Source organism: Bifidobacterium scaligerum (assembly GCF_002802865.1).
In the GTDB taxonomy this organism is placed as follows: domain Bacteria; phylum Actinomycetota; class Actinomycetes; order Actinomycetales; family Bifidobacteriaceae; genus Bifidobacterium; species Bifidobacterium scaligerum.
In genome coordinates, this window is record NZ_PGLQ01000004.1 from 57,672 (window position 1) to 114,736 (window position 57,065).

Consider the following 57,065-nt stretch of genomic DNA (forward strand, 5'->3'; position numbering starts at 1 on the left):
ATTCAGTCAGGCCGAACGAGCGGGCCGCCTCCACAGGACCGGGATCCACCGATTCGATGGCACCTCGAATGGTCTCACGCTGGTAGGCACCCTCGTTGAGACTGTACGCAATCAGCACGCTGAGCAAAGCGGGGATACCCTGTACCGAGAAATCAGTTCCGAAATTGGCGTTCCACAGACGGATGCCGATGGGAATGCCGAAGTAGATAAGATAGAGCTGCACCAGCAACGGCGTTCCGCGGATGAAAGACACATACAGATCACCCAGTTGGACCAGCACCGGTATGCGAGTCAGCTTGATCAACGCGCAGATGAAGCCCAGCAGCACGCCTCCCACGAATGCCACCACCACGATAAGCACGGTAATCGGGAAATACGGCATAACCTTGGGAAATACTCCAAGGAAGAAGTTGAAATCGAAAATGGTTGTACTCATGGCAATGCTCCTAGCGCGGTGAAATCTGGGATGTCCTATGGGAGTTTCAGCTCATCGAGTTTCGGCTCACCGGGGTTTTGTTGTCGCTCGATTGCGTCGAACGTTACACCAATGGCGCGAACTGGGTGGTATCGAGTCCGAGTCGCCTCATAATCTCATGGATCTCATCCTCAGTTTGCGGATATAGCGGAATACCATGTGCCGTTCTCTCTTCGCGGGCTATCGCTTCCTTATCTCCATGGACGTAGACTCGATGTCCCTCGACTGGCGGCAATGCCCGCACCTCATCGAGGAATTGGCTGAACCGTCGATAGATGGCTTCGCGATCGCCGAACAACGCCGGATCCACGGCTATGAAGTTATGGCACAACGCAGTATTGATATCCGACTCCTTGGACTCATGGGAGAGATGGCCTTGAGCCAGAATTCCAGTCAACAACTCGACCACCATCGAAAAACCATAGCCTTTATGTCCGCCGGTGTATTCGCTGACCCCTCCCAAAGGCACCAGTGCAAACTCTCCGGTTTTGGCGTCCAGCTTGGGAACGGCCGCTTCGGCGTCGGTGATCGTCCGGTACTGTCGGTCAACCACCCAGGTGGCCGGCAACGGCTCATGGCGCTTCGCGTACAGTTCCACTTTGCCCTGCGCCACGCAGCTGGTGGCCGCATCGAAGAAGAACGGATGCGGCTCGGCAGGCACGGCGAAGGCAATCGGATTGGTGCCCAGATACTCCTGCGTTGAGAACAGCGGCAGAACTCCAGGCGTGGTATTGGTGCTGGAGATGCCGATGAGACCTTGTTGGGCGGCGAGCTGAGCATAGTAGCCCGACGCGCCATAATGATTCGAATTACGCACGACCACAAAACCGATGCCGTGAGCCTGAGCCTTGGCGATGGCAAGTTTCATGGCCTTGGCACCGGCCACCTGTCCCATGGAGAAATGCGCGTCAATCGTTGCCGAGAGCGGCGTCTCATGAACGATTTCGCTGTCCGCATGCACACGTACCTTGCCTCGCCGGACTTTACGGTCATACATGCTCAATCGCTGCACTCCATGCGATTCGATACCGTTCACATCAGTGAACACCAACGAATCGGCCACGATCTCACTATCGTCCGCACTGAACCCGTAGGCAAGATAGATATCCCGAACCGTCTGCCGCAAAACAGGTACAGCATATCGGTTTCGATTGTCATGCGCTGCATGCACTGTCATATCACGCTCCATAGTTGACGACGAACAGGCGCCTCGATGCAAGGCGCCTGCCGAACTCATACCGAACTGTTCGACCTAATACCCGGCCTAATACCGCAATGGTCAGTTCCTATGATCAGTTCTTGGTGTAGTCTACGCCGAAATGTTCGATGGAGATCTTCGACAAAGTACCGTCGTCAATGATCTCCTTCAGCCCCTTGTCGAAGGCCTTCTTGGCTTCGGTGCTCTTCTCATCCTTGCCGAACAGGAAGTACGCCTTGTTGCCTTGACCGCCTTGTTCATCAGCCGGCAGATCCACCACCTTCAGATCCGTGCCATGCTCCTTGGCGTAGACCTGGGCGGTAGGACCGTTCACAACGGTGGCGTCCGCCTGCCCGTTCTCCACAGTCAGCAGCAGATCGCCGGCGCTGTAGTCGCCATGCACCAGGTTGCTGGCCTCATCAGGATTATCCTTATTGAAAGCCTCCAGCAGGTTCTGCACCGCGGATCCATCGGAGAACGTGCTGACGGTCTTACCGGCAAGATCCTTGAGGCTGCTCACCTTACCGTCAAAACGTTCCGGGTTGTAGGCGATCGCGTAAGTGACGTTGAGGTAGCTCTGGTCGCTGAACTGGTACTTCTGCTCACGTTCGGCATTCTTGAATACATCGTTGGCCACTACCTGATACTGGCCGGCGTCAACACCCAGGAACAAGGACTGGAAATCCGTGGAATTCCAGTGCAGCTTGATTTCCGGCAGCTTCTCATCGATGGCTTTGGCCACATCGATGTCATAGCCTTCGAGCTCTCCCTTGTCGTTCTTCCATGTGTACGGCTTGGAGGCCACACCGGAAGCGATCTCGATGGTGGTGACGCCCGAATCAGACTTCTCTGATGAGCTGGCGGAAGATGCGCCGCCATCCGTATTCGAGCATCCGGCCAGCAAACCAAGAGAGACCAGTACGGCAAGTCCCGCAGCAGCAATACGACGAGTGGCCATGAAGTTCCCTTTCCTTCTCATTATGACGAGCGCAAGCCTTCCATTCGCGTTACCCGAACATCGGTTTCCTGACGTCGCACGGCATGACCGACCAACCTGCTTGCGCAATGACATCTAACCTAACATCACAGCACAGGTCAAACGCGCTGTCGCTTATACGCTTTGCTTATACGACGCTCAATCCCGGCCTGAATACTATGTACGATGAATCGTTCAAACAAACATTTATAGATGTCTCAGCGTGGCCCGGCCACACTCTTTTTACACTGGAAGTCGCTTTACGATCGTCACCGCGATATGCGCGGGACACCTTTACACCATGCATCATTCATAGAGGGGGGAACAATCCATGACTCAATTGGAGCGCATCGTCATTGACGGCCATACCGATCTGGCCCAACGCGACGGCAATATCACATTTGATCTGAGCAAGGCAGCCGAGGGAGGCCTGAACGCCGCCGTCGTTCCCGCGCATGCCGGGCTCATTGCCAACACCGCCGCTGCCGGCACAGGCTCCGATGAACTGGAGGCAACCTATCAGGCCATCATTCGCACGGTTGCCGACTCAAACGGCAAGGCCGCCTTGGCGCGTTCGGCGGATGAGGTACGCAGCAACGCCGCCAATGGCGTGTTCTCCTTTATCCTCGGTTTCCAGAACGCACGTCCGCTCACCACGCTGGAGGATGTACGCCGTTGGATCGATCGTGGTGTAAGCGTGTTCGACTTCGGTTTCATCGGCAGCAACCAATGGGCTCAGTCAGCACGTCCCTATCCATATGCCAGCGTGCCTGGGGCCGAACAGGGCTTGAGCGAACTGGCGCTCGAAGCCATAGCATTGCTCAATGAGCATGGCGTGATCGTGGATACCGCACAGCTCTCTCCCGCTGCGCGCAAGCTGGCGCTTGAGCATTCGCAAGCTCCGATTATCGCTTCGCACAACGGACTCAAATCCATAGTGGGTCCAGTGGACCGTGCATTGTCCGATGATGAGATCCGTCAGATCGCCGACCAGGATGGACTGGTGCAAGTGGTGGCCTTTGACGGATACCTTACGTTCCGCGGATCCGATCCTGATATCGCCAAGGCGATCGGAGACCTGCGCGAACGGTTCGGCCTGCCGCGCTACGCCGGCCCTGCGGATTATTACGAGACGCTCGACAAGGAGACCGCCGATTGGGACGCACAAAAGTTCGGCGACTATCTGAAGGAATACCATACGGCCGTTCGCCATGGCTGGCCGCATAGCACGGTATCGACTTTGGCCGATGCCATCGATCATGTCATCGATGTCGCCGGCGCCGATCACGTGGGCTTCGCCTCGGACTTCAATCACGGCGGCGGCATTGCCGGCTGGCTCAATCACGCTGATACGGCGAATGTGGTGGATGAGATCGCACGCCGTCACGATGAGCAGACCACGGCGAAGATTGTCGGCGGCAACCTTCTTGCCGTCTGGCAGCATGTGCAGGAACTGGCCACGGCACGCTGATTCCGCGCGTATCCGTTGACTCGGTGATATGGGCCGGTGATATGGTTTGGTCTCCTCGGGATTGATGTTCCGAGGAGACCAAACCATATCACCGCGCCGAAGCCGTTCGGGAACAAATGCCGTTCCGAAACGGATCTGAAGGTCGTGGATCCGCCGAAGACCCCAACAGGCATTGTTCGGCTCTGACATAAGCCGTGGCTATGAACTTGTTCTCCATCGAAACCGTTCTATAGCCACGGCTTATAGGCGTATATCGGCAATCGCAATATCCTTCTGCCAGTGTCAACCGGCAAAACTTGCTAAGTTCGAATGCGGAACTGTTTTTCAACACATTGCACAGGCACGAGAAGAGGAACTGATGGGTACCGATTTCAGTACGCAAACCATTCATGCCGGGTATGACCCGATCGAACATGGACATGCCGCAGTACCTCCCATCTACGCCTCAGCGGCATTCGACCTCGAAAACGCATTACGAGGCGACGCACTCGCCTCCGGCCAAGCCGAAGGCTTCGAATACTCGCGTGTGGCCAATCCCACTGTGGACGCGCTGGAGCAGCGCCTTGCCGTCTTGGAGCACGGGATCGGCGCTGTTGCGGTGAGTTCCGGCATGGCAGCCGTAACCTACGCGCTGATGTGCGCCGCGGAAGGCGGCGGCCGTATCATCGCCCCTACGAATCTTTACGGTGCCAGCGTGGACGCGCTCGGCGACTTCTTGCCCCAGTTCGGCATTCACACCGATTTTGTAAGCAATATCAACGATCTGGACGAAGTGGCCTCCAAAATCGGACCGAACACGCGCGCAATCTTCGCAGAGACTGTAGCCAATCCCTCCACCACGATCCTGGATGTCGAGCCTTTGGCCGAGCTGGCCCATCGACATGGCATCGCCCTTATCGTGGACAACACCGTACCGACACCGTATCTGTTCAATCCGATTCTCTTCGGCGCGGATATCGTGGTCCATTCCACCACCAAGGGCATCACCGGTCATGGCAACGCCATCGGCGGAGCGGTTATCGATGGAGGTCATTTCGACTGGGCCAACGGCCGCTTCCCCCAATTCACCGCTCGCCAACAAGTCATCAGCGACGATCGCACCGATCAATGGCATAGTTTTGCCGAAAAGTTCGGCAAGGCCGCCTTCATCAAACGTATCCGCATCAAGTATCTGCGCACGTTCGGCGCAGTGGCAAGCCCGTTCAACGCCTATCTCTCCCTCATCGGATTGGAGACCCTGCCTCAGCGGGTCGCCCAGCAGGTGGCCTCCGCAAAGGCGATCGCCGAGCATCTGTCCCGTAGCCCACATGTCATCAAGGTCAACTATTCCGGTCTGGGCTATACGCCGCAATATGAGCTGATCGGCAAGTATTTCCCTCGCGGCGTAGGACAGATCCTTTCGTTCCTGGTGGACGGCGACGCTAACAACGTACGTCGAATCATCGACGGCACACGGCTGTTCTCCTATGTCCCGAACATCGGTGACGCCCGTTCATTGATTGTGGATCCGGCGCATATCACCCATCGAGAGGTGCCCGCCGAGGCGCGTATTGCCGCTGGAGTGAGCGATAATCTCATCCGACTGTCCATCGGGCTCGAATCCGTACACGATCTCATCGCGGACCTCGATCAGGCCATTGCCGCCGCATACTAGAACCGACAGCTTGATAAGCGGCCATCTGGTTGTGATGGCCGCTTTTTTGTTACCGGAACCGTGAAACAATACGAGCAACAACAAACGAAGGTCGGCGTCAACAACTGTTGGCACCGACCTTCGTTATTCAGACTCCGAATACTCCAGCTGCGATTCAGGCAAACACGCCTTCCGCGATCTTGCTGAATACATCCTCGTCCCCATGCCGTTGGAGGTAGCGCTCATAGGCGATGTCAAAGGCCTGTCCCAGATCTTCGATGAGATCGGCAGCGTCTTCGATGCCCACGGCAAGACGCACCAGCTCATCAGTGATACCCACCTTGAGCCTTTCTTCACGCGGCAGTTCGAAATGGGTCATGCGACAAGGCAGCTCGGCAAGTGATTCGACCGCGCCAAGCGAGACTGCCAAGTGGAAAATATGCAGATTGTTGAGCACGTCGGCAGGATCCACACCGGGTACGACTTCAAAGCTCAGTACACCTCCGGCGCCTCGCAATCCTTTGGCGGCCAGCTCACGCTCATGGCCTGGAAGACCCGGATAGTTGACGGTTTTGACCAGTGGATGAGCAAGCAAATATTGGGCGATGGACTTGGCATTGGCCTGCTGACGGTCCATGCGCAGGGCGAGCGTCTGAATGCCACGACGCACGGCGTCGCATTCAGACGGCGCCAGAACACCGCCAAAACGATTCTGCGCGAAGTAGATGGCGTTGCCGATTTCCTTGCTGAGGGTGACTACCAGCCCGGCGTTAACGTCGGAGTGTCCGGCAAGGTATTTGGTGGCGGAATGGATGACCACGTCCGCGCCGAGATCAAGAGGACGCTGCAGGTACGGGGTCACGAAGGTGTTGTCCACAACAGCGATGGCACCATGGCGATGAGCGATGTTGGCGATAAGCCGCACATCGTTGACATCGAGCAGAGGATTGGTAAGCACTTCAAAGTAGACGGCTTTGGCCGCGGGAATGTTCTGTTCCGGCTGCGCCGCGACGGCATCCTCCAACGCTTGCGCATCATGAGTGTCCACCGCAGTGAACACCAGACCGCGATCGGCGAAATATTCATGGAACAGCGAGTAGGTTCCACCATAGATGTTCTTGCCCACGACGATGCGATCGCCGGGCTTGAATATGCTCAGCACGGCATGGATGGCGGCCAGTCCGGAAGCGAAGGCGAAGCCACGATCGCCATGTTCAAGCTGCGCGATCTGACGTTCGAGGAAATCACGAGTAGGGTTGCCGCTGCGCGCATAATCGTAGCGAGGCATCGCATCGACCCTCTCGAAGGCATATGTCGTTGAATTGTAGATCGGCGGGTTCACAGCTCCGGTGTTGTTGTCATCAACCGGCAGTCCATGAACAAGCTGGGTATTGAATCTGGTCATTGCGCACCCCCTTTACGGTTATGAATTCATGTGGTGTTCGGTACGTTTTAGACGATAACGCAAAACGCCGGCCCGAAGGCCGGCGTTGCTATATGTGTTGGTTATGGGAGGTTATGTACCGATCGATCAGAGCTCGCCATTCTCCACCACGATGTCGTCAGGATTGACTTCATCGCCGTAGACCGGTTCCAAAGTCTGCTCATAGTCCTTGTGGAAGAAGTTCTCCTCGCCGAGCTTGGCGATCTCTTCGTTCACGAAGTCCAGCAGTTCCTTGTTGCCCTTCTGCACGGCCGGCGCGATGGTGTCTTCATCACCAAGCTTGGTGATGCCTACCTTGAAGCCCTTGTTGGCCTTGGCCCAAGCGAGCACCTCGGTGTTGTCGGTGGAGAAGGCGTCTCCACGGCCGTCGAGCAGCGCATTGTAGGCGTCGGCGTACTGGTCGTACTTCTGCAACGTAACGTTCGGGTAGTTCTCCTCGAAGTACGTTTCGGCGGTAGTGCCCTTGGCAATGATCAGAGTCTTGCCATCAAGCTGGCTGACATCGGTGATCTCAGCGCTCTCCGGGGATACGACGCCAAGTGCGACCTTCATGTACGGCTTGGCGAAGTCGACCTTCTCCTTACGTTCGTCGGTCACAGTGAAGTTGGCGAGCACCAGATCCACCTTGTTCGAGGTCAGCACATCCACACGAGCCGCCGGGTCCACGGACGTGTATTCGACCTTGACGCCGAGGTCCTTGGCCAGACGCTCTGCGAAGACCACATCATACCCTTGGTATTTGCCGTCCTGATCGACATAACCGAACGGTGCCTTGTCGGAGAAGACAGCGATCTTGATGGTGCCGCTCTTCTTGATCTCATCAAGGCTGCGAGCCTTGGCGTTCGCGCTGGAGGAGCTGCCGGAATTGCTCGAAGCAGTGTCGCTCGGCGTTGCGGCGGACGGACCGCAGGCCGCCACGGAGGCAGCCATGATCAACGCTGCGCCGGCGGCGATGATGGACTTGATGGTTGTTCCTACCTTGATAGTCATAGGTTCTTCCTCTCTGTGGTGACTATTGTGGTAACTCTTTGATGTATCGGTTTTCGTTATCGAGCCATCACTCGAATTCAAAAGTGTGTAGGAATTGACGCGCACGTTCAGTTTGCGGATGCGCGAAGAAGGCGTGTGCGTCGTGCGATTCCTCCACGATATGACCGCCGTCCAACAGAATCACATGATCGGCGATGGCTCGCGCGAACTGCATCTCATGAGTGACGATCAGCATGGTCTGACCGGCCTTGGCCAGTTCCAGCACCACATCCAGCACTTCACGCACCATTTCCGGGTCAAGCGCCGCAGTGATCTCATCCAGCAGCAATACTTCCGGATGAAGAATCAATGCACGGCAGATGGCCACGCGCTGACGCTGACCGCCGGAAAGCTCATGAGGCCATGCATCCTTACGGTCGGCAAGGCCAACACGGTCCAGAAGCTTCAATGCCTCAGCCTCCACTTGGGCCTTATCTCGTTTCTGCACCAGCAACGGAGCCATCGTGATGTTGCCGAGCACGGTTTTGTTCGGGAACAAGTCATAGCTTTGGAACACCATGCCGATTCGCGTACGCAAAGCGCTCGAACGATTGGACCGGCCTGCTTTTTCGGTGCCCGGACGGCCTTCGTCAATCACTTGATCATTGATGGAGATAGTGCCACCCTGAATCGGTTCAAGACCGGCGATGGTGCGAAGCAGCGTGGACTTGCCCGATCCGGACGGCCCCAATACCACAAGCACTGTGCCATGCTCCACTTTGAAGGAGATGTCGTTGAGCACCGGCTTGTCGGCATTGGCGTATTGCTTCACCAGATGCCTGACCTCGAATCCTTTGCAATCCGAGGTAGGCGACGGACCGGAGGTCTCGAAGGCGGTCACCGCCTCGTCGTTCACGGTATTGTCGGTATTGAGTTGGGCGGGTTCAGTCATGGGACCACCTCTTTTCCAGCTGGCGAGCCACGATGGACAACGGCCAGCACACGATGAAGTACATGAAGAAGATGACTCCGTAGATCCACAGCGTACCTGACGGATACTGGAATCGGTTCGCGTCGATGATCTGCTGGCCCACCTTGATGACCTCCACTACACCGAGCAGCACGGCCAATGACGTGGTTTTGACAATACGCGTGGCCAGATTCACGCTGGCCGGCAACAGTCGCCGGACAGCTTGCGGCAGAATCACACGGCTGAAGGTCTGCCACGGGCTCAACCCCAGTACATAACTTGACTCGTACTGCACTTTGGGAATGGATTGCAGCGCTCCGCGCACCAGATCACCGAGTTCCGCACCACCCCACAGGATGAACACCAACACACAGGCGCCGGTGGCGTCCAGATTCCAGTCGAACCATCGAGCGAAACCATAGTAGGCGAGGAACAACAATGCCAGTTGCGGCATGATACGGATGAAATCAAGGTAGATGCGCATCAGTGCACGCACCACCGGATTCTTGAGCGTCATCAGCCAGCCGACCACAAGACCGACCGGAATGGAGACGCCCACAGATACGCCGGCAATCCACACCGTGACCCACAGGCCTTGCAATAGGCGGGGAAATACGCCAGGCTGCAGGAGGATTTCAGCGCCTTGCATAGTCGAACCTCCCCTCCAGCCACGTGCCGAGGACGGAGATCGGCAGCAGAATCACCAGATAGGCGACCACCAGCATAAACAGCGATTCATAGGTGCTGTAATACATGCCGATCAAATCTTTGGCCATATACATCACATCCGCCAGTGCGATGGCGGAAACCACGCTGGATTCCTTAAACAGGAAGATCACATTGGCAACGATGCCGGGAATCGCAGTGGATATGGCCTGCGGCATCACTACGTGGGTGATGGATTGCATCGGAGTCAATCCCAGAACATACGCATTCTCGCGTTGCACCTTAGGCACGGCTTCCAGACCGCCGCGCATCGCTTCGGCCATATACGACCCACCCAAGAATCCAAGACCGACGATCGCACAGGTTTCAGCAGACCAGACCACACCCAGCTTCGGCAAGCCGAAATACAGGAAATACAGCTGAACCAACAATGGAGTGTTGCGACTGAGCTCAATATATATACGTACGATTTGGCGAAGCACTGGAACCCGAGCGATCTCGATGCCGGCGCATACCAAGCCCACCACGATGGCGAGCAGTATGCCGAACACGGAAATGAATAAGGTCATCAGCGTGCCGTTGACAAAGAAGGGCGCATAACGTGCCACAAACGACCAGTCAAAGACCACGGACGCGCTCCTTTCTCTCCGGTTCTCTCATAAACTTGGCTTCTCTCATAGTTTCAGGGTAACGTCCACCGAATGAATCGCTGTTCGTTTCCATTCTGTCCATGGCACGCATACGACACAACATGCGTACAATACGACATGAGGGGCTGAACCAATACAGCCCCCTTCGGATTATCGTAGAGTATCAGAGAATGCGGCAGGACTGAACAGTTATAACGGTTATTTATGAGCCGTTAACGAATTGTTCGCGCTCGGCTGACTCCCGGCGGCGCAATATCATGGTTGCGTTTGCCATAGGTCAAATCAGGCAGACTACACTGTGCGTTATGAAGATTTCCAAGGCATTGACCCGTATGAAGGGCAACAGCTCCTCCCCCGTGTTTGTATTGCTGCATGGATGGGGCTCCAACGAATACGATCTGCCGGACATCCTGAACTATTGCGGTGCCGGATCTGCGGATTACGCTAGCCTTCAAGCACCAATCGCCTACGGCATGGGGTACACATGGTTCGGCGACTGGGCTCATGAGGGAGTGCCGGAGGGTGCCTCACTGGATGAGCAGGCTGCGGTGGCATGCCAAGCCATCGATGCATGGGTGAGTGAGAACATCCCATCCGAACGCCCGGTGGCAGTAATGGGATTCTCGCAAGGCGGCCTTCTGGCAGGGCATATGCTGCGCATGTATCCCGAGCGATACACCGCCGCTATTTCATGCTCCGGATGGCTGGCACCGGGGCCGGTCAAAACGGACGAACTGTTGTCCGAACTCAAGCCGGCGGTATTCTACGGTCACGGAGCCGCCGACGACATCTTTCCCAAAGCCGATGTGGAAGCGATGAGCGCGTTCTGGAATGAACACGGCACGCTTACCGAGCGCATCTACCCCGGGATGGCGCACTCCATCAACATGCCGGAGCTGCGTGACATTCAACGGTTCCTAGAATCCAACGGATTGGTCAGGCCACAGATCTGGTAATGCGCAGACCCCGACCCGTTCTCAAGATCGCCTAATCACGGCTGTCCATCCATGGCTAAGTCCATCGGGAGCCATAAGGACCATCTAGAGACCCATCTAACTCAAGCCATGCAAGACGGCTTTAACCGAAAACTTTGTATGTTCGCGCGACTCACGGACCCCACGCGTACATACAAACGATTTCGACCTGAAAATCCTTCGTATGTACGCGTGGGGTCCGTGAGTCGCGCGAACATACGAAGGATTCATGTGTTGTGGTTCGCCCATCAATCATTGATGGAACCCAGCCAGTGCCGAACTCCCCTAGAAACCGCCAATACATCATGCTGGGCGGTCTCTCCGCGAAAAGCCAACCCGCGCAGCACAGTCGCGCCGGTAATCCGAGCGATGGACTCCTCGGTATCAGACAACCGACTGCCCTCATGCGTGCAGAACGGAACGATGGTCTTGCCGGACCAATCACGGCTTCCGAGGAAGGCATACACCGGCATCGGCATATCCGCCCACCAAATCGGGTAGCCGAGGAACACCATGTTCGCCGAATCAAGAACGGATGCATCACCCTCCAGCGAGAAGGCCGGACGTACGCAACGTTTGCGTTCCTCAGTCGCCTGTGCCACGGCTTGGTCATACACATCTGGATAGGGCTCGACCGGCACAATTTCAATGCGCGGCGCTCCGGTCTGCCGAGCGATTTCAGCCGCAACCTTGGCCGTATTGCCGACTTCAATCTCCCCTACCGTATAGTTTTCTCCAGTACGGGAGAAATACACAATCACTGCATTGTTGGTATTGCGAATCACCATGCTTCCTTTCGCATAAGGCTTCAATTCCAATAGATGATGAATGGGAACGCCATGCCCCTATGCCATATTTCATGGGCGAAGCGGACCATAGAAGTAGCTGGCCGTCGCACCGCCATCGACAAGCACATCAGTGCCGGTGATGAATGTGCCGCGATCGGACATGAGCAGTTCCGCCACATTCGCCACCTCGTCGGCGGTGCCGGGACGGCCGGCCGGACACTTGGCGAACATGTTCTTGTAGAAATCACCGCGCGGCCCATTGAACTCATCGATGGCCAAAGGCGTAATGATCACACCCGGCGAAATCGAATTAATACGAGCCCCACGTTCGCCCCAACGCACGGATTCGGCCATCACGCGCTTTTCATTGCATCGTTTGGCCAGCTGATAGGCGTGCAGGGTGTCTCGGATGTTCGCCGGCTGCAGCAACTCAAGCGACAGCAGTTCCTCCGCGGACGTAGTGGCGAGTTGTTCGTCTTCCTCAGGGGTCAATTGCTTCATGCGACGCCCGGATTGGCTGGAAATGGTCACGCCCACGCCTCCCGACGCGATGACCTTGCCGACTTCCTCCAACAGCACCGCCGTACCATACAGGTCAACATTGAGAATCGTCTCGACAGCAGCCTGGCTTGGCGAGACGCCGGCCGCGTTCACCAGCATCGTGATCTCGCCCATCGTCTGCGCTTTGGCGATGGCGGCGCGGATCGAATCGCGCGACGACAAATCCAATGTGGCGGTTGTGCAGTCGAACCCCGCATTGGTCATGGTTTGGGCGATGGCTTCGGCATTTGCGGGATTCTTGTCTCCGATAAGAATCCTCATGCCATATCCCATGCGTCGTGCGATGGCCATGCCGATCTGCCCGGCACCAACCAGCAGCATCACCTTACGTTGTGCAGTCATTGCAAAACCTTTCATCGTGTTGTTCATTCTTCATTCGAATGCAGGACACACAGTATGACCATGCACAATGCATTACAAATTATTATTATTAATAGAATTACATCAATAATTTGCATAGATATGCAACCAGCTAAACCAACTCAAGCCGAAGGCGATCATTATGGAACTGAAGGTGCTGCGTAATTTCATCACCGTGGTGGAGGAAGAAGGCGTGACTGCGGCGGCCGACGTGCTGCGCATCAGCCAGCCTGCACTCTCCCGACAAATCAAAGAACTTGAGGACGAGCTCGGCGCAACATTGTTCACGCGCGGCACCCGCAGTCGCACGCTTGAACTGACCCGCGAAGGACGGCTGCTGTACCGCCGCGCGCAGGAAATCATCGAACTCGCCGACCGCACGGCATCCGAGATCGCAACTGAGGAGGAAATCGCCGGAGATATTCATATTGCGGCGGCGCAAAGCACGGTGATGCGCACGGTTGCGAAAGCCATGATGCAACTGCGCGCCAAACATCCGCAAGTGCGTGTGCATCTGCATGATGATTACGGCGGCAATATCGCCGAGCGGCTTGATAACGGTCTTGCTGATTTCGGCGTACTCGTGCAGCCCACCGATATGAGCCGATACGACTTCCTGCCGCTGCCAGGCGGCGATGTGATGGGCGTATTGATGCGTCACGATTATCCGCTCGCCTCCCACGAACGCATCACCGCCGCCGACCTCAAGTATGTGCCGGTCATAGCACCCTATGGCGTACTGGTCCGGCGCGATCTATCCGGTTGGCTGAAGCAAGGCAATGAGGAACTGAACATCATCGGCACGATGAATCTGCTCTACAATGCGAGCTGTTTCGTTGAGGAGGGCTACGGTTGCGCCATCTGCCCAGCCGGACTCGTGGATACTTCCTGGCAGTCCGGCCTCGTATTTCGACCGCTTGAGCCGGAGCGCCACACACAGCTGGCTATCGCATGGAAGAAAAGCCAGCCGCTCACCCCGGTGGCGGCCGCATTCCTCGACGAGCTACGCACCGTAATCTGATGCATTAACGTTGCGACGGCACAGGTTTGCGTGATAGTGCCAGCACATACCAGGCAACCGGCAGTGTCAGCAGACCACCAGCGATGAACACCCATGCGATCGGAATCACATCGGCAAGTGGCGCGAAGATGAGCATGCCCAATGGCATGCCCAGCGTGGAGAGCATGGTATCAAGGCCGAATACGCGGCCGACCATTAACTCATCGGATTCGGACTGCATCACAGTACGCATCGGGCCGACGCAGACCGCCGAAGCAACGCCGTTCAATACATCAATGATGAGGTAGAGCAGCAGGTTACGGGCGACACCCAAGCCGATAACCGTGACGCCGACCATGGCGATACCGAATGCGACCGCGTGCATTTGCGCGACACTTCTGCGCAGCAGCTTTGGCCCGATGGCGGACATTACCGCGCCGCCGAGCAACATACCGACGCTCATGCCCAATTCATTGGCGGCGAGCTTGTCGGACGCGGTGGTGAGGTTCACGAATCCGAGGTTCAGATCAATGCCCTCGAATTCGCGGGTCATCAACAGCAAGGTCAGGTTCATCGGCGCGACCGACATCAAGCAGGTCAGCGCATCGCCCAGAATCACGCCCTTCAGATACGGATGGCGCATCGCATAGGTCAGACCGACCTTCAAATCGGCAAAGGTACGGTGTAGGACTGCGATGGGATTGGTGGCAGCGGCATCAGCGGCCGCAACAGTGCTACTCCTCTGTGCTGCCGCCTCACTATCCGGCTCAGCACTATTCCGCACAGCCATCCGAGGCACACGAATCATCGCGACGAAGCTCACACCGATCACCGCAGTGGTCACATCCACCAGCAAGATCGCCCACAACGGCACCAGATTGACCAGCACTGCGGCGAGCGCCGGCGCCGCGATGCGGTTCGCGGAATCAATCACACCGAATATTGCATTGACGCGCAACAATTTGCTGGCCGGCACCACGTCCGGAATGAACGATTGCACGGCCGGTTGCTGAATGCCGCCGCCCGCCGAACGGATGAGCAGTACGACGAAAATCAGCGATAGACTCGCCCAGTCGAGCGCAAAGCTGACGGACAGCAACACCGTCACACCGGCGATGATCAAATCCGGCAGAATAATCAGCGCCTTGCGATTGTATCGGTCAGCCATCGGACCGCCGAAAATCGAGACCAGCGACTGCGGCAATACGCCGAACAGGGTGGCCAGCAGCATGGCCGAACCGGTGCGGGTCTGCATCACAATCCACCACCAGATGGCGAATTGCACCACACTGGAGCCGAGCAGCGAGAATGCCTGACCGGTAAGCAGCAGCACGGCGCGGCGCATCCAGCCGGTTTCAGACACAATTGATTCTTCCACAGAAGATTGGGACATACGTGTTCTTAACTTTCTTTGTTTTCTCGATGCGCGATGAGCGAACTGGAACAGAGCCGCTTATTCGCGCATCACAAGACATCAAACATTGATTTGCATTTGCATACAACAAACCGGCATACCGACACGCAGCCATAAGCGTGAATCAGGTATACCGAGGCCCAGCCGTGGGCCCGCTTACCCGTTAGATCGCAGGCTTCAGCGCGAATCGCGCCATCGTCATCATGCAACGCGTAGAACACATAATTGCTGACCATAATCATCGACATTGACATGCCGTCTGTATCTAGCGCATCATGTCCAATTCTTGGAACACGGCTCAGCGGCAAGTCGCATAGTCGTAAAGACACTCATGGCCCGCACACCGCAACATATATGTTGCAGGGCGGGCCATGAGTGTCTTTTAGTTTCACTCAGTGATTGCGGATGGCGTTGCGCAGGGGCAGGACGCTGGTGGGTGAGACGGATAGTTCGTCGAGCCCGATTTCGAGGAACTTGTCGGTCAGGCTCAGGTCCGCGCCGAGTTCGCCGCAGATGCCACACCAGATGCCGTGGCGGTGGGCGGCTTCGGTGGCCATCCCGATCATGCGCAGCACGGCTGGCGAATGCGGGGCGGCGAAGCGCCCGAGGTTCGGGTTCTGTCGGTCGCAGGCCAGTGTGTACTGGGTCAGGTCGTTGGTGCCGATGGAGAAGAAATCGACCTCGGCAGCCAATTCGTCGGCCATGATCACCGAGGCAGGCGTCTCGATCATGATGCCGACTTGGATGTGCTCATTGAAGTCGATATGCTCGCCGCACAGCTCCTCCTTGACCTCTTCGAGAATCTTCTTGGCATCGCGCACTTCCTGTACCGAGGTAATCATGGGCAGCATGATGGCGATGTTGCCATACACCGATGCACGCAACAGGGCGCGCAGCTGTACTTTGAAAATCTCCGGACGGGTCAGGCAGATACGGATGGCACGGTAGCCGAGCGCGGGATTGTCCTCATGCTCCAGATTGAAGTAGCCGACCTGCTTGTCTGCGCCGATGTCGAGCGTACGGATGACGACGAGACGATCGCCCATCTTCTGTGCGACTTCCTTGTATGCCTCGAACTGGAATTCCTCGGTCGGGTAGTCCTCGCTCTCCAGATACAGGAACTCGCTGCGGAACAGGCCAATGCCCTCGGCGTCGTTGGCCAGTACTGCGGCCACATCGGACGGACGGCCGATGTTGGCGTACAGGCGAACCTTCTGGCCGCTCTTGGTCTCGGTGGGCTTGCCCTTGAGTTCCTGCAGAAGGCGCAAGTGTTCCTCGTACTTGGCCTTTCTGCCACGGTATTCAGCGAGGGTCTTCTCGTCCGGGTCAACGAACACCAGACCACTGGTGCCGTCAATCACTGCGGTATGGCCGTCGTCGGCTGGATCGAAAGCATCGCCGATGCCAATAATGGCGGGCAATCCCATCGTGCGGGCCAAGATTGCGGTGTGCGAGTTCGCGGAGCCTTTAGCGGTCACGAAGCCGAGCACCTTGGCGCGATCGAGCTGCACGGTCTCACTAGGAGCCAAATCCTCGGCAAGGATGATATGGCTCTCACCACCATCCTCATCCGCAACACTGCCACGCTTGCCTTCAAGCACGTTGATCACACGGCGGGAGACATCCTTAACATCGGCGGCACGAGCTTGCATGTATGAGTTGTCCATCGCCGCGAACATGGCGGCGAACTGTTCGGCGGTGCTGTTGACCGCATACTCAGCATTCACCTTGCTCTGAGTGATCAGGTCCTCGATGCTTTCCATGTAGTCCGGATCCTGGAGCATGAGCTGGTGGGTGTCGAACAGTTCGGCCTTGCCCTCGCCGAATTCGGCCGCGGTTTTGTCGCGTAGTTGCTTGAGTTGTGAGACGGCCGTGTCACGGGCCGCGCGGAAGCGTTCCACCTCGGCCTGCGGATCGTCGACTACGCGGCGTTCGACAGCGTGGTCGGCGGTATCGAGCACGCGGATCGCGCCGATGGCGATGCCGGCGGATACGCCGACGCCTTGTATCGTTCTCATCACAGGTTCTCCTTGAGGAACTGCTCGAATTCGGCGGCGGCTTTGACTTCGTCGTTGCCCTGCACCTTAACGGTGACCTCGTCGCCCTGCTTGACGCCGAGTCCCATGACGCCGAAGATGCGTTTGGCGTCCACGGATTTGCCGTCATGGCTGACGATGATGGTCGAATCATACTGCTGCGCCTTGGCGACCAGCAGGCCTGCGGGGCGGGCGTGCATGCCCTCGGGGTCGGATACGGTGAACGTGAATTCCTGAGACACGATGATTCTCCTTATACGTTTATGCGTTTTGTAGTTGCTCGCCGTTGGTGGCGATGACCTTCTGGTACCAGCCGAAGGATTTCTTGCGGCGGCGTTCGAAGCTGCCGTGGCCTTCGTCGTCGGCGTCGCCGTAGATCAGGCCGTAGCGTTTCTTGAATTCGCCAGTGCCGAAGCTGACCACGTCGATGCAGCCCCACACGGTGTAGCCCATGACCTCCACGCCGTCGAGGTCGATGGCCTTCTTGACCTGTTCGATGTGGGCGCGCAGGTAGTCGATGCGGTCGTCGTCGTCGATGGTGCCGTCCGGGTTGACGGTGTCGTATGCGCCGTAGCCGTTCTCCACGATGAAGATCGGCTTGCGGTAGCGTTCGTACAGGACGCTCAATGCGTAGCGCAGGCCGACGGGGTCGATCTGCCAGCCCCATTTGGTGGCGGGGATGTACGTGTTGCGTACCACGCCGGCGATGCCGGAGTCGAAGTCGCCGGGGGTGGAGTCGTCGGCGGACAGAGCCATCGACATGTAGTAGCTGATGGAGATGAAGTCGACCGTGCCCTCAGCTATGGTCTCCTCGTCTCCCGGCTCCATGTGCGGGGCCACGTCCTCGCGGGCCCACATGTTCCTCGCATAGTTCGGGTATTCGCCGTTGACGTACACGTCGCCGAACACAAGCCGGTCGCGCATAGCGACTTCGGCACGCATCACGTCGTCGGGGTTGCAGGTGGCCGGGTAGATTGGCACGATGGCCAGCATGCATCCGATCTGGAAGTCGGGGTTGATTTCATGGCCGCGTTTGACGACCAATGCGCTGGCGACGAATTCGTTGTGCACGGCTTGCCAGACCTTGCGCTTGCGCTCGTGGATCGTGTCCGTGTCGGAGAAGCGGATGCCGGAATCGGTGTAGGCGAAGATCGGGTTGTCGAGGTTCATCTGGTTGTTGACCTCGTTGAAGGTCAGCCAGTACTTCACTTTGTTCTTGTAGCGTTCCATGACGGTGAGCGCGAATTTGACGAACAGGTCGATGAGCCTGCGGTCGGTGAACCCGCCGTATTTGAGACTCAGGTTGAGTGGCATCTCGAAGTGGGAGAGCGTCACAACCGGTTCCATGCCCTTGGCCTTAAGGTCATCGAACAGGTCGTCGTAGAACTGCAGTCCGGCCTCGTTGGGCTCGTCCTCCTCTCCGTTCGGGAAGACGCGCGACCATGCGATGGAAGTGCGGAAGCATTTGAAGCCCATCTCCTGGAACAGCGAGTCGTCGCCGCGGAAGCGGTGGTAGTAGTCGTTGCCCCAGTGGTTCGGGTAGATCTTGCCGGTCTCAACGCTGCTGGTGATCTGCCGGGGTACGCCGTGCGCGCCCGCGGTCATCACGTCGGCGATGGACACGCCCTTGCCGTCTTCGTTCCATGCACCTTCGAGCTGGTGGGCGGCCACTGCGCCGCCCCACAGAAAGTTGCTTGGGAAACCCATGTTGTGTTCCTTTTTCTGATAAGCCCTATGGGTCAGTTGATCTTCTTGTACAGCGCGATGAGCTCGTTGACCAGCAGTTTGACGGTCTCCGCGGCCATCATCTGGTCCTCGACGTGGGTCATCAGCAGGCTGACCTCGATCTTCTCGCCCGCGGCCTCGCGCTGCACGAGGTTGGTGTGCAGGTCGTGGCCGGTCGCGAAGCTCTGGTCACCGCTCTTGATGAGCTCGTCGGCCTTGTCGTACTTTCCTGCCTTGGCCGCCTGCAGCGCTTCGATGTAGTCGGATTTGGCGCTTCCCGCGGCCGTGATCATCTGGAAGCAAAGAGTCTCCCAGTCGAAGTCCTTGTTGTCTTCTGCCATTGTTACCACCCTTGGTTCGTTCGTTTGGTTGTCTGTTGGTGTCGGGTTACTTGGAGGCGATGGCGATGGCGTGTTCGAGCACCTTGTCGCCGCGCACCATGCCGTAGTCCTGCGGGTTGATGGCCTCGACCGGCTTGCCGGGCAGCAGCTTCTTGACGTGGTCGAGCTCGTAGCGCACCTGCGGGCCGAGCAGCACGGCGTCGGCGTTCGCGGCCTTCTCCTCGACCTCGGAGATCGGGTAGGCGTCGATTTCGGCCTCGATGCCCTTGGTCTCGGCGGCGGTACGCATCTTCTTGACCAGCATGCTGGTGGACATTCCGGCATTGCAGCACAGTACGATCTTCATGGTGTTATTCCTTTCAATGGGCCCACACCGATTGTGGGACGATTGGTTCTCTATATGCGTTGAGTTTTGATAAGGCGGGAGCCCGGCAAGGGTGGTCGCTCATACCGGTCTCCCATGATCCGATTGTCGCCAATCGGAAGAGCGGAGCCGTTCCGCCCGCAGCTCAGGCCTTGGCGGCCTCGGCGGCGGCCTGGAGATCGGCGTCGTTGGCGGCTTGCTCGGCGACCCATGCCTGATCCTGCTTCTTGACGAAAGGCAGGTAGACGACCACGGAAATCACGAGGATGATGAGCTGGATGAGCGCACCCTTCCAACCGCCCAGCAGGAAGCCGGAGATGATCACTGGGGTGGTCCACGGCACCTGGACGGCGCCGAATGGAGGCATGAAGCCGATGTACATCGCGCCGTAGGTGATGATCATGGCGATCAGCGGGACGACGATGAACGGAATCAGGAAGAACGGGTTGAATACAATCGGCAGACCGAAGATGACCGGCTCGTTGATGTTGAACAGGCCGGGCACGATGGACAGCTTCGACATTTCCTTCATCTGGCTCGACTTGGCCACGATCAGGCCGGCGATAAGCAGACCAAGGGTGATGCCGGTGCCGCCGAACTTGACGAAGCAGTCGACGATCTGCGGGGTGAGGATATGGCCGCCGTCGGCGGTGTTCACGGCCTTGCCGGCGTCCATAAGGGCCTGATTTGCCACGGAATTGGCGGTCAGCAGCGGGGCCATGATGCCCATGACAACGTTCGGGCCGTGGATGCCGCACCAGAAAAGCACCGAGATGAGCAGGGTGATGATAATCGCGCCGGCCCAATTGTCGGTGAGGTTCTGCATCGGGGTCTGCAGGATCTTGAAGATGAGTTCGGTGAAGCTCACGCCACCGAACACCTGGCATAGGTGGTAGATGACGGCGGAGCCGAGCACCACGAAGAAGCCGGGAATCATGGCGGAGAACGCATTGGACACGCCTTCGGGCACGGAGTCGGGCAGCTTAATCTTGAGGTTGTGCTTCATGCACTTGACGAACACCAGGCCGGACAGCAGGCCGACGATGATGGCGGTGATCACGCCGTTGCCGCCGGTCCACGAGGTGGAGATCGCGCCGGACACGGAGGCGGTAGTGCCTTCCTTGATCGCGTCGACGGTGCTGTGGTCAATGCTCACCGAGGACGGCGAGAGAATGAAGAAGGCGACCAGGGCCAGCAGGCCGGAGGAGATGCCGTCCTCCTTCTCGTTGCGCGCGTAGGCGTAGCCGATGCCGACGGCGATGATGATGGCCAGGATGTTGAATGTGCCGGCGGACACCTGGTTCAGGCCGATGTTCCACTTGTCGGTGAGCAGGTTGTTCATGAAGTCCGTGTAGCCCTCGAACGGCAGGTTCGCAAGCAGCAGGAACAGCGATCCCACCAGGGTGGCCGGCATCGTGAGCACGAAGCCGTCCTTGAGCGCGGTGACCGCCTTGGTCGTCGCGAATTTCATGAAGCCGTTGAGCAGTTTGTTGCCGAACTCCTTCATTCTCGTCCTCCTTTGGACTGGTTGACGTCCCCGGGCCGGCGTCCTTGTTGCCGGCCCGATTCCTCTTGTTCAGTATCAAATCATTCGAATGAATAGGCGTAATCCGAATGACTTGACTACAATATACGAATTTCATCCGTCTGTGTCAAATTCATTCGAATGATTTTTGAATACGGCGTGTCACCTCCCCGAGGGAATACCGCAAGACGACGCGCCGCCCAACCGGCGACGCCGCCTCACGCATATAAGGGACTACTTCAGGTCGGCGAAATTAAAAAACGTGGCCTTCTTGTAGTGGTAGTAGACCGTGCCGGCGTTGAACATGCGGCCGCTGGCCAGATAGGCGTCGTCCTCGACCACCAGAGCGGGATCCCCAGCCGACAGGCCGAGGAGGTCGGCCTGGCCATGGTCCAGCTCTCGCGCGTATATTAGCTTGTCCGCAAAGCCCGTGCTCAGCCCCAGGTCCTCGCGAATATACGCATAGATGGAGCCGCTGGCAATCTCCTCACTGAGATACGGCACGAACTCCTTGAGATACAGGGCGTACTCGATGGCGAACGGCTCGTCGTCCAGCAGGCGCAGACGCGAGACGCTATAGACTTTGGCGTCGGCGGCGCACTTGAGGCGCACAGAATCCGCGCCTGCCTCGCGCTGCTCCAGCTTAATCAGCTTGGATGACACGGAATGGCCGGGAAACTCCGAAGTCATGCCTCTCGTGCCGTTGATGTTGAGGCAGCCTTCGCGCCTGTTCTCCCGAACGAACATGCCGCTGCCCTGCACCGGGTACACGTCGCCGAGCTCGGCCAGCAGGGCTATGGCGTTACGCACGCAGTACCGGGTCGCGCCGAACTGCTCCATGAGCTCGGGCTCGGTGGGCAGCTTTCCTGCGTCACGGTATTTGCCCTTATCAATCTCCACCTTGAGAATCTTTGCCAGTTCACGGTACTTCATATGACATGCCCTCCGAAATCGCATCATCCAGCCGCGCTACATCGCCGCAGCACGCATAATCCATATTATCGCATGACTCATATTCATTCGAATTGCAGACACGTCTACCACCTACAATTGCATGATTCATTCGAATGAATTATTCTTAGGGGACGTCATCTACAGTTCAGACACTGATGTCGACATTCCATAGGAGAGTATGCGCATGAGAAAGCCCACGCTAGTGTTCATCGACATTGACGGAACACTGCTTGATAGCAGTCATCATATTCCTGAATCCGCGCGCAAGGAGTGCCAGCGCGCGCAGCAGGCCGGACACAAACTGTTCATCTGTTCAGGCCGTGCGGCGCTGGACATCGATCCGCCTGTGCTCGAACTCGGGTTCGACGGTATCGTATCCGACGGTGGCGCATGTGCCGAACTCAACGGTGAGACCATCATCGACGAGCGCATGCCCGCTGAATCCGTCCGCGCGGCGACCTCGTTCTTCATCGCGCACTCTATGCCGTATGCCTGGCACTGCTCCGACGGCATGCACGCCACCGAACGCTTCCTGAACCGGCTCGGTATTTGGCGCAAACTGCTGCGGCATCCGCAGATGCGCGGCTCTTGGCACACCATCACCGACCATTCTGCCCCTTTGCCTCCAGTCCGCAAAGGAACGTTCTACGTCCCCGAGAACGGCAGTCTCACCGTGGAGGACGTGCGTCGCGAGCTCGCTGGCTACGCGACCATTATCCACGGATCCATCAACGCTTCCAGCGAAGACAACGGCGAGATCCTCATCCCCGGAGTGGACAAGGGCACGGCGCTCATGAAAGTCTCTCAACGGCTTGGAGTTCCACTGTCCGACACGATCGCCATCGGCGACAGCGACAACGATCTTGAGATGATACAGACCGCCGGCATAGGCGTGGCGATGGGCAACGGCACCGAAGCCGTCAAATCAGTCGCCGATATGATTGCGCCACACGTCGATAACAACGGCTTGGCCGCAGCCCTGCATCGGCTCCTCCCCTAAAGTGCCCTGCACCCGCTGTTAGCGTACAGCGGCAATAGCTTCCACGAATCGCCGCACCGCTTCAGAAGGATTGTTCGGGTAGAACAGTCCGTAGTCGATGGTCACATTCCAGTTGACCGGCATGGTGCGAATCATCGGATGGATGCCGGTGCCGAAAGTTCGCGCGACGATGAGATCGCCATTGGCGGCACACGTATTGAACTCCTCAAACGTATATTGCGGCATGTCAATCAGCGTGACCCCGGGAATGGTCTGTAACAGACTGCGCGCCTCATCCATCGCCTCATTGTCGCCCGGTTGAGGAATATGAATCCGTTGGCCTTCCAGATCGCTCAGGCCCAATGCCGTAACAGGTTTGGCGTGCAGCAAATTCGATACTGGCACTCCCATTTGCAGCGGATACTCCCCGAGTTTCAGCACCCGGCATGGATGCTGTTGGTTCGCGGGTGAAAAACCGCTGGCCGCCACATCCACCTCCTCGCCAAGATGATTCAGTGCATCCATAAACCCCTCCGGCGAATCCGACATCGATACCAATTCCAAACGCAACTGTTGCCGTCGCTGCTGTTCCAGCCATGCCGAGGCACGCGGCCAAAGTTCCAGCACCGGCGTCGCCGGACGCAGCATCGAAACGGCAAGCCTGACGGTCGACTCATCGGACTGTTCCAGTTCACGCACGCGGCGCAAGGTTTGCTCGCTTTGCCGAATGAGATTTCTTGCGTCTTCAATCAGGACCCGACCAGAAACAGTAGGTCTTACGCCATTGCTGCCGCGTTCGAACAACGTAAGCCCATACTCATGCTCAAAGCCGGTGACCTGTTTGATCAATGCGGTTGCCGAAAGATGCAACCTATGCGCCGCTTGATTGAAACTACCGCATTCCCCTGCCGCGATGATGGCGGCCAGCCGTCGGTCATACATGCTCGGCACCTTCTTTCCTCTCCGGCCATCGTACGTCGCGTTACCACCAAAAGAGTGCACTCTCGCCAGAATAGAGGCCACAGACTCACCCCAAATCCACATGCGATTCTCTACAATGCATTGCTTGGAAGTGCTGCAATGGGTAGTTCCAATGATTGCAGCAGCATAAGGAGAACAACACACATGCCGTCATCATCAGCGAAAACCCTAGGCTTTACCCCTGCCAACGAACCTCAAGATAATGACAAATTCATGAATGGCAGCATTATTCTGATTATGGCGGCCGCGTTCTTTTACATGTCCGCTACGATGATGGGCACTACGCTCATCGTCGGCTACTCGCACACCTTGGGAGCGAGCGGAGAGTTCGCCGGCATCATCGCCGGCACCATGAACATCGTTTCCCTGTTTTGCCGGCCTTGGGCGGGCCGTCTCAGCGACCGCATACCGATGAAACGATTCTCCACCATCGCCGTCCTGTTGATGATTGCCGCCAATGCCGGTTATATGGTATCCCCTCATGCATCAACGCTGTTCGCAGCCCGAATCATCAATGGCATTGGATTTTCCGGCCTGTCCGTATGTCTCGCGGCTTGGATGTCTTCGCTTATTCCACTGGCACACATCGGTAAGGCCATGGGCTATTACGGTTTGGCCAATGCCCTGGCTATGGCGCTCGGACCAGCTGTCGGCATTCGCATATGTGCTTCCCTGGGTTATCGTGCCGCGTTCGCAGTGACCACGGCGGCGATGGCCGCGGCGCTCGTCATGGTTATGTTGGTTCGCCGGGGCGGTTCACCATCGACGCCACGAACGCCCACCAAAGAATCCACGCCCATACTTATGTCAACACAGCAATCGCAACATCCGACCTTCCGCGATCGCATAGAGCAGGTGATTTCCATACGCGTGATTCCCGTGGCGGCGGTATTCATGCTGTTCGCCATCCCCTACTGCGCCACGCAGTCCTATATCGTCACGTATACGCAAGCTCGCCATCTGCCCGTCAACGTCAGCCTGTTCTTCCCGCTCTATGCCGTGGCATTGCTGATTCTGCGCATAGCGATGCGCAACATGTTCGACCGTCGCTCATTCCGATGGTTCCTATGGTTCTGCGCCGCATGCATGATTGTTGCGCTTAGTGCGCTGGCCGTACTCAACGACAACGGCGTATTACTGATCGCCTCGATTTTCATGGCCGCATCGTACGGCATCATGAGTTCGGTCAGTCAATCCTCCGCCGTGCGCCTGGCAGGTACCGGCCATGGAGGCCGCGGCAACGCCACGTACTACATAGGTCTCGATCTGGGTATGGCGTTGGGGCCGATTATCGGCGGAGCACTCTACGCCAATGTTGATTTGGCGTGGTTCTATCCGATTTTGATGCTCACCATGCCCATCGCCATCGGTATCTATCTGATGACGGATCGCAATAGGGTAGATTCAAGCACCCGCCGTCCATAAGACCGCCTCCGATACTCCAGCACATCGCCGTCCAACAATCGAACATGTCCTGCTTGCTTTTCGACCCCTGCCACTACTATCCAGTCCCGGCTATCGGAAAAGAGAGGAAGGAAGTTCTTATGGCCGCCATTACTATCGCAACTATCACCACCCTTGCCGCAGCTGCCCTGTGCCGCCTGTGAGGTCAAGAGCAAGAGTTCTTGCATAGGTCGCTGTGTGATGTACTGAGTTTTCAGCACATCACACAGCGACCTTTTTCTATAATAAATCAGTAAAACCGTGGCATCGCATCACGCCCATTGCCGACGGATTCACGCACGATACATAATCGCAATGGAATAATCGTTATAGCAATGGGAACCATTGCACTGCAATCACCCGCCGTCCCAAGCGTTGCGCGCGCTTCAGGAAACTACGATGACAGTAGGCCGTGAACCAAGCGGGGCAAGGCAATGCCATGCCGTGCTTCAGCGGTGGACCGATTCCAAGCAAAGGAGCATTTATGACTGTGAATACGTACGATGTCACCGCCGACCTCACCCCGGAAGGACTGGCGGAATGGAAGCGCATGGTTGCCGGCGAGGTCTATGAGGACTCACATCCGGAAATCGAACGCAAGCGCGTAGAGGCCAAGAAGCTGTTCCGCGCCTACAACCAGCTTGATTACGATCAGGAGGCCGAACGCCGGGCCATCATGGAGCAGTTGTTCGCCGCGGTCGGCGAGGACGTGTTCATCGAACCGAACTTCCGCTGTGAGATGGGCCGCAACATCACCATCGGTTCGCACGCCTATATCAACTTCGACTGTGTGATGCTCGACAACGCGCCCATCACCTTGGGTGATTACGTGTGGATCGCGCCGATGGTGGGCCTGTTCGCCACCAACCATGCGCTCGATTTCGAGGAGCGAAAAAACGGTGCCTGCCAGGCCAAGCCGATCGTCATCGAGGACGGCGTGTGGCTCGGAGGCCACGTGACGGTGCTCGGCGGCGTGACCATCGGCCGAGGTTCGGTGATCGGCGCGGGTTCCGTGGTCACGCACGACATTCCGGCCGGCGTGGTCGCGGTCGGCAACCCGGCCCGTGTGCTGCGCCCGATCACCGAGGCGGACAAGACCGGTTTCTGCGAGCGCATCGCCGCCCGCAACGCCGCACGCTGAGCACTCGCGAGCACCCCTCCCTCGTCCGTGCCCCATACTCCGTCTCCCGAATCTGAGACGGGTTGGCTCGATTATGTCACCACGATCTAGCCAACCCGTCTCAGGTTTACTGACGCATACCCAGATCAGCGCTTCCCACAGGCTTCACCGTCCAGCACGCGGATCCTTCAGCCCCTCACGCACGATGGTGAAATCGGTGAAGTATCGCTTGCCGCCTTCACCGGTAGGCGACTGCGCCTCGAACCCCACTTGGAGCATCTTGGCGAATGGCATGCGCGCCAGACGAGACATGTAGTAGAAGTCGCCGTCATACGAGTAGTGAATGGAGAATACGTCGCCGGTACGGGCCAGCTGGAGCCAGATGGAGTCGCCCGGGATGGTCACGCCATACCCGTCATCGGAATGATCGTTGGTCATCACCGTGACCACCGACTTGAATCCGTAGTCGCCTTGTTCGAAGCAGGCCTTCACCCAATGGGTATCATCCTGGAAGGCGAACAGGCCGGCACCGTCGAACTGACTTTTGTGTTCCAACCGCACTTTGGCGCGACAGGTGAAATCACCCTCGATCGTCGTATACGCAAACGCGGCGTCCGCCTTGACCTCCCCGCTGACCGGATTGGCGAAGTAGTCCTTGCCCGGCTCCGCTTCCATGATCAGCACGTTGTCTTTGATTTCGAAGGCGCAGTTTCCTTGCAGCATGATTATCTCCTTTGGTTGTCTCGCCCGCAGCCCTCTGTCGGGATGCAGGCGCTATATAAGTACGGGGATATGTTTACGGACATGGCATTTCTGAACCATGTGCACTATGAGATTAATTCCAGATTTAATATGCCATCACCAAAATAACGGCCAGTTTTCGCTATTATTGAATCAGAAGATGCAACTATATTTCCATCACTGTTGCAAAGGCAAGGAGTCAACCATGCCAGCCGAACCCGCCCCATCACGCCCTCCACATGTCCTGTCGCTCGCCGCGAAAGATGCTGCCAATACCCTGAACAAGGCCGTCCCCGTCAACGACGATTATTTGGAGGACATCCGTTATGACGACCCGTCCATACCGATTCATTTCTGTGTGGATTACTTCGATACACTCATCGGCCATGAGATCAACATCCACTGGCACACGGATTTCGAATTCGCCTTCATGCTGAAAGGCGCATGCGATTATCACCTGCATGGCACCTCGAATACAATTCGACTGCAACAGGGCGATGGCATCTTCGTGAATTCGAAAATGCTGCATTCGGCGGATCATCCCACACCGGGTGCCGTGATGAGCTGCTTGACCGTCTCCCCGCTGTTCTTCTCGGGACAACCGGCCGGCACCATCTATCTCGACCATGTGCTGCCAGTGTCCAGCAAGCCGTTCGCGGGGCTGAGACTCACCACCGAACGGGATGCCGTCATGCTGAGGGAGATTCGAGCGCTCACTGCGGTCGGCCGGCATGATCCCATGCGAGCATTGGACTACATGACGCACATGGCCACGTTGTGGAAGGAATTGCTCTGGACACTGTCCACAAGGGACATCCCGGAAGCGCCGAGTGTCGAGCAGCGCCGCGAACAGCGTATGCGAGTCATGCTCGTGTTCATCCAGCAGCATTATGGCGAGCCGATCGATTTGAACGATATCGCGGCGAGCGCTTCGGTCAGCAGGACGGAATGCTACCGTCTCTTCAAAACCCATACCGGCAGCAGCCCCGTGGACTATCTGCTGTCGTACCGGCTGAGGCAGGCGACCGCAAAGCTTGTCTCCGACGACGACAGCATCACCCATGTCGCCCGCATCTGCGGCTTCGCCAACGCCAGCTATTTCGGCAAACGATTCCGCGAGCACTTCGCGCTCTCTCCCGGTATATACCGCAAGCAATACGGCGACCGTGATTCGTCAGATTCGTCAGCTGTGAGATGAATCCGACACACCATGCGCCGGTTGCTCCACCGTTACGCATATAGTTCATTTTGAGATATATCGGCTTGCGATATTACTGAGCGAGCCATAGGAATGTCATATCAAGGAGAAACAACATGAAGACTCTGGTGCTCGTATTCCACCCGTCCCTGAAGGGCCAGTCCCACGTCAACGCCGCTCTGGCCGAAGCCGCCGAGGGCATGGAGAACGTAACCGTGCGCGACGAGTACGCGCTCTACCCGGACGGCAAGATCGACGTCAAGGCCGAGCAGGCCGCCGTCGAGGCCGCCGACCGTGTGGTGTTCCAGTTCCCGCTGTACTGGTTCTCCTCCCCGGCTCTGCTGAAGACCTGGGAAGATGACGTACTGGAGCATGGCTGGGCGTACGGCTCCGAAGGCCACGCCTTCGAGGGCAAGGAGTTCGGCGTTGCCGTTTCCACCGGCTCCCCGGAGTCCAAGTACCAGCCGGAAGGCGACAACAAGTTCAAGATCGAGCAGGTGCTCGTGCCGTTCCAGGGCACTGCCAACCACATCAACGCCACCTGGATCAAGCCGTTCGTGACCTTCGGCTCCTTCGGCATCTCCGATGAGGCTCTGGCCGAATCCGTCAAGAATTACAAGGATTACCTGACCAAGTAACCCGAGGGTTCCTTAATCGCCCACGGCTCCTTCCACCATGAAGGAGCCGTTTTTCATATCCGGTTCAGGTTCACCCCACATGAACCAATTCACACACAGCGTTTATTCCATCGAAATCAGCACATCGGCAGTACCAGATCGACGCCTTCAAGATACGGGCGGCACATTTCGGCGCAATACTGCCAAATGCGATGCTCACCTTCTTTAGATATCCATTTCGGATGGATGCGCTTGCGCCGCATATTGCCCCAGAATTCACCGCTCACTCCTTCGACGTCCGGGGAAGAGGCCAACACCACACTGGTTCGCGCGCCATGCCGTGCGGTGCGGACGAACGGGAGCCAGAGCACAATCAGCGGCAGCATCCAAGGCGTTTTGCGCAACGATTCGCGCTGCAACGAGGTCGCAGCCGATCCGGGTTCCACGGTATTCACCGTGACGTTGCGCACACCAGCCGCCTTGAGCCGCGCATCGAATTGTCGCATAAGCCACCAGACATACAGCTTCGAAAGACCATAGGCGCGCATCATTGAGTAATGGCGTTCCAATTCGACGTCGTCAAGTATCGGCTGGCCGCCCTGACGATAGGATTCACTGGCCACGGTGACGATGCGAGCGGATTCACTGCGTTCCAGCATCGGCAGCAACAGGTTGGTCAGCAGGAACGGCGCAAGCGTATTGATGGCGAACGTTTTCTCATGACCTTCTGCCGTGACTTCTCGCTCGGAGCCGAATTGACCGCCGGCATTATTGACGAGCACGTCGAGTCGCTCATAGGTGGCAGTGATTTCCTTTGCGAATCGTACGACTTCGCTCATCAGCGACAGGTCGGCCACATGGGCGTACACGTTGCGGTTTCCGGTGCGCTGTTCGACCCAGTCTCGCGACTCCTGCGTCTTCTTTGGATTACGACCGTGCATGATGACCGTATGCCCTTGAGCTGCGAGCGCCAACGCCGTCTGTTTGCCGATGCCGCTGGATGCGCCGGTCACCAGAATGACCTTGCCCGCAGATGGCGATGATGCATTGATGGATTGCCTCGTGTTCATGGCCTTTGACTACACCTTCCGATTATGATGTAACAAGTGTGACATCATTGACGATAACCACCGAGCCTTTGCGTCCGCAAGGCATTTCGGCACGGCGATGACAGAACGAAAGGAACTGTGACATGGCGGATGTGCCTCAGACCGAGACATCAGACCAGCAGCCCACGGACGGCGACGACACCAAAGCCCGCAGACTTGCCACCTTGCATCGCAATAATGAGGAATCGAACGCCTTCGTGCGCGCATGCATCGAAGGCGCGCTTATCCAACTGATGGAAACAAAGCCATTCGAATCGATCACCGTCACCGACATCGCCAAACGAGCCGGCGTCTCCCGCAATGCCTACTACCGCAATTACGCTTCAAAAGAGGCGATTTTAGATGGGTTCCTCGCCGCGATCTTTGAGCGAATCAATCACAGTCTGATGCAATATGATCCCATGATGCAGACCCGCGAGGCCTGCCTGGCTATGCTTGCCGACGTACACAGCATCGCACCACAGTATCGGCTTATTCTTGAGGCCGGCCAAGGGAACCGTATTCGCGAGCGGATGCGCGCGAGCATGAATCGCAGCGCCGCCCGCCGCCAGATCGGCCCACGCTATGCCGCCTGTTATTGGGCGGGCGCACTGTGCGAAGTCATCGACCAGTGGGTGCTCAACGACATGGATGCGCCCGACGAGGTACTGGCCGATATCATGACCGATCTCATGCTGCATGGCGTTGCCACCGCCGAACGCTACCATACCGGATGCCAAGCGGCCTGACTGGCGAGTCTTACCTCACAGTCGGTCGGTAATCAAAGCGCAATGCTCCCGCACTACAGCTGCGGAAGCATGGAATTTCGCCAATTCCTCACTGTTGAGATGAAGGTCGACGAAGTCTCCGACGCCACTGCCATCGAGCGCAACCGGGAGCGACAGGAATACATCCTGTTCCCCATACTCGTATTCGCCGCTGATCAATGTGGATACGGATACGACGCTGCGTTCATTCCATAAGATCGTTCGAATCAGCCCGGCAACGGTGGCGGCGATACCGTAGCTGGTTCCGCCACGCAATCCTTTGATGTCAAGGCCTCGTCTGCGGGTCTGCTCTTCAATGCCGGCAAGCGTGACACCCGGATATCGGTCGCGATTGTCCTCCAAATACTGCGCAAACGATTTGCCGATGAACGAAACCGTGGACCATGGCACGAACTGTGAGTCACCGTGCTCGCCGATTACATACCCCGATACCAATCGCGGATCAAGATGTGTGGTTGTGCCGATAATCGCTTTCATACGCGAGGTATCGAGGGCAGCACCTGAACCGAACACCTGCGCACGCGGCAGACCGGTACGTCGCCACGCGAACCAGCTCAGCACATCGACCGGATTCGACACCATGATCAAAATGCCGTCAAAACCCGAATCCGTGATGTGCTTCAGTATAGGGTCCACAATGTCGATGGCCGCATCGAGCTCCTGCATACGGGTCTCGCCCGGCTTCGGTTTCGGCCCGGCCGTGATGACCACCACATCAGCGCTGGCGCAATCATCCCAGTCACCCGGCCGAATAGTGATGAATCGGCCGAGGAATTCGGAGCCGTCGGCCAAATCCATAGCCAAGCCTTTTGCTTTATTCGGGTTATGGTTAATCAGCACCAGCTCATTGCATAGCCCCTGTTCCACAATGGCGCTGGCCACTGCCGACCCCACGCTGCCGGTGCCCACAATCACCACCCGATTGTGATGCGAAGCAATCACAAGCTTTCCTTTCTTTGTGCGGGTCTTCGTGCGGTCTTTTCCACAACCCGCGCCTTCTGCCGAGACCTGCCTCGTATCACCTCACCGCAGTGAAGAAAAATCGCGGGAACGGGAAGATGACGCTGCCGTCCGACTGGGTTGGGTAGGCCTCACAGACCTGCGCGAATATCTTGGCTTCGAAAATCGCGCGCGACTCATCATCCGGCAACGCTTGCAGATATGGGCGCAATCCCGTACCGCGATACCAATCCATAATCGCCTCATGCGAAGGCAGCGTATGCATATACGAGGTCTTCCACATGCGGAAATGCGCCGCATGTTTGCGCAACAGTTCCCAATAATCAGGCGGTGTCAGATTATAGAACTCCCGCTGCTGCGGCAGTCGATCCACATATTCCGGCGAGTGCACGACCTCAGCGATAATGCGATGGATCGGTTCCTCGTAGTTCATCGGCGTCTGCACGGCGAGCATGCCGCCCTGTTTGAGTCTTGCCAACAGTTCCGGAATCAGCTGCACATGATTCGGCACCCATTGGATGCAGGCGTTGGAGAACACCACGTCAAAATCGCCGGGCAGTGAGCCCAGCTCTTCCGGATTCGACACATCGCACAGCGCAAAGTCGATATCAGGGTGTGCTTTGCGCGCGGCTTCAATCATTTCCGGCGAATTATCGACACCAAGGATTTCCGCCTGCGGATACCGTTCGCGCAGCACGGCCGTGCTGTTGCCCGGACCACAGCCGATGTCAAGCACACGCGTAACCGTACCGTCATCAGGCGGCAGCTGCATTGCCAAGTCACGCGAGGGCTGTGTGCGCTCGTCCTTGAAGCGAAGGTACTGTTCGGAATCCCATACAACCATGCGGCTCACGCTAGCCCGGAAGCCCTGCGGCGTCCATATTATTGATCACATACCGAACAATTCTTATTGTGTTCACATCGGAATCAATCAGCATCTCCGCGATCCATAAATGACCGTTTTCATCACAGTCATCAGGCCATGAGCTGCGCACTATTGACATATTTCTCTTCTTTTGCCCCATTGTGTTTACACAATTCAAGAAAAACACCTGACCGCCTTGTAGTGCGCAACCCACTAAGCCAAGAATCGTTGCAATTCCGCCATCGTCTTTATCTACGCCTTTTTACACCCTCCGCACAATTTGCGGTTTCTACTTGATTCGCCACGTTGTGCGCAACATTTACTCTTCATTCGCCTTGTTCGCATCCACAAGCCGACGAAAGTACCATAGATACCAAGTCAATCCACAAGGAGCAGTCACCATGAAGACCTTGGTATTAATATTTCACCCGAATATGTCGAAGTCTCGCACCAATGCGGCGTTGATGGCGGCAGCGCAAACTCTGCCCGTTGACAACGGCAACGAAGTCACCGTGCACGACGAATATGCGCAGTACCCGGACGGCCGTATCGACGTCGCAGCCGAGCAGCAGCTCATCGAGCAACATGATCGAATTGTGCTGCAGTTCCCGCTCTACTGGTACTCCTCCCCTGCGCTGCTCAAGGAATGGGAGGATCAGGTGCTGGCGTTCGGCTGGGCATATGGGCCCGGCGGCAAGGCGCTTGAAGGCAAGAACATCACGGTGGCCACCACAGCCGGCGGCCCGGAAAGTGAATATCAGCAGGAAGACAACGGTGCCACCATGCGCGAAGTACTATCGCCATATCGTATGATGGCCCGTTACGTGCATGCTTCCTGGCGCGAACCGTTCGTGGTGTTTGGCGCGATGGAGCTCTCCGACGAGGCACTGGCTGAAACCGCCAAGCAATATCAGGCATTCCTCACGGATTGACACATCAAAGGTGATCAGACGCCAGCATTGCGGAGGCTAACCCGCCCGCGTCTCCCGCTTCCGCTTTTGCCCCTCCCCGCACACATCTTAAATTCTCATTATGTATGCGGCCGAACTAGGCACCCGCATACATAACACCGGTTTGACGGCCTCAATCCTCACCAAGTACGCGGATAGTTCGTCGGAACGCATACATAGTGAGGACCGCGACCCCGATTTGCACCCCGCCCGCGCCGCGAAAACCTATAATGATAACGCAAACATCATTGCAATTACTGGAATAGCAAGGCGGCAATCATGGACAATGCAAAGCGGCGCGAGGAACAACTCCCCTATCATTACGACGATCCGAGCATCATGGGCGGTCAGCTCGAATATCAGGAAAAACTCTGGGAATTCAACCAGACGCATCCCACGGATCAAACCGGCAAGCAGAAGCTCCTTAGAGCAATGTTCGCCGAAATCGGCGAGGGGTGCCATGTGGAGACGCCGGCGCACGCAAACTGGGGCTTCCATCATGTGCATATGGGCAAAGGCGTCTACTGCAATGTGAACTTCACCTGCGTGGATGACGCGGACATCACCATCGGCGACTGGTGCATGTTCGGCCCAAACGTGGTCATCGCCACGGCCGGCCATCCCGTGTTGCCGGTGCTGCGCGAACACCACTACGTCTATGCGATTCCGGTCACGATCGGCCGCAATGTTTGGGTCGGCGCGAACGTGACCATCCTGCCGGGTGTAACTATTGGCGATAACTGCGTCATCGGTGCCGGCTCGGTGGTGAGCCACGATATTCCAGCAAACTCCGTAGCCTACGGTGTGCCCTGCAAGGTCGCGCGCCCGATCGGCGAGAAAGATAGGGAATACTATTACAAGAATCGCAAGCTCGACGTGTGGGATTAGCGGAGTCTAGACTTCAGCAGGTTGCTTTCCGACTTCTGCCGCGTCTTCTTTGAGCGCACGAAGCAACGCCTTGTCGCGCTGTTCGATGACGCGCTTGCCGTCCTCGCCCTGCCAAGAGAAGAAGCCGCGCCCCGTTTTGGCGCCGAGGTTGCCTTCCTTGACTTTTTCTGCGAGCAACGGCGAGGGACCGGTCCCGTTGTCCATATCGTCGAACAGGTAGGTGCTGATGTTGTAGAACACATCGAGCCCGCCAAGATCGATGCTGGCCACCGGACCGACCAGATTCCAACGGCGGCCGAGGCTGTATTTCATCACATCGTCCACGGTGGCGGCATCCGCGATGCCTTCCTGAATAATATGGAATTCCTCGCGCAGCACGGCCATCTGCAGTCGGTTGCCCACGAATCCCAGGGATTCCTTCTTGATTTTCGCCGGCTTCTTGCCGATGAGATTCATGAGATCAAAGGTCACGTCCACCACATGCGGATCGGTGTGAGCGCCAGGCACCACTTCCACCAGCGGCATCAGTTGCGCCGGGTTCCAGAAGTGTGCCACCACGAATCGTTCGGGGCGTTCAAGCACCGACTGGATTGCTGTAGGGCTCAGCCCCGAGGTGTTGGTGGCGAAAATCGCATCCTTTGGTGCGAACTTCTCGATCTCACGCCATACGCTCTGCTTGACTTCCAGATTCTCAGCAACCGATTCGATCACGAAGTCAGCGCCAGCCACGCCCTGCTCATAACCGACAATCGGCGTGATGCGGGCGAGCACATCCTCCACGGTCTCACCGGCGTGCAACAGCCCGGCACCGGCGAAGGTCTCGGCATCGGCACGAATGCGACCCATCGAGCGATCAAGCGACGCCTCGCTGCGCCCAACCAACCGGGTCTCATAACCGGCAAGTGCGAACTGCAGTGCAATGGCATGCCCCATCGTGCCTGTGCCCACGTTCGCAATCACCTTGATATCTTTTGCGTTCTTCACGTTCAGCGGCAACGTGCCGTCCTGCTCCTGTGCCATAACCGCCATCTCCATTCATCTTCGTCGTTGATGATTCGGTTCAGTTCCCGATTATGCCACTGATTCCGCGGCTACAGCAGCAATCGCAGCATCCTTCCAACGCAACAGTTCGAATACCAGTACATACGCCAGCAACAGCGCAGAGGCGAGGAACACCGCCCGCAAGGCGAGATCAAGCGAGGGTAGGAATGTGGCGACCACACCGAACACCGCCACACCGATTGCGCCGCCGACTTGGCGGAACGTGTTGAACATGGCGGACGCGATGCCTGCCTGTGCAGCGTCCACGCTTTTCAGAACCACGCCTGCCGCCGCAGGTGTGGTGATGGCTGCGCCGAAGCCGACTACGCTGAGTCCTGTGGCGATTATCCAAACGGGAATCGGTTGTGGAGTCAGAAACTCGAACAGGAATCCGGCAATCATAATGGCCAGTCCTAACGTAATCGAGAATTTCGAACCACGCGCGGTCACGATGCGCCCGCCCAACAGATTGCCGAAAATGGTCACGAATGCGGACGGCACAAATACCAGACCAGCCGCGAACGGCTTCATATGGAGCTCGTTTTGCAGGAACATCGTGCAGATGAACACCATGCCATACCAGTTGAAAATCATGATGAAGCCGATTTGCAGCGCCACTTGCATACCGCGCACGTGGAAAAGGCTGAGAGGCATCATCGGATACGCAACCTTGGCTTGCGAATACCCGAATGCCACGAGCGCCCCCAAGCCAATAATCAACAGCGCCAGCGTTGCAGGCGCGGTGATACCTGCAGAACCTACCTGAATAATGCCGGCGACCAGCGTACTCAATCCAATCAAAGCCAGCACCTGACCAATCCAGTCGAACTTGGTTGCGCGTTTTGGCGAGGCCGCGATGTGCGGCGCAACCGCCAGAATCATCAGGCAGAATGGCACATTGACCGCAAACACCAGACTCCAGTGGATCGGCGTCAATAGTCCGCCGAGCAACGGCCCCACTGCCGAAGCCGAGGCACCGCCTGCTCCCCAGAGAGCCAATGCCCATGCACGATAGCGCGGATTCGGACTCGCCTCATTAATCAGCGACATCGATGCCGGCAGCAGCAGCGCCGAAGCAATGCCGAGGATGCAACGGCCGGCTACCAACGCCATCATCGACCATGCGAAAGTGCAGAACAGCGAGGCTGCGCCAAACAGCGCTGCGCCGATAATGAAAATGCGCTTGGCGCCGAACTGATCGGCGAGACTGCCCGCGAGCAGCAGCAGTGCGGCGAACAGCAAGGTATAGCCATCCACCACCCACTGCTGTACAGCCATGTCACCGCCCAGTTCCTTGGCGATGGACGGCAGCGCCACATTGACGATAAGCACATCCATGCCAGCCAGGAACGAGGCGACCGCAGCCGCAGCTGTGGTGAGGTTTGAGGAAAGCTTCGATACAGAACTCACTGACATCCTTCATCCATATACTTTTGGTTACTGCGTGAGATAGTGTACGCTTGAGAAACAATGGAATACATTGGTTTGTTGATGATTATGGTTTACAGCGCATAAACTATTGGTTTATAAAAAGGCTTCATCATGTACGACAAACGATTGGATGCGGTGATCGCGGCGGCTGACACCGGCAGCTTCGCCAGCGCCGGCCGGCTGCTGCATATCTCCACACCGGCATTGGCCAAGCAGATCAATACGTTCGAAAAAGAATATGGGCTGAAACTATTTCATCGGTCACGCAGCGGCGTGGAGCTCACCCCTCAGGGGCGTGATTTCGTTGCCGATGCGCGACCGATTATGCGCGAATGCGACGAGATCATCAGCCGCGCGCAACGCCGCTCCGCTACCGACATCAAGCCCGTACGACTTGGCGTCTCGGTACTGCGTTCAGGCCGGCGAATTCTCGACCTCTGGCAGAAGGACGCCGGCAAACATCCGCAGATTCGCCTGGAATTGGTTTCTCTGTCGGACAACACCACGACCATCAACACCATCATCGCCCATCTTGGCCAAGATATCGACATGGTGTCCACTGCATTCGACGCCGACTATTGGAGTCAATATTGCGGCACGCTGGCGCTTGATTATGAACCTCTGTGTTTGGCAGTACCACGCGAGCACCCACTCGCCCGTCTGCCGATCATCACATTGGATGACTTGACTGGCACGCGCATTCACATCATCGCGCATCGACACGGAGGCGACGAAACCGCCCGCAATCTGCTCGCCCAGCATCCCGACATTGAACTCATCGACATTGACCATTACGGCCTTGATACATTCAACGAATGCGCACAGGCCGGGGATCTACTCATTTCCAAGCCGTTGTGGGCGGATGTGCACCCGCAGTTGGTGAACGTACCCGTGGATTGGCCCGAACCAGTGGGTCTCTCCTACGGTTTGCTGTATCCGCTGGATCCATCCCCAGCCGTCGCCGCGTTCATCGAACGCATTCGCGAGCTTGCTACAGCCTAACTGCCGTGCTATGCCGCCAACGGCAAGGTAATCAGCATCGTGGTGCCATGCGACGACGTGGATTCTACACTGAGCGTGCCGCCGTAGCGATTCGCCACGTCGCGGGCCAAGGCCAATCCCAAGCCATAGCCCTGATGCTCGGTGCCGTCATCATCACGCGCGAACCTGCGGAACAGTCGCTCCGGATCAGAGCCGATGCCGCTGCCGCAGTCGGCGACGCGAATGGCCACATCACCGTGATGATGATAGCCGAGCGAAACAGTCACCGCCGAATCAGCCGGCGAATGCGCGATGGCATTGTCAAGCACCGCTACCAGGCAGCGCGAGAGTCCTACGGCATTGCCACGCACCACAAAGTGCGATGGGTCACCGTCAATATGCGTATTCAAGCCCACGCTGCGCTTATCCGCCAGAGGCCTGACCGAATCCACGGACTGACCGATCACCACGGCGAGCGCTACCGGCTCAGCATCCACGGCACCGCGCGCGGCCACCAGCAGGTCCGTAATAATCGCGTTCATGCGATCCACATCACCGCGCAGATCGGCGATGACACCGTCGATCGACTGCCCATGCGCGCGACGGAACTCAATCAAATCGATACGCGTGGAGATGACGGCCAGCGGTGTCTTCAGCTCATGACTGGCGTCCGCCACGAAATCCTTCTGCAGCTCGAAGGCGTGTTCCAGAGGCGCGACCTCTTTGCGCGAATAATATCGTCCGATCAGCGCCACGGCGGCAATCACGCCGAGCACAAACAGTACGGTAAAGCCCACGGCCTTTTTGGTGTCGATCACCATCATGCCCGAACCGAATTGCTCGGTGACTGACATGGCGTTCGGATCGAGCCCACGTTCGGTAAATTCATGGCGCGAGCCAAGCAGCACGCCGGCCACGAATATCAACCCCCCGACTACCGTAATCATCGTCATCGCGATAGTCATGCGCAGGCTGATCAGCCCGGCAACGGTGCTGGGTTGATGATTGCGACCGTGGCTTTGCTTGTGGTTACGCTGCGTTTGAGCATCGCTCTCCATGCTGCACGCTCCTTTACATATGATTCGCGGGGCATATCATTACGCCCTGGCTACGCCTAATCCTGCGGCTGCCCGATCCGATACCCTTTGCCGCGTACAGTGACGATAATGCTGCGCGTGGTTTTGCCGCGCACATACGAGACATACACGTCCACGGCTCCAAGGTCACTGCCAGCTGAAAACGCATTCTTTAACAATTCCTCACGACTGAACACATGATCCGGCGCGGCGGCAAGCGTGGCCAACAGTTTCGATTCCACATCGGTAAGCGGCACGGCTCGCCCATCAGGATCCTCGATGATGTTGGTATTGGGCTTTAGGAGCCAATCACCGAGCATGATGCTTGTCGCTTGCGCATGGAACCCACGCAACAGCGCCCGTAAACGAGCTTCAAGCTCCACCACATGAAACGGCTTGGTGAGATAATCATTGGCCCCAGCGTCAAGCCCGTTCACAATATCGTCCACTTCGGCGAGCGCGGTCAGCATCAATGCGGGAGTCGCGACACCGCCCTTGCGCAGACCACGAATCAAATCCAACCCATCGCCATCCGGCAAGCGACGGTCCACGATCAGCGCATCATACGTGTTTGCGGCGAGTCGCACTTTCGCATCGGCAATCGTCGCAACCCAATCCACGCGATAATCAATGCCCAGCATTTCCGAAATCATCGATCCCAAGTTCGGATCGTCTTCGATAAACAGCACCGCCGGCAGCAGCAGTCGCTCCGGATCGATCGCGTATTTGTCTTCCATCGTCATTATCGCTATCCTGACAACAAAGCCTTTTCTTACGGTTATATCAGACCGCCAAGCATCTAAGAGTTCGCTAAGAAACGCTCACGGATTGGCGCAATACCGCCGGCGAAGTAACGTGCCCAATATGAGCAGTACGGAACATATCTTCACCGCAAGCAAAGTGACATGTATCGTGCCGGCACAAGGTGAGCGTCGCACGATTTTCGAGAATCTTGACTTTGCGATTGCCTCCGGTGAGATTGTGGATCTGGTTGGCCCGTCCGGCTCCGGCAAGAGCAGTCTGCTGACCGCGTTCGCGCGGCTTAATCCGCACGCGACCGGCTCGTTTACGCTTGCCGGGCATGATTCCGACGAGTTCACGCCACAGCAATGGCGGCACGAGGTAGCGTATTTGCCGCAGAAGCCGATTCTGCCGGGTGAGACGGTGGCCGAGGCGATTCGTTTGCCGTTTACATTGGTGATTCGCGCGGGGGCCGACAGTATTGGCGGACAGAATGCTGGCAATGCGGCGACCGTTGCAATCGACGCCAGCACCGCCGCCGCACCAGCCTCGGCATCCGATGCCGCTGCAGGCCGATTTGCGAATGCTCAGCATCGCATCGGCAAAGTCGGTCTTGGCCGCAAGCTCATGGCATTGTTCCGCAACAACGATCAGCAGGCGCACAAACTCCTCACCGATCACAAAATCCGTATGACCTTGGATGCGATGGGCTGCGAGGACATCGATCTCGACCGCCCGCCGCATGATCTGTCCGGCGGACAGGCGGCACGCGTCTCTCTGGCACGCACGCTTTTGACTGAGCCAAAAGTGCTGTTGGCGGACGAAGTGGACGCCGGCCTGGATGACGAAAACGCTGAGAAAGTGGCCGATATTATGGCTACGGCTGCGGCCGGCGGCATGGCGATTATACGCATCCGCCATCGTCCGCCGGATGGTCGCGCTTCCCGAATCGCAACGTTGACCAACGGAACGTTGAGCGAACAAGCTGGTGAGCAGGCATGACCGGTAACGCATATGACATTGATATCTGGGGCCTCTTGGTCGCGTTGACGATGGTGGCCATTGCGGCCGGCATCAGCGAGCTCATGCGCATCAACATCGGCAAGACGCTGCTGTGGTCCGCATGCCGCGCACTGCTGCAATTGTGTGCGATGGGCTTCATCATCGGTTACGTGATTCGCGCGAACAATGTGCTTTTGGTGTTCGCCGTGATTGCGGTGATGCTGGTGGCCGCCGTGCAGATCACGCTTTCGCGCGCCAAAGGTGTGCCGAAAGGATTGGCCGGTCCGGTGCTGTTGAGCTTGACCATCACGATGCTGCTGATGATTTCGCTGGTCACCGAGCTCGTAGTGCGCCCGCACCCGTGGTATGCGCCGCAGCTGGTGGTGCCGTTGACCGGCATGCTGCTGGGCAATACGGTGTCCGCGCTGGCAGTGGGATTGAGCCGTTTCTACGAGAGCATGAACGAACGTCGCGATGAAATCGATACGCTTCTCGCCTTGGGCTCCACTGCTTGGGAGGCCGCCCGTCCTTCGATCGTCTCCTCGATTCGGCTGGGACTGCTGCCCACCACGGCCACGCTTGCCTCTTGTGGCATCGTGACGATACCTGGCATGATGGCCGGTCAAGTGATTGCCGGCGGAGACCCGCTTGAAGCCGCCAAATACCAGTTCGTGGTGTTCGCCGCCATCGCCGCATTGACCCTGGTGGCCGACAGCCTCATCATGGCGATGGTCTACCGCACCTGCTTCACCGCCGACGACCAATACAAGCCCCCGGAGATGCGGTAGTGGGCGACTCAAGTAAACACCATCTGCGCACAATAGGGCAATAATCATTAATTCTGCTATTTGTGCGCGGGCCTGCCCAATAGGCTAATTGCGGAAATGGCGGAATTCCAACGATTCTTATTTCCCAAGTGCTGCACAACATGCATATTCACGCAATTCCAGCGATTTGCGCGCACACAAAATGCAATAAACCCCCAAAACTGCATATAGTGCGCGGCAGAATGGCCGCGTACTACGCTGTGGCTCGGTGCCGCATCTCACAGTAGAGCACACCGAGCCACAGCGTTCACAGGATGGTAATACCCAACTGACGCTCAACCGAGAATTAGACTTGCTACGCCAGCTTCTTGTAGGCTTCCTCATCCACCGGCTCAAGCCATTCGTTGGAAGCGCCTTCCTTCTTGGGCATGATCGCCACGTGGGCAAACGCCTCGGTGGGCGCGGCACCATGCCAATGCTTGGTTTCCGGCGGAATGTACGCCACGTCGCCGGGCTTCAACTCAACCGGCTCCTGACCTTCGATCTGGTAGTAGCCGCGACCGCCTACAGCCAGCAAGATCTGGCAGACACCATGATGGATGTGCCAGTGGTTCGTGCAGCCGGGCTCGAAGGTCACGTTGGCCACGTTCACCTGATCATCACCGGCAAGTGGTGCAAGATAGCTTTGACCTTCAAAATATTGAGCGTACGCATCATTCGGCTTGCCCATCGGGAATGCGCTTGGATTTTCCATAAGTTTCCTTTCAAATCAACAGGTTGAGTATTACAGATTGAGGCTGGCGACCCACTTGGCCAGCTCGGATTCCTTGACGTTCGCAGCCAGACGACGACCAGCAACCCAATGCGCAGCCGGCGCAGAATCATGTAGTTGCACGCCATCGGCACCGCGCGTGCTGGAACCAGACGTGGCGAACGTCACGATGGTCTTGCCGGCCCAATCCTCGCTTTCAAGGAACGTGCGCACCACGCGCGGCGCGGTCTCCCACCACAGCGGGTAGCCGACGAACACCACGTCATACGGCTTCACATCAATCGGCTTGGCCAATGCCGGGCGCATATCACGGTGCTTATGCTCCACCGACGAACGGCTCGCGGTATCACGCCAATTCACATCCGCGGCAGTGTACGGCTCAGCAGGTTCAATCTCGGTCAAATCAGCGTCAATCGCCTTTGCCAGACGTTCCGCCACAGCCTCAGTGGTGCCGGTGGCGGAAAAGTATGTAACCAGAATCTTCTTGCTCATATCGATTCCTTCCATCACAATGTTCAGCTCCATTGAATCGCCGATGCCCTCATCAGTCCAATAGAAAACAACGATGATTTGCTATGCGCAAAATGCATGATCCGCTGCAACCAGCCAATGTCAGTGTCTTAGCCTCGCATAAGCACGTATGCCATAGCGTAAGCGACATGAACATTGCAACGATTATGCAGTGCCCGGTTTCCACGGGCGGATTCATTGGCGCTATCACCAACTGGCTTGTCGGACTCATGTCCATGATGGGCTGGCTTGGCACCGGCATCGCCGTGTTCCTCGAAAACCTGTTCCCGCCGATTCCCAGCGAAGTCATTTTGCCATTGGCCGGCTTCACGGCGGCACAAGGCCGCATGACCCTCATCGAGGCCATTGCCGGAGCGACCATCGGCTCTGTGATCGGTGCACTGGTGCTGTATGGCATCGCCTATGCGATTGGTGCCACGCGCATGCGCAAACTGTTCGACATGATGCCGCTCACCGACGCCTCCGACATCGACAAAGCCAATGATTGGTTCGCGAAATATGGATTGGCCTCCGTGCTCATCGGCCGTGTGATCCCAATCGTGCGTTCGCTGATTTCGATTCCCGCCGGCATCGCCCGCACGAATCTCATGAAGTTCACATTGCTCACCACGCTGGGTTCCGCGGTATGGAACACGATTCTGGTCATGGCCGGTTATGTGCTGGGGGCAGGTTGGTGCTCAATCCTAGGATTCCTCGATAAGTTCCAGTACGCGGTGGCAGCCATCGTGGTGGCGCTGCTTGTCTGGTATGTAGCGGTGAAGGTCCGCTCACATCTTGAAGCCGCTCAAGAATGATTCCGCTTTGGCCTCGTCAGTGCGATATGCCTTGCCGTATTCGTCGATAAGGCCGTGGAATTCCTGCAATTGCGACACATCCAAACCGGATGCCAGCACGGCCGGCGCAAACGCCTTGTGAAACGACGGATAGCCAGCCGGCACAGTGAATCCCAGAAAAGTAAACAGCCGCCGCGCATACGTATCCGCCACGAATGCGCGGCGAGAAAACACGTAGAGCACCAGATCATCTGCAGTTTCCCCGCCGATGCCGAACAATCCCAACAGTTCTGCGCGCAGATCATCATCGGCGATATCCGCCGCGCCTTCCGGCCGCGCACCGCATCGTTCGATATACCAGCGACTGAGCGATTGCAACGTCTTCGCCTTATTCCGGTAGAACCCGGACGGGCGAATCAAATCCTGAAGACTCCCCGGCTCCAATGCCATAATCGCATGCGGTTCAAGCGCATCAACCGCTTTCAGCGCATGCAACGATCGATCGACATTCCCCCATGCGGTGTTCTGCGTCAGCACTGCACCGACCATGATTTCGAACAACGTCTCCGCCGGCCACCAACCAGTTGGTCCCATGTGCTGGAGCATGGTGCCATACAGCGATTCCAATGCGGCCGCGGATGGCACCCGTCTGCTATTCAGCACCGAGTTCCTCTTTGAGCCACTGACGTTCGGCATCGATTTCGGCGTCGTGGATCATAAGAACGGCACGGCGATATTTGTCTTCCACCTTATCGTTGTCGATCGGGCCTTCGCCATCGCTGTAGAGGCGGCGGACGTCGGATTCGAGGTTGTCAAGGCGGCGCTGCAGCACGGCTCGACGGTCAGCCTCATCAGGAATCACCGAAAGGAACGACATGACCACCGCCCATTTGGTGATGTTGGTGAGGTTGTAGCCGCTGGTCCCCTTCAACTCCTCGATGAGCTTCTCGCGCCCGGCCTCCTCAAGGTGGAATTCGCGCAGACGGCGGCCGTTCACCACATTGAAGGTTTCGCCGATATAGCCGGCTTTGACAAATTTGTTGGTCACCGAATGCAAAGTACCGTCGGAAACCGCCTGCATATAGCCTTGCAGCTGCTCCATCTTCTTGCGCAGACGGTAGCCACACAAGGGTTCCTCAGAGAGGAAGCCCAATGTCATGAGTTCTATCGTGTTCATCATGTCTTCTATAATATCTCAAGTCAAGATATCTCAGAACGACACGCCCGGAGCAACAGACTGTACACCCATCACAACCCCTGCAATTCCAACGAATTTCAAATCGATATAAACCTTTCTGATATATCTCAGTTTGAAATATTTCTCATTGAGGTGCATACTGGCATCAACGCGAACGCAACGGCACACCAACCGGAGCCATCGCAAGGCAGTACGAAACACACCCATATCGAAAGGACTCATCATGAGCAACATCACCATCTTCGGCGCAGGCAACATCGGTTCCGCAGTGGCGGGCATCGCCGTCAAGTCCGGCGCTTCCGTGCAGGTCATCGACCGCAACCCGGATAAGGCCGCAGCAGCAGCCGAAGGCGTCACCGGTGCCAAGTTCGGTGAAGCCACCATCTCCGGCGACATCGTGGTTCTGGCTCTCCCGTTCCCGGCCTACGACGAAGTGCTCGCCGCCTACGCCGATCAGCTGGCCGGCAAGACCGTGGTGGATGTGGCCAACCCGATCGATTTCACCACCTTCGACCTGGCTCTGCCGGAAGGCTTCAAGTCCGCCGCCGAGTACGTGGCCGCCAAGCTGCCGAATTCCAAGGTGGTCAAGGGCTTCAACACCACCTTCGCCGCCACCCTCGCCACCGGTGAGAACGATGGCGCTCCGACCGTGGTGCAGCTGGCTTCCAACGACGAGGACGCCAAGAAGTCCGTCGCCGCCTTCATCGAGGGCGCGGGCCTCAAGACCGTGGATGCCGGCCCGCTCAAGCGCGCCCAGTACCTTGAGGGCTACGGTGCCCTGCAGATCATCCTCGGCGTGACCGAGCAGACCCCGTGGACCGGCGGCTTCAAGGTCGTGAAGTAAGACTCTCCTACAAAGAATCGCTTCAATAAGAAGCTCTGAGGAATCAGACTGAGACAACCATACGCAGCATTTCCAGAACCTTTGATTGTTCAAGGTTTTTGGAGATGCTGCGTTTATACATTATGCGACCGCTCTAATTGCACGAGTCATATTCGGAACGATTCGCCGTAGGTTATGTCACACGCGTATGACCTCGAAACTATGCCAGACGGATATGTCAGGCAGATATGACGAAAGCCCAAGTGATAGATCCCAAAACCGTCACCGAGCCGAACGAATCGTCGCAATGCACGGAATGCTGATCAGTGCCATCAACGCCGCGCCGATGAACACCGGCCGGTAGGTTCCGCAAATCGCGTACACGGATGAGGTAATCACCGCAGCCAAAATCATGCCGGAAGTATTGGCGAGATTCAATATGCCCAGCCCCTTGCCGGCCTCATCCTTATTCGGCAACACATCAATGCTGAGCGCCTGATTGCTGGCGTTGTAGGTTCCATACCCCAGTCCAGCCAGCACGCCGTATATATAGAATCCCGGCACTGAGGGCATCAGCCAAGGAGCGAGGAATCCGCCGGCGAGCAGCACCGCCGCAATAATCAGCAGCGGCTTTCTTCTCCCCCATCGCTCCGCAATAACGCCGCTGACAATCATGCCGGTCAGGCTTGCCGTCATAGTACATGATGACAGCACCGCGATAGTGGCCGCAGCCTGTCTGGCATTCTGCCCAAGATAGCTTTCCAAGATATAGAGCTGATAGGCGAACACCATATTGTAGGCGAGCATCAGGCAGAAACGGCCGATCAACGCCTTATAGAAGTCCGACGCCCCGCGAATAGGCGGCTGGAAACTTTTCAGCATCGCCTTCACACCGTCTCCGGCTTTCGGCAAGTTCGCAGCGGAAGGCTCCTTGGGCCAAATTGATACGACAATCAATCCATCCAACGCCAGCAGGCATGCGGCAACGGCAAAACCAATGGTTTTTTGTTCATGGAACAATGCACCGAGCATGGTGCCGAATGCGTTGCCCATCGTGGTGCCCAAACCGTAGGCCACGGACATGCGCACACGGAGGGCACCGGGAATCCTATCCGACAACGTGGCAAGAGCCGGCGATAGCAATGCGTTGAGGAACAGCTGCAAACCGCACCAAGCGGTAATAATGACAACCGCATGTTGTGCGACCGAAACAAAGAACAGACAGATGCCTGATGCGATGGCACCGGCGATCATAAAAGGCGTACGCCGTCCGAACCGGGAACGTGACCGGTCGGAAAGAGAGCCGAAGATGATATTCGCGCATAATGCCACAACCGCACCTGCGGCATTCAACTGTGCAATCATGCCATTAGGATTAGCGAATCCATCGTCCTTGAGCCGTTGCGGCAGCAATACCATACTGGCGGAATTGAATGCCGTCATCCACAGCAAGCCGCAGATGAAGAACCCCACAAGAAATCGAATCATATGCAGCACGGGGAGAGCGATCTGGGATGGCGTATCTTCCTCATGTTGCATTGGCAAGGAGTCCGATTTCATTCAGAACGATCCTTGCCAAATGCCACACGGCGAATGCCCTCACGCAGATCATCCACGTTCCTAGGCTCTCCGCCTAACGCCCGATGCAAGGTAAGCCCCTCGATCATGGCGTCCAGCAACGCTACGGTACGTGCGTCAAAAAACCGGCTCAGCTCCTGCTGCACGGCACCCATCCAGCGGTCGCTGATGTCACGGAAAGAAGCGTCGCGGGCGGCAAGTGTGTACAGCTCAAGGGTGATGATCGTGTCCCGTTCGGTGGTGAGCACGTCATGTTCAACGCTGTCAGCTATGGCTTCGCATGCCTCCTCAGGCGTTTGCGCCGCGCTCATTCGCGCCGCAAACGTTGCAATGGAGCGGTCAGCGAACTGGTCAAATGCCTGATGCAGCAAATCATGCATACCATCGAAGTGATAGGTCATGGATCCAAGCGGCACATGCGCTTCGGCAGCCACCACACGGTGCGAAGTGCCAGCTATGCCACGATCGGCAATCACGGTCAGACATGATTCGATGATACGTTGCTTGCGTTCTGGATCCACACGTTTGTGCGGTGTTTCGGCACTGTCTTCCATATCAACCGACCCTACCTACGCATAGGTACATCCGTACACCGGACTCGACGAGCGACGAATCATATCCTCGAACGCATAGCATCGCAATGCGTCACGCCTACGGCACCCGTCTCTTACGAGAGCTACGCCATCTACAGGATATTGAGATATCGGCCGGTGACGCTCTCCGGATTGGCGGCAATCTGCTCAGGCGTACCTTCAGCCACGATTCGACCGCCCGCCTCGCCACCTCCTGGACCAAGATCGATCACCCAATCGGCGTTGGCGATAACGTCCAAGTCATGTTCGATAACCACCACGGTGGCACCGCTTGCCACCAGACGGTCGAATACGCCCAGCAGCACACGTACGTCCAGCGGATGAAGGCCGATGGTCGGTTCGTCGAATACGAATACGGCGTCCGACTGTGCCTTGCCCATCTCGCTGGCGAGTTTCAAGCGCTGAGCCTCACCGCCGGAAAGCGCAGGCGTCGGCTCCCCCAACGTCAGATAACCGAGTCCCAGGTCATGCAACGTAGTCAGTCGCGCATGGACTTTTTTCATATCACCGGTTACAGCCAAAGCTTCATCCACGCTCATCGCCATCATCTGCGGCAATGTCAGCGTGCGCCCAGTCACCGTACTCGACGTCTGCATCGTCCGTTCTGTGCCAGCGGGAGAACCGTTATCCGCGGCAGATACTGCAGACTTACGCACGACGTTACTTTTCGCCGACTTGATCGTGCGATGAATCCCGCTGGCTTCAGGTGCGTACCGGGAGCCTCGGCAATCCGGGCACGCGATGGTCACGTCCGGCAGGAACTGGACATCCAACGAGATGGAGCCGGTGCCGTCGCAGGTAGGGCAGCGAAGACGACCGGTGTTGTAGGAGAAATCGCCGGCCTTATATCCTCTCGCTTTGGCTTCTTCCGTACGGGCGAAAGCTCGTCGCAATTCGTCATGGATATCGGCGTAAGTAGCCACCGTGGAGCGAACGTTGGCACCAATCGGCGTAGCATCGATGAGGTTGGCGCGTGCGATGCCGTCGGCATCAAGCTTGCGAACATGCTGAGGCAGCGACGCTCCGGCGGCAGCGGCTTGAAGTGCCGGAATCAGCGTTTCCAAAATCAACGTGGTCTTGCCCGAGCCAGACACACCAGTGACCGCCACCAAACGTCCGCGCGGAATGTCCACGTTAAGCGGCTTGACCGTGTGCAGCGGTCCGGTTTCCATATGGATGCGTCCGAAAGCGAATATCTCCGCGTTTCCCGGCACCGGAGATTCAGCCGAACCGTCAGTCTGCGCAGCAGTATCGATGACTTGTTGTCCTCCGACCATCCCGGCATCGACTGCCGCAACCTGTTGCGCCCTCACACGTCGTTGCCCGGATTCAGTGAGGAAAGGCGCGATACGGCTGGCAGCGGTATGTTCCACATCGTTCACCGCGCCCTGCGCAATCACATGGCCTCCATCAGCGCCGGCCACCGGACCCATTTCAATCAGGTAATCGGCTGCTTTGAGCACGCGCACGTCATGGTCGACCACTACCACCGAGTTGCCATCCGCCACCAGATCATGCATAACGCCGAGCAGACCGTCCACGTTCGAGGGATGCAGGCCGATGGACGGCTCGTCCAGCACGTACAGCACGCCGGTGGTTCGGTTGCGCACGGCACGCGCCAATTGCACACGTTGACGTTCGCCGGTGGACAGAGTCGCCCCGGCACGGTCGAGCGAGAGGTACCCCAAGCCAAGCTCCAACAGACGGCGTGCCACGTCGAGGAACGATTCGCAGATATTCGTGGCCATCGACCGCATCTCGGGCGGAAGCGAACCAGGTATGCCGCGCACCCATGTCACCGCATCATCCAAAGTCATGGCGGTGGCCTCGGCCAGGTTCAGCCCAAGTATTTGCGGTGCGCGGGCAGCCGCACTCAATCTGCTGCCGCCGCAGTCCGGACACGGCTTTTCCGCCAAGAAACGCGCCACGCGTTTCAGACCTTGCTCATCCTTGGCCTTGGCGAGCGCATTCTCCACCGTGTAGACGGCGTTGTAGTAGGTGAAGTCGAGTTCGGCAAAGTCGTCGCCCTTCTTCGGCCGGTAGAGGATGTGCTTTTTGACGGCAGGCCCGTTGAATACGATGTCGCGCTCTTCGGGCGTAAGTTCTCGGAATGGCACGTTGGTACGCACGCCCATCGCACCGCACACCTGCTTCATCAGATCCCACATCAGGGAACCCCACGGCAGTACCGCACCATCGTCGATGCTTTTCGATTCGTCCGGTACGAGGGCCGCACGATTCACCTCACGCACGATGCCGGTGCCGGAACAGGTGGGGCACGCGCCTCCGGAGTTGAAGGCCAGCGACTCCGCGCCCGGCGCTTGGAATTCCTTGCCGCAGCGCTCGCATATGGTGGGCAGTTCGGCGGCCACGTTCATCGTGGGTTGCTGCCGTGCACCGCAGTAGGGGCACACGTGCGAGGCGCAGCGGGAGAACAGCAAACGCAGGCTGTTCAACAATTCGGTCATAGTGCCGAAGGTCGAACGTATGCCCGGCACGGCGGGCCGCTGATGCAGGGCGAGCGCCGCCGGTACATGCAACACCTCGTCCACCTGCGCCCGGCTGGCTTGGGTGAGACGTCGGCGCGTATAGGTGGACAGCGCCTCCAGATATCGTCGGGATCCTTCCGCATACAGCACGCCCAGCGCCAGCGAACTTTTGCCTGAGCCGGAGACGCCGGCCACGCCCACCAGTTTCCCCAACGGCACGTCGACATCGACGTTCTTGAGATTGTGCACGCGGGCCCCGCGCACCTCAATCACACTGGGCTTGCCCGCATCGGGCTTTGCCATGCTTCCCTGAACAACCATGCGGCCATTGTACGACCGTCACGCCACACCGATTCCATGCTGAGGATGCGATGTCCCCGCGTATCAGTCCCACTGGGCACGCAGAGCGTTGACGGCGTCCTCGAACGTCGCGCCGACCCGGTGTGACTGCTCGGCATAGGTCCTCGCGGCCCGGAGCAACGGCTCGGGAACCGTCGTCACGCGCCTGATGCGTGCGGCACGGCCGGGGGCCGTCTCGATGACGCCTCGATCGGCGAGCTCGGCATATGCCTTGGCCACGGTGCCGGGAGCCAGTCGCAGATCGCCGGCCAGTTGGCGTACCGACGGCAGCCTGTCGCCGTCATGTAGCGCACCGACCTTCACCATGCCTTCGATCTGCGCGCGGATCTGTTCATAGACCGGCGTTGGCGACGATTCGCGAATCACCAGACGCAGCTCGTCTCCCCCGCCGCTCATCGACGACCCTCGCGGCTCGTCCCGGTCCAGAGACGTACGACCGCAACGCATGCCATGATCAGGTAGATGCAAGCGACCACGGCCACCACACCGCCCATGATGATCTGCGCGTTGCCCAGCGTGGGATACACGTCATCCGCATAGGCCGGAGACAGCGAACCGTTATTGGTGCCGACGCGCACTGTGGCGGTGCCGGCCACCACCAGCACGCCCACCGCGTAGGTAAGCATCGAGCCAGCGGACAGGAACACCGTGAACCGTGTCAACAGCACGCGCCATGCCTTGTCCTCTTCGCCGTACTGCGGATCCGGGGAGCTAGGCACATGGGCGATGCGCCACAGCGCCAAGCAGGCCAATGCCGCCAGCACGCAAGTGACGACAATAAGCGGGACGGCATAGTAGGAACCGGGATAGGGACCCGCCGAACCTTGCGATTCGCCGTCCGGTCCGGTCAGCGCAACGTTTCGCATCAGTCCGAAATCATCAGGACTCGCTGTGGCGATGGTGAAGCCAAGGTAGGCGATGAGCAATCCTGCGGCCAGCAACGGCTGCATGAGTACGTACCGCCGGGCATAGGTCCACGGCTCACGCGACCGCAGGGACGCCACGCGCACACCGCCACGGCTTTCCTGCCGCGATATCGAATCCGGGAACGGCAACGCGATAACCGCCATGACCGTTGATGCGGAGAGTCCCGGCGTGAGCGCCGCGATGAGTGCCATGCTTTGCGGGAGCGCATCATTGAGAACAAGACCCGCAATCAGCACGATTGCGCCGGCGAGCAACGCCATCAGCGCACGATGTCGGGCCACCGATATCGGTCCGTCGCCGGAGAACGGCGGATTGTCGCCGACCGCCCCCGCCCGCATCGACAGCGAGGGCTCCCGGCTCATCCGCAGCAGTGCCCTGATCACCAGCACCAGCACGGTGATGGTGAGCACCAGCATGAGCAGCCAGATCAGCATCGCCACAACCACATAAGACGCCATGATTGTCATCGCAATCACCCCATTCGCCCGTGAGGAGCAGTTTGCGTGGAGGCGGTCAACCTCGACCACCAACGCAAACTGCACCATACTTCTGATACAGTTTAAAGTGTATCAGAAGTATGGTGCAGTTTCAATGGACGCATTGCACGGAAGAGAAGTGTGCTGTATGAGCGATCCCCTCAGTCACGCTTCGCATGACAGCTCTCCCACAAGGAAACTCTGAGTGCCATAACGCTCAGAAGCGGATCAGGGACTTGATGGCCTTGCGCTGGTCCATGGCCTCGTAGGCCTCCTGAATGTGGTCGAGGTCGAACTCGACGGTGAACACGCGACCGGGGTTGATCTCCTTCTTGAGCACCGCATCGAGCAGACCGGCGTGAAGATCGTAGTGACGTACCGGTGCCGGACCGCCCTTGATGCCGATGTTGCCATAGAACGTACCTTCGGCGCTGATCTCCACATCGTGCGGCAGACCCACACGGCCGATCACACCACCGCGACGAATCAAGCCGATGGCGGTATCGAAGGACTGCTTGGAGCCCACGCATTCCAGCACGGCATCCGCACCGTAGCCGCCGGTCATCTCCAGCACCTTGTCGATGGCGGCTTGATCGCGCTCAGCCACGATATCCGTAGCGCCAAATTCACGAGCCAGCGCGCCACGATCCTCATGGCGGCTCATGGCGATAATGCGACCGGCGCCAAGCATATGTGCGGACAGTACGCCGCACAGTCCCACGGCACCGTCACCCATCACCACTGCAATGTCGCCGGGCTTGACTTCGGCGGACGCTGCGGCGTGATAACCGGTGGACATCACATCGGCGATAGTCAACAGCGAGGCAAGCGTAGCGTCGTCATAATCCTCAGGAGAGCCGGGTACCTTGACCACCGTGCCGTCAGCCTCAGGTACGCGCACGTACTCGGCTTGGCTGGCACCGAAATAACCGCCGTGTGGGCACACGGATTCAAAACCGGCCTTGCATACCGGGCATTTGCCACAGCTGTACGGGAAAGGCAACACTACAAAATCGCCGGGCTTGACGGATGTGACCTCGGAACCGATCTCCTCGACCACGCCGATGGACTCATGGCCGATCTGGCTGTGGCGCGGATGATCGGACAGCCCACGGAAGTACCACAGGTCAGAGCCGCATACGCAGGCACGCACCACACGCACCACCACGTCGTCGTCCTTTTCGAGGTGTGCCTTCGGCACCTCTTCCACGGCCATCTTGCCGGGTTCCACGAAAATCGCGGCCTTCATGGTTTCACTCATTACGCATTGCTCCTTATTTCGAGGCGTCATATGCCGCCGCCCACCATATGCAGTCGATTGCGTGCTGGAACTATTCGGTCACTGCACCGACTTCGCATATTATTGAAGACCGTTTTCGTTATGATATCCAATAGATTTCAGCCATACGCAGTCATGCTCTCAGCGCATGGTTCGTCATGATCCAGTGGCGCAAAAACATATTTTCCTGCATTGCATGGCAATGCCTATGCCCGTTCTTCTTCCGGGTAATACATATGCCACTGGTTGCACCGGATTTCGGTCATCATGTCCATCACATCACGCGTATAGTCGAGGTGCATCACCGACGAATCCCCGGCGATGGCGGTTTCCATATCTTCCACCTCATAGGCCAAGGCATTGTCTGTAGCACCGGCCTCAACGACCTCGGTATGCCCGTCCGCAACATATGTGATGGTGGCGCGTTCGGCACGCGGATAATCGTAGATTTCCACGTATCCTTTGTCGAAAACCGCAGTGCCACGCTTGGGCTGCTTGGCATGCAACGAAAGAGTAACCGTGGCCATCTGCCCGTCAGGGTTGGTCAACAGGATGCCGGCCTGTTCGTCAACGCCAGTGGGAGCAGCCTTGACTTGGGAAAGCATCTGGTCCGGCTTGGAGCTCATGAACCAGCGTACGAACGAGAGCGCGTACACGCCGATATCCAGCATGGCACCGCCCGCCAGATTGCGGTTGAAGAAGCGATTGGCCATATCGTATTCCTTGTAGGAACCGAAGTTCATCTGGATGAGTTTCAGTTCACCCAAGGCACCGGAAGCGATGATGTCATTGAGCTTCTTGTAGACCGGCATATGATACAGGGTCATGGCCTCGGCAAGTACCACGTGATTGGCATCGGCCAAATCCATGGCTTCCCGGAGCTCATCCGAATTGAGCGTAATCGATTTCTCGCACAACACATGCTTACCGGCGGCCAACGCACGGCGCAGATATGCAATATGAGTGTTGTGTGGAGTGGAGATGTATATGACGTCTACGTCCGGATCGTCAAACACGTCGTCGATCTGGTCGTAGACTTTGCCGATGCCATAATGTTCAGCAAACGCCACGCCTTTGGCATGTGTGCGATTGGCTACGGCATACAGTTTGCGTCCTTTGCTTTCCATAGCCTGTGCAAGCTGATTGGCGATGACGCCACATCCAAGCGTCGCCCATCGTAGTTCCCGCATCGTCGTCTCCTTGTTGTGCTCGTGCTATTCAAACCGTACTCGTATATATAGGTATATATAGCAAAGTCCCCTCCGGGACGAACCCGAAGGGGACTTTCTAAGAGGCTAGTTCAAGCGCACTAGATCTTGTCTGATAACAATCAGGCCAGGATCTTGGTGACTCGACCGGAGCCCACGGTGTGGCCGCCTTCACGCACAGCGAAGGTCAGGCCCTCCTCCATTGCGATGGGCTGAATCAGCTCAACGGTGAAGGTAGCGTGGTCGCCCGGCTGAACCATCTCGACGCCTTCCGGCAGCTCGATGACGCCAGTGACGTCGGTGGTGCGGAAGTAGAACTGCGGACGGTAGTTGGAGAAGAACGGCGAGTGACGGCCACCCTCGTCCTTGGTCAGCACGTAGACCTCACCCTCGAACTTGGTGTGCGGGGTGACGGAGCCCGGCTTAGCCAGAACCTGGCCACGCTCAACGTCGGTACGGTTGATACCACGCAGCAGCAGACCGGTGTTGTCGCCAGCCTCGCAGGCGTCCATCGTCTTGTGGAAGGTCTCGATGGAGGTCACGGTGGTGGACTGGGTCGGACGGATACCAACGATCTCGACCGGGGAGTTGACGGCCAGCTGGCCACGCTCCACACGGCCGGTTACCACGGTACCACGGCCGGAGATGGTGAAGACGTCCTCGATCGGCATCAGGAACGGCTTGTCCAGATCGTGAACCGGGGTCGGGATGTACTCATCGACAGCGTCCATGAGCTTCTTGATCTGCTCAACCCACTTCTCGTGGTCCGGAGCGTCATCGTGCAGAGCGCCGTAAGCGGACACGTGGATGACCGGGCAGTCACGATCGAAGCCGTTCTCGTCGAGGAGGTCACGGACCTCTTCCTCAACGAGCTCGATGAGCTCCTCATCGTCGACCATATCGCACTTGTTCAGGGCGACCAGGATCTTCGGGACGCCCACCTGACGAGCGAGCAGCACGTGCTCGCGGGTCTGAGCCATCGGGCCGTCGGTGGCGGCCACAACGAGGATAGCGCCATCCATCTGGGCAGCACCGGTGATCATGTTCTTCACGAAGTCGGCGTGGCCCGGGCAGTCCACGTGAGCGTAGTGACGCTTAGCGGTCTGGTACTCGATGTGGGCGATGTTGATGGTGATACCGCGGGCGGCCTCTTCCGGAGCGGAATCGATCTGGTTGAAGTCGTACTCCGGGTTGACATCCGGGAACTCCTCGTGCAGCACCTTGGAGATGGCGGCAGTCAGGGTGGTCTTACCGTGATCGACGTGGCCGATGGTACCAATGTTAACGTGCGGCTTAGTACGCTCGTACTTTTCCTTTGCCATTTGCTTTTGTCCTCCTGGACGTCTCGTGAGTTTCCTGCGCCCTATCACGCAGGCACTCGCTCTATTCTACTGGGTTTCTGGGTTATGTGCCACTTTGGAGAGCCAGAACCCAGTCAGCGGTACAGAATATTACCGCTGACTGGAGACACTGGCCAACTCCTCAAGCAGCGCGTGTCACTCGCCGCGCTGAGCCTTGATGATCTCTTCGGAGACGCTCTTCGGCACCTCGTCGTAGGAGTCCATCTCCATGGTGAACATGGCGCGGCCCTGCGTCTTGGAACGAAGATCGCCGATGTAGCCGAACATCTCGGACAGCGGGACCTTGGCGTCGATGACCTTGACACCAATGGCGTCGGTCATGGACTGGATGTTGCCACGACGCTGGTTCAGATCGCCGATAACCTCGCCCATGTACTCCTCCGGAGTACGGACTTCGACCTTCATGATCGGTTCGAGGATAACCGGCTTGGCCTTCGGAGCAGCCTCCTTGAAGCACATGGAGCCTGCGAGCTTGAAGGCCATTTCGGAGGAATCGACCGGGTGCATCTGGCCGTCGGTGACGGTGGCCTTGACGCCCACGACCGG

Annotated in this window: 57 protein-coding genes and 2 pseudogenes (2 of these 59 cut by a window edge); 18 read left to right on the forward strand and 41 right to left on the reverse strand. The window is 57.7% G+C overall.

Annotated features, from left to right (window positions below; genetic code table 11):
* From CUU80_RS07255 to CUU80_RS07265, 3 genes are all read right to left on the reverse strand, one after another.
* A protein-coding gene (locus CUU80_RS07255; RefSeq protein WP_100496650.1) for an amino acid ABC transporter permease crosses the window boundary here: on the reverse strand, window positions 1–436 show its 5' portion. Its footprint begins 284 nt before the window's first position; only the first 436 of its 720 coding nucleotides appear in the window; its start codon is at window positions 434–436; its stop codon lies beyond the left edge, outside the window.
* Window positions 437–539: 103 nt separating this feature from the next.
* Entirely contained in the window at window positions 540–1,652 is a 1,113-nt protein-coding gene (locus tag CUU80_RS07260) for an Ldh family oxidoreductase (RefSeq protein ID WP_100496651.1), read from the reverse strand.
* 115 nt (window positions 1,653–1,767) lie between these two features.
* Window positions 1,768–2,631, reverse strand: coding sequence for a transporter substrate-binding domain-containing protein (locus tag CUU80_RS07265; protein WP_165775880.1), 864 nt, complete (start codon window positions 2,629–2,631; stop codon window positions 1,768–1,770).
* Between the two features lie 349 nt (window positions 2,632–2,980).
* On the opposite strand from CUU80_RS07265, the gene CUU80_RS07270 reads away from it, so the two are divergent.
* Window positions 2,981–4,120 (forward strand): dipeptidase, encoded by a 1,140-nt coding sequence (locus tag CUU80_RS07270; protein ID WP_100496653.1) that lies wholly within the window; start codon window positions 2,981–2,983, stop codon window positions 4,118–4,120.
* Between the two features lie 358 nt (window positions 4,121–4,478).
* Complete coding sequence (locus CUU80_RS07275) at window positions 4,479–5,774, forward strand: O-acetylhomoserine aminocarboxypropyltransferase/cysteine synthase family protein (RefSeq protein WP_100496654.1); 1,296 nt, start codon at window positions 4,479–4,481, stop codon at window positions 5,772–5,774.
* Between the two features lie 154 nt (window positions 5,775–5,928).
* Here CUU80_RS07275 and CUU80_RS07280 read toward each other — a convergent pair whose 3' ends face one another.
* The 5 genes from CUU80_RS07280 to CUU80_RS07300 all read right to left on the reverse strand — a co-directional run bounded on the left by CUU80_RS07280 (window position 5,929) and on the right by CUU80_RS07300 (window position 10,431).
* A complete protein-coding gene (locus CUU80_RS07280) occupies window positions 5,929–7,158 on the reverse strand; it encodes a trans-sulfuration enzyme family protein (protein ID WP_100496655.1) in 1,230 nt (409 codons plus the stop codon).
* Between the two features lie 126 nt (window positions 7,159–7,284).
* Complete coding sequence (locus tag CUU80_RS07285) at window positions 7,285–8,187, reverse strand: cysteine ABC transporter substrate-binding protein (RefSeq protein WP_100496656.1); 903 nt, start codon at window positions 8,185–8,187, stop codon at window positions 7,285–7,287.
* Window positions 8,188–8,254: 67 nt separating this feature from the next.
* Complete coding sequence (locus tag CUU80_RS07290) at window positions 8,255–9,118, reverse strand: amino acid ABC transporter ATP-binding protein (RefSeq protein WP_243388690.1); 864 nt, start codon at window positions 9,116–9,118, stop codon at window positions 8,255–8,257.
* Window positions 9,111–9,785, reverse strand: a complete 675-nt coding sequence (locus CUU80_RS07295) for an amino acid ABC transporter permease (protein ID WP_100496657.1) — start codon at window positions 9,783–9,785, stop codon at window positions 9,111–9,113. The genes CUU80_RS07290 and CUU80_RS07295 overlap by 8 nt, the downstream gene beginning before the upstream one ends.
* A complete protein-coding gene (locus CUU80_RS07300) occupies window positions 9,772–10,431 on the reverse strand; it encodes an amino acid ABC transporter permease (protein ID WP_100496658.1) in 660 nt (219 codons plus the stop codon). The genes CUU80_RS07295 and CUU80_RS07300 overlap by 14 nt, the downstream gene beginning before the upstream one ends.
* 326 nt (window positions 10,432–10,757) lie before the next feature.
* On the opposite strand from CUU80_RS07300, the gene CUU80_RS07305 reads away from it, so the two are divergent.
* Window positions 10,758–11,408: an alpha/beta hydrolase gene (locus CUU80_RS07305; RefSeq protein WP_100496659.1), complete on the forward strand. Its 651-nt coding sequence runs from the start codon at window positions 10,758–10,760 to the stop codon at window positions 11,406–11,408.
* 266 nt (window positions 11,409–11,674) lie between these two features.
* Here the strand turns inward: CUU80_RS07305 and CUU80_RS07310 are convergent, their stop codons facing one another.
* Together CUU80_RS07310 and CUU80_RS07315 are read right to left on the reverse strand one after the other, a co-directional pair.
* On the reverse strand, window positions 11,675–12,214 hold the full coding sequence (locus tag CUU80_RS07310) for a flavodoxin (protein ID WP_100496660.1): 540 nt from the start codon (window positions 12,212–12,214) through the stop codon (window positions 11,675–11,677).
* Between the two features lie 69 nt (window positions 12,215–12,283).
* Entirely contained in the window at window positions 12,284–13,117 is an 834-nt protein-coding gene (locus CUU80_RS07315) for an SDR family oxidoreductase (protein ID WP_100496760.1), read from the reverse strand.
* A gap of 54 nt (window positions 13,118–13,171) precedes the next feature.
* On the opposite strand from CUU80_RS07315, the gene CUU80_RS11120 reads away from it, so the two are divergent.
* Both CUU80_RS11120 and CUU80_RS07320 read left to right on the forward strand, forming a co-directional pair.
* A complete protein-coding gene (locus tag CUU80_RS11120) occupies window positions 13,172–13,300 on the forward strand; it encodes a hypothetical protein (protein ID WP_279324993.1) in 129 nt (42 codons plus the stop codon).
* The gene (locus tag CUU80_RS07320; RefSeq protein ID WP_100496661.1) at window positions 13,278–14,156 is read left to right on the forward strand and encodes a LysR family transcriptional regulator; all 879 of its coding nucleotides are present in this window, start codon (window positions 13,278–13,280) and stop codon (window positions 14,154–14,156) included. The genes CUU80_RS11120 and CUU80_RS07320 overlap by 23 nt, the downstream gene beginning before the upstream one ends.
* 4 nt (window positions 14,157–14,160) lie before the next feature.
* Here CUU80_RS07320 and CUU80_RS07325 read toward each other — a convergent pair whose 3' ends face one another.
* From CUU80_RS07325 to CUU80_RS07360, 8 genes are all read right to left on the reverse strand, one after another.
* Window positions 14,161–15,480 carry an MFS transporter gene (locus tag CUU80_RS07325; RefSeq protein WP_439329977.1) on the reverse strand — a complete coding sequence of 440 codons (1,320 nt, stop codon included), beginning with the start codon at window positions 15,478–15,480 and terminating at the stop codon, window positions 14,161–14,163.
* Between the two features lie 461 nt (window positions 15,481–15,941).
* On the reverse strand, window positions 15,942–17,567 hold the full coding sequence (ptsP, locus tag CUU80_RS07330) for a phosphoenolpyruvate--protein phosphotransferase (protein WP_100496663.1): 1,626 nt from the start codon (window positions 17,565–17,567) through the stop codon (window positions 15,942–15,944).
* Window positions 17,567–17,827, reverse strand: coding sequence for an HPr family phosphocarrier protein (locus CUU80_RS07335; protein WP_100496664.1), 261 nt, complete (start codon window positions 17,825–17,827; stop codon window positions 17,567–17,569). Before CUU80_RS07335 ends, ptsP begins: the two co-directional genes overlap by 1 nt.
* Window positions 17,828–17,846: 19 nt before the next feature.
* Complete coding sequence (locus CUU80_RS07340; protein ID WP_100496665.1) at window positions 17,847–19,292, reverse strand: 6-phospho-beta-glucosidase; 1,446 nt, start codon at window positions 19,290–19,292, stop codon at window positions 17,847–17,849.
* A 32-nt stretch (window positions 19,293–19,324) separates the two neighbouring features.
* Complete coding sequence (locus CUU80_RS07345; protein WP_100496666.1) at window positions 19,325–19,651, reverse strand: PTS sugar transporter subunit IIA; 327 nt, start codon at window positions 19,649–19,651, stop codon at window positions 19,325–19,327.
* A gap of 46 nt (window positions 19,652–19,697) precedes the next feature.
* The gene (locus CUU80_RS07350; protein WP_100496667.1) at window positions 19,698–19,997 is read right to left on the reverse strand and encodes a PTS sugar transporter subunit IIB; all 300 of its coding nucleotides are present in this window, start codon (window positions 19,995–19,997) and stop codon (window positions 19,698–19,700) included.
* A 163-nt stretch (window positions 19,998–20,160) separates the two neighbouring features.
* Entirely contained in the window at window positions 20,161–21,522 is a 1,362-nt protein-coding gene (locus CUU80_RS07355) for a PTS sugar transporter subunit IIC (protein ID WP_100496668.1), read from the reverse strand.
* Window positions 21,523–21,774: 252 nt separating this feature from the next.
* Window positions 21,775–22,473, reverse strand: a complete 699-nt coding sequence (locus tag CUU80_RS07360) for a GntR family transcriptional regulator (protein WP_100496669.1) — start codon at window positions 22,471–22,473, stop codon at window positions 21,775–21,777.
* A 205-nt stretch (window positions 22,474–22,678) separates the two neighbouring features.
* On the opposite strand from CUU80_RS07360, the gene CUU80_RS07365 reads away from it, so the two are divergent.
* The gene (locus CUU80_RS07365) at window positions 22,679–23,494 is read left to right on the forward strand and encodes an HAD family hydrolase (protein ID WP_165775881.1); all 816 of its coding nucleotides are present in this window, start codon (window positions 22,679–22,681) and stop codon (window positions 23,492–23,494) included.
* An 18-nt stretch (window positions 23,495–23,512) separates the two neighbouring features.
* Here the strand turns inward: CUU80_RS07365 and CUU80_RS07370 are convergent, their stop codons facing one another.
* Window positions 23,513–24,415 (reverse strand): LysR family transcriptional regulator, encoded by a 903-nt coding sequence (locus CUU80_RS07370; RefSeq protein ID WP_165775882.1) that lies wholly within the window; start codon window positions 24,413–24,415, stop codon window positions 23,513–23,515.
* Window positions 24,416–24,667: 252 nt separating this feature from the next.
* Here CUU80_RS07370 and CUU80_RS07375 point away from each other — a divergent pair, with 252 nt between their 5' ends.
* Window positions 24,668–25,879, forward strand: a complete 1,212-nt coding sequence (locus CUU80_RS07375; RefSeq protein ID WP_165775883.1) for an MFS transporter — start codon at window positions 24,668–24,670, stop codon at window positions 25,877–25,879.
* Between the two features lie 502 nt (window positions 25,880–26,381).
* Window positions 26,382–27,038 carry a sugar O-acetyltransferase gene (locus tag CUU80_RS07380; RefSeq protein ID WP_100496672.1) on the forward strand — a complete coding sequence of 219 codons (657 nt, stop codon included), beginning with the start codon at window positions 26,382–26,384 and terminating at the stop codon, window positions 27,036–27,038.
* 144 nt (window positions 27,039–27,182) lie between these two features.
* Here CUU80_RS07380 and CUU80_RS07385 read toward each other — a convergent pair whose 3' ends face one another.
* Window positions 27,183–27,740: a DUF1349 domain-containing protein gene (locus tag CUU80_RS07385; protein WP_100496673.1), complete on the reverse strand. Its 558-nt coding sequence runs from the start codon at window positions 27,738–27,740 to the stop codon at window positions 27,183–27,185.
* 223 nt (window positions 27,741–27,963) lie between these two features.
* Between CUU80_RS07385 and CUU80_RS07390 the strand changes: the two genes are divergently transcribed.
* Both CUU80_RS07390 and CUU80_RS07395 read left to right on the forward strand, forming a co-directional pair.
* Window positions 27,964–28,956: an AraC family transcriptional regulator gene (locus CUU80_RS07390; protein ID WP_165775884.1), complete on the forward strand. Its 993-nt coding sequence runs from the start codon at window positions 27,964–27,966 to the stop codon at window positions 28,954–28,956.
* 116 nt (window positions 28,957–29,072) lie between these two features.
* Window positions 29,073–29,594: an NAD(P)H-dependent oxidoreductase gene (locus tag CUU80_RS07395; protein ID WP_100496675.1), complete on the forward strand. Its 522-nt coding sequence runs from the start codon at window positions 29,073–29,075 to the stop codon at window positions 29,592–29,594.
* A 116-nt stretch (window positions 29,595–29,710) separates the two neighbouring features.
* Here the strand turns inward: CUU80_RS07395 and CUU80_RS07400 are convergent, their stop codons facing one another.
* On the reverse strand, window positions 29,711–30,643 hold the full coding sequence (locus tag CUU80_RS07400; RefSeq protein WP_100496676.1) for an SDR family NAD(P)-dependent oxidoreductase: 933 nt from the start codon (window positions 30,641–30,643) through the stop codon (window positions 29,711–29,713).
* Window positions 30,644–30,765: 122 nt separating this feature from the next.
* On the opposite strand from CUU80_RS07400, the gene CUU80_RS07405 reads away from it, so the two are divergent.
* Window positions 30,766–31,410: a TetR/AcrR family transcriptional regulator gene (locus CUU80_RS07405; RefSeq protein WP_100496677.1), complete on the forward strand. Its 645-nt coding sequence runs from the start codon at window positions 30,766–30,768 to the stop codon at window positions 31,408–31,410.
* A gap of 15 nt (window positions 31,411–31,425) precedes the next feature.
* Here CUU80_RS07405 and CUU80_RS07410 read toward each other — a convergent pair whose 3' ends face one another.
* Window positions 31,426–32,391, reverse strand: a complete 966-nt coding sequence (locus CUU80_RS07410) for an L-lactate dehydrogenase (protein WP_100496678.1) — start codon at window positions 32,389–32,391, stop codon at window positions 31,426–31,428.
* Between the two features lie 76 nt (window positions 32,392–32,467).
* Window positions 32,468–33,253 carry a methyltransferase domain-containing protein gene (locus CUU80_RS07415; protein WP_100496679.1) on the reverse strand — a complete coding sequence of 262 codons (786 nt, stop codon included), beginning with the start codon at window positions 33,251–33,253 and terminating at the stop codon, window positions 32,468–32,470.
* Window positions 33,254–33,675: 422 nt separating this feature from the next.
* Between CUU80_RS07415 and CUU80_RS07420 the strand changes: the two genes are divergently transcribed.
* Both CUU80_RS07420 and CUU80_RS11125 read left to right on the forward strand, forming a co-directional pair.
* The gene (locus CUU80_RS07420; protein ID WP_100496680.1) at window positions 33,676–34,206 is read left to right on the forward strand and encodes an NAD(P)H-dependent oxidoreductase; all 531 of its coding nucleotides are present in this window, start codon (window positions 33,676–33,678) and stop codon (window positions 34,204–34,206) included.
* A gap of 297 nt (window positions 34,207–34,503) precedes the next feature.
* On the forward strand, window positions 34,504–35,112 hold the full coding sequence (locus CUU80_RS11125; RefSeq protein ID WP_100496681.1) for a sugar O-acetyltransferase: 609 nt from the start codon (window positions 34,504–34,506) through the stop codon (window positions 35,110–35,112).
* 6 nt (window positions 35,113–35,118) lie between these two features.
* On the opposite strand, the gene CUU80_RS07430 is transcribed toward CUU80_RS11125, so the two are convergent.
* Window positions 35,119–36,132, reverse strand: a complete 1,014-nt coding sequence (locus CUU80_RS07430) for a 3-hydroxyacyl-CoA dehydrogenase family protein (protein ID WP_100496682.1) — start codon at window positions 36,130–36,132, stop codon at window positions 35,119–35,121.
* A 51-nt stretch (window positions 36,133–36,183) separates the two neighbouring features.
* Complete coding sequence (locus CUU80_RS07435; RefSeq protein ID WP_243388691.1) at window positions 36,184–37,563, reverse strand: MFS transporter; 1,380 nt, start codon at window positions 37,561–37,563, stop codon at window positions 36,184–36,186.
* 132 nt (window positions 37,564–37,695) lie between these two features.
* On the opposite strand from CUU80_RS07435, the gene CUU80_RS07440 reads away from it, so the two are divergent.
* Window positions 37,696–38,586 (forward strand): LysR family transcriptional regulator, encoded by an 891-nt coding sequence (locus CUU80_RS07440; RefSeq protein ID WP_100496684.1) that lies wholly within the window; start codon window positions 37,696–37,698, stop codon window positions 38,584–38,586.
* Window positions 38,587–38,594: 8 nt separating this feature from the next.
* Here CUU80_RS07440 and CUU80_RS07445 read toward each other — a convergent pair whose 3' ends face one another.
* Both CUU80_RS07445 and CUU80_RS07450 read right to left on the reverse strand, forming a co-directional pair.
* Window positions 38,595–39,623 carry a sensor histidine kinase gene (locus tag CUU80_RS07445; protein ID WP_100496685.1) on the reverse strand — a complete coding sequence of 343 codons (1,029 nt, stop codon included), beginning with the start codon at window positions 39,621–39,623 and terminating at the stop codon, window positions 38,595–38,597.
* 56 nt (window positions 39,624–39,679) lie between these two features.
* Window positions 39,680–40,384, reverse strand: a complete 705-nt coding sequence (locus CUU80_RS07450) for a response regulator transcription factor (protein WP_207760102.1) — start codon at window positions 40,382–40,384, stop codon at window positions 39,680–39,682.
* Window positions 40,385–40,505: 121 nt separating this feature from the next.
* Here CUU80_RS07450 and CUU80_RS07455 point away from each other — a divergent pair, with 121 nt between their 5' ends.
* Window positions 40,506–41,384 (forward strand): ABC transporter ATP-binding protein, encoded by an 879-nt coding sequence (locus CUU80_RS07455; RefSeq protein ID WP_100496686.1) that lies wholly within the window; start codon window positions 40,506–40,508, stop codon window positions 41,382–41,384.
* Complete coding sequence (locus CUU80_RS07460; RefSeq protein ID WP_100496687.1) at window positions 41,381–42,172, forward strand: ABC transporter permease; 792 nt, start codon at window positions 41,381–41,383, stop codon at window positions 42,170–42,172. The genes CUU80_RS07455 and CUU80_RS07460 overlap by 4 nt, the downstream gene beginning before the upstream one ends.
* 334 nt (window positions 42,173–42,506) lie before the next feature.
* Here CUU80_RS07460 and CUU80_RS07465 read toward each other — a convergent pair whose 3' ends face one another.
* Both CUU80_RS07465 and CUU80_RS07470 read right to left on the reverse strand, forming a co-directional pair.
* On the reverse strand, window positions 42,507–42,905 hold the full coding sequence (locus tag CUU80_RS07465) for a cupin domain-containing protein (protein WP_100496688.1): 399 nt from the start codon (window positions 42,903–42,905) through the stop codon (window positions 42,507–42,509).
* A 30-nt stretch (window positions 42,906–42,935) separates the two neighbouring features.
* Entirely contained in the window at window positions 42,936–43,415 is a 480-nt protein-coding gene (locus CUU80_RS07470) for a flavodoxin (protein WP_100496763.1), read from the reverse strand.
* 167 nt (window positions 43,416–43,582) lie between these two features.
* Here CUU80_RS07470 and CUU80_RS07475 point away from each other — a divergent pair, with 167 nt between their 5' ends.
* Entirely contained in the window at window positions 43,583–44,248 is a 666-nt protein-coding gene (locus CUU80_RS07475) for a DedA family protein (protein ID WP_100496764.1), read from the forward strand.
* Here the strand turns inward: CUU80_RS07475 and CUU80_RS07480 are convergent.
* Both CUU80_RS07480 and CUU80_RS07485 read right to left on the reverse strand, forming a co-directional pair.
* Entirely contained in the window at window positions 44,222–44,833 is a 612-nt protein-coding gene (locus tag CUU80_RS07480) for an endonuclease III domain-containing protein (RefSeq protein WP_243388698.1), read from the reverse strand. The two genes, CUU80_RS07475 and CUU80_RS07480, sit on opposite strands and share 27 nt — an antisense overlap.
* Before the next feature lie 46 nt (window positions 44,834–44,879).
* Window positions 44,880–45,407, reverse strand: a complete 528-nt coding sequence (locus CUU80_RS07485; protein WP_243388692.1) for a PadR family transcriptional regulator — start codon at window positions 45,405–45,407, stop codon at window positions 44,880–44,882.
* A gap of 145 nt (window positions 45,408–45,552) precedes the next feature.
* Between CUU80_RS07485 and CUU80_RS11020 the strand changes: the two genes are divergently transcribed.
* A complete protein-coding gene (locus tag CUU80_RS11020; RefSeq protein WP_243388693.1) occupies window positions 45,553–46,269 on the forward strand; it encodes an NADPH-dependent F420 reductase in 717 nt (238 codons plus the stop codon).
* 261 nt (window positions 46,270–46,530) lie between these two features.
* Here CUU80_RS11020 and CUU80_RS07495 read toward each other — a convergent pair whose 3' ends face one another.
* From CUU80_RS07495 to fusA, 10 genes and pseudogenes are all read right to left on the reverse strand, one after another.
* Window positions 46,531–47,808, reverse strand: a complete 1,278-nt coding sequence (locus CUU80_RS07495; RefSeq protein ID WP_100496691.1) for an MFS transporter — start codon at window positions 47,806–47,808, stop codon at window positions 46,531–46,533.
* Window positions 47,805–48,380, reverse strand: coding sequence for a TetR/AcrR family transcriptional regulator (locus CUU80_RS07500; protein WP_100496692.1), 576 nt, complete (start codon window positions 48,378–48,380; stop codon window positions 47,805–47,807). The genes CUU80_RS07495 and CUU80_RS07500 overlap by 4 nt, the downstream gene beginning before the upstream one ends.
* A gap of 131 nt (window positions 48,381–48,511) precedes the next feature.
* Window positions 48,512–49,606: pseudogene (locus tag CUU80_RS11255) on the reverse strand (excinuclease ABC subunit UvrA); the annotation flags it as partial.
* A gap of 143 nt (window positions 49,607–49,749) precedes the next feature.
* A pseudogene (locus CUU80_RS11260) lies at window positions 49,750–51,211 on the reverse strand (excinuclease ABC subunit UvrA); the annotation flags it as partial.
* Window positions 51,212–51,292: 81 nt separating this feature from the next.
* Window positions 51,293–51,715, reverse strand: a complete 423-nt coding sequence (locus CUU80_RS07510) for a GntR family transcriptional regulator (RefSeq protein ID WP_207760103.1) — start codon at window positions 51,713–51,715, stop codon at window positions 51,293–51,295.
* Window positions 51,661–52,662 (reverse strand): hypothetical protein, encoded by a 1,002-nt coding sequence (locus CUU80_RS07515; protein WP_100496695.1) that lies wholly within the window; start codon window positions 52,660–52,662, stop codon window positions 51,661–51,663. The genes CUU80_RS07510 and CUU80_RS07515 overlap by 55 nt, the downstream gene beginning before the upstream one ends.
* A 226-nt stretch (window positions 52,663–52,888) precedes the next feature.
* A complete protein-coding gene (locus CUU80_RS07520; protein ID WP_100496696.1) occupies window positions 52,889–53,932 on the reverse strand; it encodes a zinc-dependent alcohol dehydrogenase family protein in 1,044 nt (347 codons plus the stop codon).
* A 224-nt stretch (window positions 53,933–54,156) separates the two neighbouring features.
* The gene (locus CUU80_RS07525) at window positions 54,157–55,140 is read right to left on the reverse strand and encodes a Gfo/Idh/MocA family protein (RefSeq protein WP_100496697.1); all 984 of its coding nucleotides are present in this window, start codon (window positions 55,138–55,140) and stop codon (window positions 54,157–54,159) included.
* 140 nt (window positions 55,141–55,280) lie between these two features.
* Window positions 55,281–56,480, reverse strand: coding sequence for an elongation factor Tu (gene tuf, locus CUU80_RS07530; RefSeq protein ID WP_100496698.1), 1,200 nt, complete (start codon window positions 56,478–56,480; stop codon window positions 55,281–55,283).
* 174 nt (window positions 56,481–56,654) lie between these two features.
* On the reverse strand, window positions 56,655–57,065 hold the 3' end of the coding sequence (fusA, locus tag CUU80_RS07535) for an elongation factor G (protein ID WP_100496699.1). It continues 1,713 nt past the right edge of the window; only the last 411 of its 2,124 coding nucleotides appear in the window; its start codon lies off the right edge, out of view; its stop codon occupies window positions 56,655–56,657.

Coding starts and splice junctions, on each gene's coding strand:
- CUU80_RS07415 (WP_100496679.1), bottom strand. CDS start 33,253: ATGGTTGTATGGGATTCCGAACAGTACCTTCGCTTCAAGGACGAGCGC.
- CUU80_RS07430 (WP_100496682.1), bottom strand. CDS start 36,132: ATGGCACAGGAGCAGGACGGCACGTTGCCGCTGAACGTGAAGAACGCA.
- CUU80_RS07440 (WP_100496684.1), top strand. CDS start 37,696: ATGTACGACAAACGATTGGATGCGGTGATCGCGGCGGCTGACACCGGC.
- CUU80_RS07390 (WP_165775884.1), top strand. CDS start 27,964: ATGCCAGCCGAACCCGCCCCATCACGCCCTCCACATGTCCTGTCGCTC.
- CUU80_RS07270 (WP_100496653.1), top strand. CDS start 2,981: ATGACTCAATTGGAGCGCATCGTCATTGACGGCCATACCGATCTGGCC.
- CUU80_RS07375 (WP_165775883.1), top strand. CDS start 24,668: ATGAATGGCAGCATTATTCTGATTATGGCGGCCGCGTTCTTTTACATG.
- CUU80_RS07260 (WP_100496651.1), bottom strand. CDS start 1,652: ATGACAGTGCATGCAGCGCATGACAATCGAAACCGATATGCTGTACCT.
- CUU80_RS07320 (WP_100496661.1), top strand. CDS start 13,278: ATGGAACTGAAGGTGCTGCGTAATTTCATCACCGTGGTGGAGGAAGAA.
- CUU80_RS07495 (WP_100496691.1), bottom strand. CDS start 47,808: ATGAAATCGGACTCCTTGCCAATGCAACATGAGGAAGATACGCCATCC.
- CUU80_RS07350 (WP_100496667.1), bottom strand. CDS start 19,997: ATGAAGATCGTACTGTGCTGCAATGCCGGAATGTCCACCAGCATGCTG.
- CUU80_RS07395 (WP_100496675.1), top strand. CDS start 29,073: ATGAAGACTCTGGTGCTCGTATTCCACCCGTCCCTGAAGGGCCAGTCC.
- CUU80_RS07365 (WP_165775881.1), top strand. CDS start 22,679: ATGAGAAAGCCCACGCTAGTGTTCATCGACATTGACGGAACACTGCTT.
- CUU80_RS07475 (WP_100496764.1), top strand. CDS start 43,583: ATGAACATTGCAACGATTATGCAGTGCCCGGTTTCCACGGGCGGATTC.
- CUU80_RS07515 (WP_100496695.1), bottom strand. CDS start 52,662: ATGACAATCATGGCGTCTTATGTGGTTGTGGCGATGCTGATCTGGCTG.
- ptsP (WP_100496663.1), bottom strand. CDS start 17,567: ATGAGAACGATACAAGGCGTCGGCGTATCCGCCGGCATCGCCATCGGC.
- CUU80_RS07400 (WP_100496676.1), bottom strand. CDS start 30,643: ATGAACACGAGGCAATCCATCAATGCATCATCGCCATCTGCGGGCAAG.
- CUU80_RS07265 (WP_165775880.1), bottom strand. CDS start 2,631: ATGGCCACTCGTCGTATTGCTGCTGCGGGACTTGCCGTACTGGTCTCT.
- CUU80_RS07290 (WP_243388690.1), bottom strand. CDS start 9,118: ATGACTGAACCCGCCCAACTCAATACCGACAATACCGTGAACGACGAG.
- CUU80_RS07275 (WP_100496654.1), top strand. CDS start 4,479: ATGGGTACCGATTTCAGTACGCAAACCATTCATGCCGGGTATGACCCG.
- CUU80_RS07380 (WP_100496672.1), top strand. CDS start 26,382: ATGACTGTGAATACGTACGATGTCACCGCCGACCTCACCCCGGAAGGA.
- CUU80_RS07280 (WP_100496655.1), bottom strand. CDS start 7,158: ATGACCAGATTCAATACCCAGCTTGTTCATGGACTGCCGGTTGATGAC.
- CUU80_RS07405 (WP_100496677.1), top strand. CDS start 30,766: ATGGCGGATGTGCCTCAGACCGAGACATCAGACCAGCAGCCCACGGAC.
- CUU80_RS07500 (WP_100496692.1), bottom strand. CDS start 48,380: ATGGAAGACAGTGCCGAAACACCGCACAAACGTGTGGATCCAGAACGC.
- CUU80_RS07480 (WP_243388698.1), bottom strand. CDS start 44,833: ATGCTCCAGCACATGGGACCAACTGGTTGGTGGCCGGCGGAGACGTTG.
- CUU80_RS07485 (WP_243388692.1), bottom strand. CDS start 45,407: ATGATGAACACGATAGAACTCATGACATTGGGCTTCCTCTCTGAGGAA.
- CUU80_RS07455 (WP_100496686.1), top strand. CDS start 40,506: ATGAGCAGTACGGAACATATCTTCACCGCAAGCAAAGTGACATGTATC.
- CUU80_RS07420 (WP_100496680.1), top strand. CDS start 33,676: ATGAAGACCTTGGTATTAATATTTCACCCGAATATGTCGAAGTCTCGC.
- CUU80_RS07525 (WP_100496697.1), bottom strand. CDS start 55,140: ATGCGGGAACTACGATGGGCGACGCTTGGATGTGGCGTCATCGCCAAT.
- CUU80_RS07450 (WP_207760102.1), bottom strand. CDS start 40,384: ATGACGATGGAAGACAAATACGCGATCGATCCGGAGCGACTGCTGCTG.
- CUU80_RS07460 (WP_100496687.1), top strand. CDS start 41,381: ATGACCGGTAACGCATATGACATTGATATCTGGGGCCTCTTGGTCGCG.
- CUU80_RS07445 (WP_100496685.1), bottom strand. CDS start 39,623: ATGGAGAGCGATGCTCAAACGCAGCGTAACCACAAGCAAAGCCACGGT.
- CUU80_RS07325 (WP_439329977.1), bottom strand. CDS start 15,480: ATGCGCCGCGCCGTGCTGCTGCTTACCGGTCAGGCATTCTCGCTGCTC.
- tuf (WP_100496698.1), bottom strand. CDS start 56,480: ATGGCAAAGGAAAAGTACGAGCGTACTAAGCCGCACGTTAACATTGGT.
- CUU80_RS07470 (WP_100496763.1), bottom strand. CDS start 43,415: ATGAGCAAGAAGATTCTGGTTACATACTTTTCCGCCACCGGCACCACT.
- CUU80_RS07295 (WP_100496657.1), bottom strand. CDS start 9,785: ATGCAAGGCGCTGAAATCCTCCTGCAGCCTGGCGTATTTCCCCGCCTA.
- CUU80_RS07340 (WP_100496665.1), bottom strand. CDS start 19,292: ATGGGTTTCCCAAGCAACTTTCTGTGGGGCGGCGCAGTGGCCGCCCAC.
- CUU80_RS07310 (WP_100496660.1), bottom strand. CDS start 12,214: ATGGTGATTCGCAATACCAACAATGCAGTGATTGTGTATTTCTCCCGT.
- CUU80_RS07285 (WP_100496656.1), bottom strand. CDS start 8,187: ATGACTATCAAGGTAGGAACAACCATCAAGTCCATCATCGCCGCCGGC.
- CUU80_RS07305 (WP_100496659.1), top strand. CDS start 10,758: ATGAAGATTTCCAAGGCATTGACCCGTATGAAGGGCAACAGCTCCTCC.
- CUU80_RS07355 (WP_100496668.1), bottom strand. CDS start 21,522: ATGAAGGAGTTCGGCAACAAACTGCTCAACGGCTTCATGAAATTCGCG.
- CUU80_RS07315 (WP_100496760.1), bottom strand. CDS start 13,117: ATGACTGCACAACGTAAGGTGATGCTGCTGGTTGGTGCCGGGCAGATC.
- CUU80_RS07370 (WP_165775882.1), bottom strand. CDS start 24,415: ATGTATGACCGACGGCTGGCCGCCATCATCGCGGCAGGGGAATGCGGT.
- CUU80_RS07510 (WP_207760103.1), bottom strand. CDS start 51,715: ATGCGTTGCGGTCGTACGTCTCTGGACCGGGACGAGCCGCGAGGGTCG.
- CUU80_RS11125 (WP_100496681.1), top strand. CDS start 34,504: ATGGACAATGCAAAGCGGCGCGAGGAACAACTCCCCTATCATTACGAC.
- CUU80_RS07465 (WP_100496688.1), bottom strand. CDS start 42,905: ATGGAAAATCCAAGCGCATTCCCGATGGGCAAGCCGAATGATGCGTAC.
- CUU80_RS11120 (WP_279324993.1), top strand. CDS start 13,172: ATGACCATGCACAATGCATTACAAATTATTATTATTAATAGAATTACA.
- CUU80_RS07345 (WP_100496666.1), bottom strand. CDS start 19,651: ATGGCAGAAGACAACAAGGACTTCGACTGGGAGACTCTTTGCTTCCAG.
- CUU80_RS07385 (WP_100496673.1), bottom strand. CDS start 27,740: ATGCTGCAAGGAAACTGCGCCTTCGAAATCAAAGACAACGTGCTGATC.
- CUU80_RS07360 (WP_100496669.1), bottom strand. CDS start 22,473: ATGAAGTACCGTGAACTGGCAAAGATTCTCAAGGTGGAGATTGATAAG.
- CUU80_RS07520 (WP_100496696.1), bottom strand. CDS start 53,932: ATGAGTGAAACCATGAAGGCCGCGATTTTCGTGGAACCCGGCAAGATG.